59 protein-coding genes, 1 tRNA gene and 4 pseudogenes (1 of these 64 cut by a window edge) are annotated in these 57,070 nt (G+C 39.0%); 29 read left to right on the top strand and 35 right to left on the bottom strand.

Annotation, left to right across the window (positions count from 1 at the left end):
- Window positions 1-129 precede the first annotated feature (129 nt).
- The 4 genes from AC012T_RS06685 to AC012T_RS06670 form a co-directional block, all read right to left on the bottom strand.
- Window positions 130-510, bottom strand: coding sequence for an endonuclease domain-containing protein (locus AC012T_RS06685; RefSeq protein ID WP_487064194.1), 381 nt, complete (start codon window positions 508-510; stop codon window positions 130-132).
- 504 nt (window positions 511-1,014) lie between these two features.
- On the bottom strand, window positions 1,015-4,347 hold the full coding sequence (hsdR, locus tag AC012T_RS06680; protein WP_487064192.1) for a type I restriction-modification system endonuclease: 3,333 nt from the start codon (window positions 4,345-4,347) through the stop codon (window positions 1,015-1,017).
- Window positions 4,348-4,527: 180 nt separating this feature from the next.
- Window positions 4,528-4,600 (bottom strand) — tRNA-Ala (locus tag AC012T_RS06675).
- Between the two features lie 42 nt (window positions 4,601-4,642).
- Window positions 4,643-5,392 (bottom strand): HAD family hydrolase, encoded by a 750-nt coding sequence (locus AC012T_RS06670; protein WP_487064190.1) that lies wholly within the window; start codon window positions 5,390-5,392, stop codon window positions 4,643-4,645.
- 249 nt (window positions 5,393-5,641) lie between these two features.
- Between AC012T_RS06670 and AC012T_RS06665 the strand changes: the two are divergent.
- The 6 genes and pseudogenes from AC012T_RS06665 to AC012T_RS06640 form a co-directional block, all read left to right on the top strand.
- Window positions 5,642-6,103, top strand: a pseudogene (locus AC012T_RS06665) (RtcB family protein); the annotation flags it as partial.
- Between the two features lie 306 nt (window positions 6,104-6,409).
- Window positions 6,410-7,129: pseudogene (locus tag AC012T_RS06660) on the top strand (RtcB family protein); the annotation flags it as partial.
- Window positions 7,130-7,605: 476 nt separating this feature from the next.
- Window positions 7,606-8,538, top strand: coding sequence for a DMT family transporter (locus tag AC012T_RS06655; RefSeq protein ID WP_487064188.1), 933 nt, complete (start codon window positions 7,606-7,608; stop codon window positions 8,536-8,538).
- Window positions 8,539-9,058: 520 nt separating this feature from the next.
- Complete coding sequence (locus AC012T_RS06650; RefSeq protein WP_487064186.1) at window positions 9,059-10,411, top strand: pentapeptide repeat-containing protein; 1,353 nt, start codon at window positions 9,059-9,061, stop codon at window positions 10,409-10,411.
- A gap of 368 nt (window positions 10,412-10,779) precedes the next feature.
- Entirely contained in the window at window positions 10,780-11,955 is a 1,176-nt protein-coding gene (locus tag AC012T_RS06645) for a C1 family peptidase (protein ID WP_487064184.1), read from the top strand.
- A 165-nt stretch (window positions 11,956-12,120) separates the two neighbouring features.
- Entirely contained in the window at window positions 12,121-12,555 is a 435-nt protein-coding gene (locus AC012T_RS06640; RefSeq protein WP_487064182.1) for a protease inhibitor I42 family protein, read from the top strand.
- Here the strand turns inward: AC012T_RS06640 and map are convergent.
- Both map and AC012T_RS06630 read right to left on the bottom strand, forming a co-directional pair.
- Window positions 12,552-13,331: a type I methionyl aminopeptidase gene (gene map, locus AC012T_RS06635; protein ID WP_487064180.1), complete on the bottom strand. Its 780-nt coding sequence runs from the start codon at window positions 13,329-13,331 to the stop codon at window positions 12,552-12,554. The genes AC012T_RS06640 and map overlap by 4 nt on opposite strands.
- Window positions 13,328-14,335, bottom strand: coding sequence for a Gfo/Idh/MocA family protein (locus tag AC012T_RS06630; protein ID WP_487064178.1), 1,008 nt, complete (start codon window positions 14,333-14,335; stop codon window positions 13,328-13,330). The genes map and AC012T_RS06630 overlap by 4 nt, the downstream gene beginning before the upstream one ends.
- A 429-nt stretch (window positions 14,336-14,764) precedes the next feature.
- Between AC012T_RS06630 and AC012T_RS06625 the strand changes: the two genes are divergently transcribed.
- Window positions 14,765-15,058, top strand: coding sequence for a ferredoxin (locus AC012T_RS06625; protein WP_487064176.1), 294 nt, complete (start codon window positions 14,765-14,767; stop codon window positions 15,056-15,058).
- A gap of 38 nt (window positions 15,059-15,096) precedes the next feature.
- Here AC012T_RS06625 and AC012T_RS06620 read toward each other — a convergent pair whose 3' ends face one another.
- Window positions 15,097-16,692, bottom strand: coding sequence for a SpoIID/LytB domain-containing protein (locus tag AC012T_RS06620; RefSeq protein ID WP_487064174.1), 1,596 nt, complete (start codon window positions 16,690-16,692; stop codon window positions 15,097-15,099).
- A 186-nt stretch (window positions 16,693-16,878) separates the two neighbouring features.
- Between AC012T_RS06620 and AC012T_RS06615 the strand changes: the two genes are divergently transcribed.
- The 4 genes from AC012T_RS06615 (at window position 16,879) to AC012T_RS06600 (ending at window position 19,087) form a co-directional block, all read left to right on the top strand.
- Window positions 16,879-17,142 (top strand): ParB N-terminal domain-containing protein, encoded by a 264-nt coding sequence (locus AC012T_RS06615; RefSeq protein WP_487064172.1) that lies wholly within the window; start codon window positions 16,879-16,881, stop codon window positions 17,140-17,142.
- A 109-nt stretch (window positions 17,143-17,251) separates the two neighbouring features.
- Window positions 17,252-17,740: a Dps family protein gene (locus AC012T_RS06610; protein ID WP_487064170.1), complete on the top strand. Its 489-nt coding sequence runs from the start codon at window positions 17,252-17,254 to the stop codon at window positions 17,738-17,740.
- A 50-nt stretch (window positions 17,741-17,790) separates the two neighbouring features.
- Window positions 17,791-18,450 (top strand): nucleotide exchange factor GrpE, encoded by a 660-nt coding sequence (grpE, locus tag AC012T_RS06605; RefSeq protein WP_487064168.1) that lies wholly within the window; start codon window positions 17,791-17,793, stop codon window positions 18,448-18,450.
- A 310-nt stretch (window positions 18,451-18,760) separates the two neighbouring features.
- Window positions 18,761-19,087: an STAS domain-containing protein gene (locus AC012T_RS06600; RefSeq protein WP_438892353.1), complete on the top strand. Its 327-nt coding sequence runs from the start codon at window positions 18,761-18,763 to the stop codon at window positions 19,085-19,087.
- Here AC012T_RS06600 and AC012T_RS06595 read toward each other — a convergent pair.
- From AC012T_RS06595 to AC012T_RS06580, 4 genes are all read right to left on the bottom strand, one after another.
- Window positions 19,084-20,220, bottom strand: a complete 1,137-nt coding sequence (locus AC012T_RS06595; RefSeq protein WP_487064166.1) for a PP2C family protein-serine/threonine phosphatase — start codon at window positions 20,218-20,220, stop codon at window positions 19,084-19,086. The genes AC012T_RS06600 and AC012T_RS06595 overlap by 4 nt on opposite strands.
- 353 nt (window positions 20,221-20,573) lie before the next feature.
- Window positions 20,574-21,341, bottom strand: coding sequence for a DUF1350 family protein (locus AC012T_RS06590; protein ID WP_487064164.1), 768 nt, complete (start codon window positions 21,339-21,341; stop codon window positions 20,574-20,576).
- Between the two features lie 334 nt (window positions 21,342-21,675).
- Complete coding sequence (locus AC012T_RS06585; RefSeq protein WP_487064162.1) at window positions 21,676-22,395, bottom strand: hypothetical protein; 720 nt, start codon at window positions 22,393-22,395, stop codon at window positions 21,676-21,678.
- A gap of 224 nt (window positions 22,396-22,619) precedes the next feature.
- Complete coding sequence (locus AC012T_RS06580) at window positions 22,620-22,979, bottom strand: hypothetical protein (RefSeq protein ID WP_487064160.1); 360 nt, start codon at window positions 22,977-22,979, stop codon at window positions 22,620-22,622.
- 315 nt (window positions 22,980-23,294) lie between these two features.
- Here AC012T_RS06580 and AC012T_RS06575 point away from each other — a divergent pair, with 315 nt between their 5' ends.
- The 5 genes from AC012T_RS06575 to AC012T_RS06555 all read left to right on the top strand — a co-directional run bounded on the left by AC012T_RS06575 (window position 23,295) and on the right by AC012T_RS06555 (window position 26,892).
- On the top strand, window positions 23,295-23,663 hold the full coding sequence (locus AC012T_RS06575) for a hypothetical protein (RefSeq protein WP_487064158.1): 369 nt from the start codon (window positions 23,295-23,297) through the stop codon (window positions 23,661-23,663).
- A 95-nt stretch (window positions 23,664-23,758) separates the two neighbouring features.
- Window positions 23,759-24,115 carry a YtxH domain-containing protein gene (locus AC012T_RS06570; RefSeq protein ID WP_487064156.1) on the top strand — a complete coding sequence of 119 codons (357 nt, stop codon included), beginning with the start codon at window positions 23,759-23,761 and terminating at the stop codon, window positions 24,113-24,115.
- Between the two features lie 87 nt (window positions 24,116-24,202).
- A complete protein-coding gene (locus AC012T_RS06565) occupies window positions 24,203-24,781 on the top strand; it encodes a DUF948 domain-containing protein (RefSeq protein WP_487064154.1) in 579 nt (192 codons plus the stop codon).
- A 384-nt stretch (window positions 24,782-25,165) separates the two neighbouring features.
- A complete protein-coding gene (locus tag AC012T_RS06560; protein WP_487064152.1) occupies window positions 25,166-25,975 on the top strand; it encodes a TPM domain-containing protein in 810 nt (269 codons plus the stop codon).
- Between the two features lie 287 nt (window positions 25,976-26,262).
- The gene (locus AC012T_RS06555) at window positions 26,263-26,892 is read left to right on the top strand and encodes a precorrin-8X methylmutase (protein WP_015212855.1); all 630 of its coding nucleotides are present in this window, start codon (window positions 26,263-26,265) and stop codon (window positions 26,890-26,892) included.
- Window positions 26,893-26,918: 26 nt separating this feature from the next.
- Here the strand turns inward: AC012T_RS06555 and AC012T_RS06550 are convergent, their stop codons facing one another.
- The 3 genes from AC012T_RS06550 to AC012T_RS06540 all read right to left on the bottom strand — a co-directional run bounded on the left by AC012T_RS06550 (window position 26,919) and on the right by AC012T_RS06540 (window position 30,016).
- Complete coding sequence (locus AC012T_RS06550; RefSeq protein WP_487064150.1) at window positions 26,919-27,626, bottom strand: phosphate ABC transporter permease; 708 nt, start codon at window positions 27,624-27,626, stop codon at window positions 26,919-26,921.
- Window positions 27,627-27,948: 322 nt separating this feature from the next.
- Window positions 27,949-28,785, bottom strand: a complete 837-nt coding sequence (dapB, locus tag AC012T_RS06545) for a 4-hydroxy-tetrahydrodipicolinate reductase (RefSeq protein ID WP_487064148.1) — start codon at window positions 28,783-28,785, stop codon at window positions 27,949-27,951.
- A gap of 265 nt (window positions 28,786-29,050) precedes the next feature.
- A complete protein-coding gene (locus AC012T_RS06540; protein ID WP_487064146.1) occupies window positions 29,051-30,016 on the bottom strand; it encodes a protochlorophyllide reductase in 966 nt (321 codons plus the stop codon).
- Window positions 30,017-30,338: 322 nt separating this feature from the next.
- On the opposite strand from AC012T_RS06540, the gene AC012T_RS06535 reads away from it, so the two are divergent.
- Complete coding sequence (locus tag AC012T_RS06535) at window positions 30,339-31,082, top strand: tetratricopeptide repeat protein (RefSeq protein ID WP_487064144.1); 744 nt, start codon at window positions 30,339-30,341, stop codon at window positions 31,080-31,082.
- 135 nt (window positions 31,083-31,217) lie between these two features.
- On the opposite strand, the gene AC012T_RS06530 is transcribed toward AC012T_RS06535, so the two are convergent.
- Window positions 31,218-32,033, bottom strand: coding sequence for a DUF4253 domain-containing protein (locus tag AC012T_RS06530; protein ID WP_487064142.1), 816 nt, complete (start codon window positions 32,031-32,033; stop codon window positions 31,218-31,220).
- 474 nt (window positions 32,034-32,507) lie between these two features.
- On the opposite strand from AC012T_RS06530, the gene AC012T_RS06525 reads away from it, so the two are divergent.
- Window positions 32,508-32,909 (top strand): GxxExxY protein, encoded by a 402-nt coding sequence (locus AC012T_RS06525; protein ID WP_487064140.1) that lies wholly within the window; start codon window positions 32,508-32,510, stop codon window positions 32,907-32,909.
- A gap of 563 nt (window positions 32,910-33,472) precedes the next feature.
- Window positions 33,473-34,213: a PEP-CTERM sorting domain-containing protein gene (locus AC012T_RS06520; protein ID WP_487064138.1), complete on the top strand. Its 741-nt coding sequence runs from the start codon at window positions 33,473-33,475 to the stop codon at window positions 34,211-34,213.
- 355 nt (window positions 34,214-34,568) lie between these two features.
- On the opposite strand, the gene AC012T_RS06515 is transcribed toward AC012T_RS06520, so the two are convergent.
- The 3 genes and pseudogenes from AC012T_RS06515 to AC012T_RS06505 form a co-directional block, all read right to left on the bottom strand.
- Entirely contained in the window at window positions 34,569-36,236 is a 1,668-nt protein-coding gene (locus AC012T_RS06515) for an IS1634 family transposase (protein ID WP_487059307.1), read from the bottom strand.
- Between the two features lie 45 nt (window positions 36,237-36,281).
- A complete protein-coding gene (locus AC012T_RS06510; protein WP_487059489.1) occupies window positions 36,282-37,541 on the bottom strand; it encodes an ISAs1 family transposase in 1,260 nt (419 codons plus the stop codon).
- 154 nt (window positions 37,542-37,695) lie between these two features.
- Window positions 37,696-37,980, bottom strand: a pseudogene (locus tag AC012T_RS06505) (Uma2 family endonuclease); the annotation flags it as partial.
- Window positions 37,981-38,380: 400 nt separating this feature from the next.
- Here AC012T_RS06505 and AC012T_RS06500 point away from each other — a divergent pair.
- The 6 genes and pseudogenes from AC012T_RS06500 to AC012T_RS06475 all read left to right on the top strand — a co-directional run.
- Window positions 38,381-42,367 (top strand): magnesium chelatase subunit H, encoded by a 3,987-nt coding sequence (locus tag AC012T_RS06500; protein WP_487064136.1) that lies wholly within the window; start codon window positions 38,381-38,383, stop codon window positions 42,365-42,367.
- Between the two features lie 216 nt (window positions 42,368-42,583).
- On the top strand, window positions 42,584-43,003 hold the full coding sequence (locus AC012T_RS06495) for a XisH family protein (protein WP_487064134.1): 420 nt from the start codon (window positions 42,584-42,586) through the stop codon (window positions 43,001-43,003).
- Complete coding sequence (locus AC012T_RS06490; protein WP_487064132.1) at window positions 42,991-43,326, top strand: element excision factor XisI family protein; 336 nt, start codon at window positions 42,991-42,993, stop codon at window positions 43,324-43,326. Before AC012T_RS06495 ends, AC012T_RS06490 begins: the two co-directional genes overlap by 13 nt.
- 21 nt (window positions 43,327-43,347) lie before the next feature.
- Entirely contained in the window at window positions 43,348-43,659 is a 312-nt protein-coding gene (locus tag AC012T_RS06485) for a HigA family addiction module antitoxin (RefSeq protein WP_487064130.1), read from the top strand.
- Window positions 43,660-43,666: 7 nt separating this feature from the next.
- Entirely contained in the window at window positions 43,667-43,906 is a 240-nt protein-coding gene (locus AC012T_RS06480; RefSeq protein WP_487064128.1) for a hypothetical protein, read from the top strand.
- 184 nt (window positions 43,907-44,090) lie between these two features.
- A pseudogene (locus tag AC012T_RS06475) lies at window positions 44,091-44,435 on the top strand (Uma2 family endonuclease); the annotation flags it as partial.
- Between the two features lies 1 nt (window position 44,436).
- On the opposite strand, the gene AC012T_RS06470 reads toward AC012T_RS06475, so the two are convergent.
- The 7 genes from AC012T_RS06470 to AC012T_RS06440 form a co-directional block, all read right to left on the bottom strand.
- Window positions 44,437-44,631 carry a hypothetical protein gene (locus AC012T_RS06470; protein WP_487064126.1) on the bottom strand — a complete coding sequence of 65 codons (195 nt, stop codon included), beginning with the start codon at window positions 44,629-44,631 and terminating at the stop codon, window positions 44,437-44,439.
- Between the two features lie 5 nt (window positions 44,632-44,636).
- A complete protein-coding gene (locus AC012T_RS06465; protein ID WP_487064124.1) occupies window positions 44,637-44,873 on the bottom strand; it encodes a ribbon-helix-helix domain-containing protein in 237 nt (78 codons plus the stop codon).
- A gap of 173 nt (window positions 44,874-45,046) precedes the next feature.
- Entirely contained in the window at window positions 45,047-45,364 is a 318-nt protein-coding gene (locus tag AC012T_RS06460; protein ID WP_487064122.1) for a type II toxin-antitoxin system RelE/ParE family toxin, read from the bottom strand.
- Window positions 45,365-45,366: 2 nt separating this feature from the next.
- The gene (locus AC012T_RS06455) at window positions 45,367-45,618 is read right to left on the bottom strand and encodes a type II toxin-antitoxin system ParD family antitoxin (RefSeq protein ID WP_487064120.1); all 252 of its coding nucleotides are present in this window, start codon (window positions 45,616-45,618) and stop codon (window positions 45,367-45,369) included.
- 156 nt (window positions 45,619-45,774) lie between these two features.
- Window positions 45,775-45,897, bottom strand: coding sequence for a hypothetical protein (locus AC012T_RS06450; protein WP_487064118.1), 123 nt, complete (start codon window positions 45,895-45,897; stop codon window positions 45,775-45,777).
- Window positions 45,898-46,262: 365 nt separating this feature from the next.
- Window positions 46,263-46,601 (bottom strand): type II toxin-antitoxin system RelE/ParE family toxin, encoded by a 339-nt coding sequence (locus AC012T_RS06445; RefSeq protein ID WP_487064116.1) that lies wholly within the window; start codon window positions 46,599-46,601, stop codon window positions 46,263-46,265.
- A complete protein-coding gene (locus tag AC012T_RS06440; protein WP_487064114.1) occupies window positions 46,585-46,875 on the bottom strand; it encodes a type II toxin-antitoxin system Phd/YefM family antitoxin in 291 nt (96 codons plus the stop codon). Before AC012T_RS06440 ends, AC012T_RS06445 begins: the two co-directional genes overlap by 17 nt.
- Window positions 46,876-47,202: 327 nt before the next feature.
- Here AC012T_RS06440 and AC012T_RS06435 point away from each other — a divergent pair, with 327 nt between their 5' ends.
- Together AC012T_RS06435 and AC012T_RS06430 are read left to right on the top strand one after the other, a co-directional pair.
- A complete protein-coding gene (locus AC012T_RS06435; RefSeq protein WP_487064112.1) occupies window positions 47,203-47,505 on the top strand; it encodes a PIN domain-containing protein in 303 nt (100 codons plus the stop codon).
- Window positions 47,506-47,508: 3 nt separating this feature from the next.
- A complete protein-coding gene (locus AC012T_RS06430; RefSeq protein ID WP_190370536.1) occupies window positions 47,509-47,694 on the top strand; it encodes a hypothetical protein in 186 nt (61 codons plus the stop codon).
- A gap of 150 nt (window positions 47,695-47,844) precedes the next feature.
- Here AC012T_RS06430 and AC012T_RS06425 read toward each other — a convergent pair whose 3' ends face one another.
- The 3 genes from AC012T_RS06425 to AC012T_RS06415 all read right to left on the bottom strand — a co-directional run bounded on the left by AC012T_RS06425 (window position 47,845) and on the right by AC012T_RS06415 (window position 49,705).
- A complete protein-coding gene (locus tag AC012T_RS06425; RefSeq protein ID WP_487064110.1) occupies window positions 47,845-48,351 on the bottom strand; it encodes a type II toxin-antitoxin system VapC family toxin in 507 nt (168 codons plus the stop codon).
- Window positions 48,290-49,201 carry an alpha/beta fold hydrolase gene (locus AC012T_RS06420; RefSeq protein WP_487064108.1) on the bottom strand — a complete coding sequence of 304 codons (912 nt, stop codon included), beginning with the start codon at window positions 49,199-49,201 and terminating at the stop codon, window positions 48,290-48,292. Before AC012T_RS06420 ends, AC012T_RS06425 begins: the two co-directional genes overlap by 62 nt.
- Before the next feature lie 69 nt (window positions 49,202-49,270).
- A complete protein-coding gene (locus AC012T_RS06415) occupies window positions 49,271-49,705 on the bottom strand; it encodes a SufE family protein (protein WP_487064106.1) in 435 nt (144 codons plus the stop codon).
- Window positions 49,706-50,125: 420 nt separating this feature from the next.
- Between AC012T_RS06415 and psaK the strand changes: the two genes are divergently transcribed.
- A complete protein-coding gene (gene psaK, locus AC012T_RS06410) occupies window positions 50,126-50,383 on the top strand; it encodes a photosystem I reaction center subunit PsaK (RefSeq protein WP_015212909.1) in 258 nt (85 codons plus the stop codon).
- 233 nt (window positions 50,384-50,616) lie between these two features.
- Here the strand turns inward: psaK and AC012T_RS06405 are convergent, their stop codons facing one another.
- The 5 genes from AC012T_RS06405 to AC012T_RS06385 form a co-directional block, all read right to left on the bottom strand.
- Window positions 50,617-51,021 carry a hypothetical protein gene (locus AC012T_RS06405; protein ID WP_487064104.1) on the bottom strand — a complete coding sequence of 135 codons (405 nt, stop codon included), beginning with the start codon at window positions 51,019-51,021 and terminating at the stop codon, window positions 50,617-50,619.
- A gap of 446 nt (window positions 51,022-51,467) precedes the next feature.
- Window positions 51,468-51,692, bottom strand: a complete 225-nt coding sequence (locus tag AC012T_RS06400) for a hypothetical protein (protein WP_487064102.1) — start codon at window positions 51,690-51,692, stop codon at window positions 51,468-51,470.
- Window positions 51,693-51,736: 44 nt separating this feature from the next.
- Complete coding sequence (locus AC012T_RS06395) at window positions 51,737-53,461, bottom strand: cation:proton antiporter (RefSeq protein WP_487064100.1); 1,725 nt, start codon at window positions 53,459-53,461, stop codon at window positions 51,737-51,739.
- Between the two features lie 236 nt (window positions 53,462-53,697).
- Window positions 53,698-55,002, bottom strand: a complete 1,305-nt coding sequence (locus tag AC012T_RS06390) for a dihydrolipoamide acetyltransferase family protein (RefSeq protein ID WP_487064098.1) — start codon at window positions 55,000-55,002, stop codon at window positions 53,698-53,700.
- Between the two features lie 158 nt (window positions 55,003-55,160).
- Window positions 55,161-55,313 (bottom strand): hypothetical protein, encoded by a 153-nt coding sequence (locus AC012T_RS06385; protein ID WP_487064096.1) that lies wholly within the window; start codon window positions 55,311-55,313, stop codon window positions 55,161-55,163.
- A gap of 121 nt (window positions 55,314-55,434) precedes the next feature.
- Between AC012T_RS06385 and AC012T_RS06380 the strand changes: the two genes are divergently transcribed.
- Entirely contained in the window at window positions 55,435-55,962 is a 528-nt protein-coding gene (locus AC012T_RS06380) for a hypothetical protein (protein WP_487064094.1), read from the top strand.
- A 184-nt stretch (window positions 55,963-56,146) separates the two neighbouring features.
- Here AC012T_RS06380 and AC012T_RS06375 read toward each other — a convergent pair whose 3' ends face one another.
- Window positions 56,147-56,596 carry a YlqD family protein gene (locus AC012T_RS06375; RefSeq protein WP_015212904.1) on the bottom strand — a complete coding sequence of 150 codons (450 nt, stop codon included), beginning with the start codon at window positions 56,594-56,596 and terminating at the stop codon, window positions 56,147-56,149.
- Window positions 56,597-56,769: 173 nt separating this feature from the next.
- Window positions 56,770-57,070, bottom strand: partial view of an AMP-dependent synthetase/ligase gene (locus AC012T_RS06370; protein WP_487064092.1) — the 3' end only. It continues 1,682 nt past the right edge of the window; the window shows 301 of its 1,983 coding nt (coding positions 1,683-1,983); its start codon lies off the right edge, out of view; the stop codon is at window positions 56,770-56,772.

The raw sequence follows: 57,070 nt of genomic DNA, 5'->3' as shown, positions 1-57,070 counted from the left end.
TAGAAAGGGAGAAAATAGAGAATCTTGTCCCCTCCTCTTTATAAGGGGAGGGTTAGGGAGGGGTAACTTCTCCTCCTTAGAAAGGGGGAAAATAGAGAATCTTGTCCCCTCCTCTTTATAAGGGGAGGGTTAGGGAGGGGTAACTTCCCTCAACATACAAACAACTTCCCTGATCTTATCAACCACACCATCAATATTTTGATAAACTTCCTGATTGGTAAATCGTAAAATCTTCGTACCTTTAGATTCCAAAAATACTTGACGTTCCCGGTCATATTCTGGAATACCTTCTTGATAGTGACTATCACCATCAATTTCTATGGCAAGTCTCAATTCACAAGAATAAAAATCAACTACAAATCTGTCAATACTGTATTGTCTGCGAAATTTACAGCTTTCAATTTGTTGATTTCTCAGCTTTGCCCAAGCTATTTTTTCGGCTGGGGGTATATTTTTTCTAAGATTTTGCCTTTTTTGTTTTTCTGAGGTTTGGTTGTACAGCTTTGTCATAAGCACTTTCCTATTTATTGACTATGCTTATTGTTCCCAAATTATCTCGTTTCTTTAATAGGTTTTTACCCCTCCCTAACCCTCCCCTTATAAAGGGGAGGGGACAAGATCCTCTATTTCGTCCTTATCTAAAGGGGAGGGGACAAGATCCTCTATTTCGTCCTTATCTAAAGGGAGAGGACAAGATTCTCTATTTCGTCCTTATCTAAGGGGAGGGGACAAGATTGTCTATTTCGTCCTTATCTAAGGGGAGGGGACAAGATTCTCTATTTTGTCCTTATCTAAGGGGAGGGGACAAGATTCTCTATTTCGTCCTTATCTAAGGGGAGGGGACAAGATTCTCTATTTCATCCTTATCTAAAGGGAGGGGACAAGATTCTCTATTTCATCCCTATCTAAGGGGAGGGGACAAGATTCTCTATTTCGTCCTTATCTAAGGGGAGGGAACTATGATTGTCTATTTCCCCCCTTTCCAAGGGGGGACTAAGGGGGGTAAAAACGATATCAACCCACATCCCAAATACTCTCATGAATCTTGATCACAATATTTTTTAAATCGCCACCAAAAACCTTATTGAGCCTTTCAAAGCCTCCACCTTGGGTTTTAAATTCCCCTTTGTCCAAAGCTTCCTGATCAACGATTGTTTCCGCTTTTAGCTGTTTGCCAATCCTTTCTAACCATTTGCGTTGCGGAGGTGTCCAAGGTTGACTGACCAGGATTTTCTTCATCGCCCGATCTACCCGTTCTGTATAGGGAATCAAAGCATCACCCAAAGTAGCTTGACGGATAAAGCCAATAATAGAAGCTGCTATTTCTTCATTGGTTGTTTCTCGCCATGCAATTTTTAAATTAGTTTCTGTATATCCGGCTGTATCTAATTGCATTTTTAATTCCTTGAGTTGTTTTCTGGTTAATTCCCTGGGACGCTGGGTAACAACTATTAAAGCCGGAATTTTATTCATATTTTCTAATATGAAAGCTCTAAAACTATCTAAATAATCTTCTGGACGTTCAGCATTGCCATAACCTCGTTCAATTCCGACTAATTCATCAGCATGACGGGAAACTAACATGGGCTTAGTTCCACCATCTCGACGATCAAGAATTTGTGCGATCGCTTTCCGTTCTCGAAACCATTCCTTTACCTGCTGGGGTGTACTTTGTTTGAGATGGGAACCCAGATTTGGTAATGGCATTTGAGCGATCGCTTCTAACTGTTCCTGACTATTAGCACTCAAATACCTGCGTTTGCGTTGAATTTTCGCCAGGAGTTGGTTAATGACTGTTTCTAAGGCATCAGGATTGTTGACTGTTTCCAACTCTTCCACCAATTGAGTAAAGGAAATATTGGGGTTAACCACCACAGGCTTCATACTCGAAACAGGTGCGATCGCTTCATATAATCGCACGGCATCGAAAATTTTAAACACCTCTTTACCAATATCATGACAGAGGCGTGTAGCCCTTCCCAACATTTGCTCATAGAGAATCCGAGAATTGACCCGACGAATAAACACTAAATTACAAATTGCCGGAACATCAATTCCTGTGGTGAGTAAGTCTACAGTAACAGCCACTTTGGGGTTAACTTCATTGCGAAATTTTCTAATCAACTCTAATGGCTTATCGGCATTGCCTGTAATTTTGACAATTGCATCATCTTCAACACTGCCATAGGTATCCTGAAACGCCTGTTTAAGCTGGTTAACAACAATATCTGCATGACCATCAGTAGCACAAAAAATCAGGGTTTTCTCTGGCAGTGATGGATCAATATGCTGTGCTAAAGCTTCACAAACAACTCGATTAAAATCTTCTGTAATTACTTTGCGGTTAAACTGTTCTACCTCAATCCGCACTTCATCAGGGGCATGAACTAAGTCAAGTTGCCCAGTTTGGGGATTAAAAAATTCCATCTGTTCCCCAGGATTCCAAACCATCCCCTCTTCAGATAGCCTTGTCCTAATTTGGAATGGTGGTTCATGATCAATTAACCAACCATCTATCACCGCTTCTTGATAGGCGTAAGTATAAACAGGTTCACCAAAAATTTGGGTTGTGTGCAGTGCTGGAGTGGCAGTTAAACCAATCTTTACAGCGTCGAAATGCTCCAATACTCGACGGTATTTTGATACATAATCGTTAAAATCCCGAAATTCTAATTCGCGATCGCTCAAATCTCGATCTAGTAAATAGCCCCGGTGACACTCATCCACGACAATGCAATCATACTGATCTGCCGTGATCACAGATGTATTGTCAGATGGGTAAAGAACTCGTTTTACCATGCCCTGGACTGTGGAAATATGAACTTTGGTATCCCTGTCAGTTTCCGTGTCTTTTAAGCCCTTAATCTCGAAGATATCCGCGAAACTTTGCAGGTTTTCCATTCGGGAATCTTTAAAAGCGTTTTCAGTTTGTTCACCCAAAGCTGTGCGATCTACCAAAAATAAGATCCGCCGAAATCGCTTGGTTTTCAGTAAACGATACACCAAAGCAATACAAGTTTTAGTTTTTCCTGTGCCTGTTGCCATTGCTAACAGTAATACCCGTTTTTCCCTAGCTAGGGCAGACTCTACAGCTTGAATGGCCCGAATTTGATAATCACGTAATTGCAATCCATAGTTAAAGCCTTCTTGAGTTAAACGAGTATGTGCTTGGTCAATATCTTGAGACAGGGTATCTAGTAAGCCTTGAGGACTGTACCATGTGGAAAGACACACCCGCAGATTAGTGGGACGACGCAAATCACAGAACCAAATGCCACTCTTGGTTTGAAGTTGCTGTAGATATGGTCTGCCATTAGTAGCAAAAACAAAGGGGACTTGATATTTATTCCCAGAACCACTAGAAAAAATTTCGCCTTCAATTTGGAAACCTTCGCTGTAGCGTTTTGCTTGGTTTAATGCCCCTTCCGAGACATCTTTACTCTGACGCTTTGCTTCCACTACTCCCACAATCTGCAAGCCACAGAATAGGGCATAGTCAGCGCGTCCATTTGCTGTAGGATATTCTGCGATCGCTAAATTTCTTCCCTTCTGCGGACGGACTCCATTTTGATAAGTCAATGCTTCTGAATCTGCATCCCATCCAGCAGCTTGCAATTGAGCGTCAATGAGTTTCCGTGTCTCTTTCTCATCCAGAAATACACCACTCTCAGCAATCTGCGCTTGGGAAATAGTTTGATCAATTGTTTGTTTTGATTTCTCCTGGGCTTGAACTTGAATTTCATTCAGGTGATTTAACACTTCCTGAACTTTGGACTCTGCTTCCCGTGCTAAATCCTCTGCAACTATCCGACGCTGGGCTTCTATTTCTGCCAGTGTTTGGGCTAATTCAACTGCCGAAAGTTTTTCTTTGACCTCATCTCGCAAGCGTGCTAATTCGGCTTTGAGAGATTCTGTTTCTATTTTGGGATCAGGTGGGGGAATAAATGGATCTGGGGCAAAATTAGGATTTTTGGTAAATACTCGATGAAACCAAATCCCTAACACACGAGCATATTTCAGACCACTTAAAGCTGTGCGGTGATTACCTGAAAGTTCATGTGTTGCTGTGTTGCCAATTTTACGTAGTTCATGAAATAGTCTATCAACTTCTCCTTTGAGTAATCCGCGATCGCGCAAACGATTGAGTAAATCAATCTGTTTTTCATTTTCTACCTCATACAGTCCAATATTAGCTGCTGCTAACTGAGCCAGCAATTCACCAAATTGCCGCAATTTAATCAAACAGGTATTGGGGTCATCTGCAAAATATCGCTCGGCTAGAGTACCTAATCGCACCAGTTGTGGATCATGAACCGCAAGGAATGAGAAGTTTAATGACTCTGGCATACTGGCTTTTGAGAGAATCTGTCCAGTTGGTTTCAAGTTGTCTCAAATAACCTAATCAAGACTTCTCTTGTTGTAGGTTGCCCAAATTAACTTAGTCATAGTCTAGCAGTAATTCAAGTCTCATAATATACATCTAACTAAAAATTTGGAAAATATGATTAATTTGTAAATTTTATAGAATGGAGAATAGGGAGCTCGAATCCCTGACCTCTGCGGTGCGATCGCAGCACTCTACCAACTGAGCTAATTCCCCTTGCTAGTCTCAAGTTACTCACTCTAACAGGCGTACTCTATCTTAACACTCAGGCAATGTAGTTTTCACTTCTTTTTGCAAAAAAACTTCCCGTACCCGTTCTAATTCCAAATCAGTCAGATAATCTACAGTCCAGTTAGCTTGACGCTGAAGCATATGGAAGGGATAGGTATTAGCAACTCCCACAACTTGCATCTGAGCGCGTTTGGCAGCTTGAATACCCGCAGGAGTGTCTTCAATTGCTAAACATTCTTGGGGTTGTAAATTCAAATTTGGATCAGCTTGGTTAAGTTTTTCTACCGCTAATAAATAACCTTCTGGTTGGGGTTTACTGGTAGCGATGTCATCCCCGGTGACAATAATTTGAAAATATTCAGTCAGTTTGGCACGCTCTAGCACCAATTGTATTTCTTGCAGAAGAGAGTCACTCACTAACCCTAGTTTAATATTGTGCGATCGCACTTGAAAAATTAAATCATCTACTCCAGCATACAAAGGCAATTTTTCTAGCTTCTCCAATTCCAACACATAAGCTTGCGCTTTGCGGTTGAGCAAATCACTTAAATACTCTTCGGTAGCTACCCTACCACGATTTTTCAGCAGGTCTTGAAAATAAGCACGATAGCTTTGCTTACCACAAGCATCACTTCGCCCAAGAGAAGCTTGACGTTCATTTACCCGCTGAGGTTGAAGATTCTCTTGAATCAAAATTTCATCAATCAGTTGTAGGTGAATTGGTTCATCCTTAATGATCACACCATTAAAATCAAACAAAACTGCCTTTAAACTCATGCCACTATGCCAAACCTGGGGAAGCAATATCCTGCAAATTATTATTATCTATCTTGGTGTTCATTAATGTCAGCAATAGGTTGACAAACACATTACCTATATATTACATTTGTAATACAAGGCTGTGAAGAACATTAAATATCATGTCTAAATCTATACTAGTAATATAGACTGTTATGTTTACAATTCCTCAAATAGTCTATCTATGAACTTTTCCTAATCCAAAATCTCAAATTACCAACTCAAATCATGCCCTACGAACAATTAGGAATTAACACTCCATCACCAGTTTTATCTTGGGCAAATCATCCATTAGGCTCAGATGAAATCAAGATGGCAAAGAATGTAGCATCATTGCCATTTGTGTTTAAACACGTTGCTTTAATGCCAGATGTTCACTTAGGAAAAGGAGCCTTAGTTGGTTCAGTTATTGCCACCAAAGAAACCATTATCCCTGCGGCTGTCGGTGTGGATTTGGGTTGTGGTATGAGCGCCATCAAAACACAATTTACAGGTGAACAACTCGAAGGCAAACTAAAGAAAATTCGCCTAGATATTGAAGCCGCAATTCCTACAGGATTTAATGAAAACAAAGATGTAGAAAAATCAGCCTCCAACTGGCAACGCTGGCGCGATTTCAAAGACTTACATCGTGGGGTGCAAGACTTAGAAAGCAAAGCAATGAAACAAATGGGTTCTCTTGGTGGGGGTGAAAGATTGCCCCATCTTACAGTAATGTAAGATTAAAAACTCGTCCAAATCGGTGAAAGCTGGGATGCTAACACCGAGGGAAGCGGTAAAACGCCCCGTAGAGAGTAGAGGGACTTGGGCATCCTGATATATTAGCTAATTTATTAGGATGAAGGTGTACTCCGAACTATACCGAACAAGAAGGTATAGAATCAAGCAGAAATGGCTTGATCGATTGCTAATTTCATTTATGATATTGTGGGATTATGGAAACCACTAATATCACACTCAATTTAATCAGCTTAACTAGCAATCAGTAACAAATTGAACCATTTTATCGAGGTTTGTCTCGATACCGAGAACCAAGTTTGGCTGATGTTGCATTCCGGTTCTCGCAACATTGGCAATAAACTCGCACAATGCCATATTAATACAGCCAAAGAATTAGCAAAAATGGCAGGTGAGAAATTACCTGATCCCGATTTAGCTTACTTTGTGGCTGGTACAGCAGAATTTCAGGCATACTGGAAAGACTTACAATGGGCGCAAAATTACGCACTTTTCAACCGTGATGTGATGATGGCACGATTTAAACGCATCGTCGAAAAACATTTAGTAGGTGGAAAAGTAACTAAACCTTTATTACAGGTAAATTGTCATCATAATTACGCCGAAAAAGAAGTACATTTTGGCGAAGATGTGTATGTAACTCGTAAAGGTGCAGTTCGCGCTCAAACAGAAGATTATGGGATTATTCCTGGTTCAATGGGAGCAAAATCTTTCATTGTTAAAGGTAAAGGTAATGCTCATAGTTTTTGTTCCTGTAGTCATGGTGCAGGGCGTTTAATGTCCAGAAGCAAGGCAAAAAATGTCTATACACTTGATGATTTAATTGAGCAAACTCAGGGTGTAGAATGCCGCAAGGATACAGGGGTTTTAGATGAAATTCCTGGTGCTTATAAACCTATTGAGCAGGTGATGGAAAATCAAGCTGATTTGGTAGAAATAGTGGCAACACTCAAACAGGTTATGTGTGTTAAAGGCTAAAGCAGGGTGGGTAATGCCCACCTTTTTTTACGCCTATAATGGTAAGTATTCAGGATAGAGAATACTCCTACTCAGGAGAATAAAGACTTTTTGAGTCAGATTTAATGATTTTGAGAAAATCTTGCTTCTCTCTATGTAATGCACCGTAAATTTGATTAATGGTGCGTCACGGCTTTGCCTAACACACCCTACAAATATTTAGATTGTTTCAAAACTCAAATACTATTGCTATATCTTAAGATAGGTTGCCTAAATTTTCATATATAGCGGTTATCGGTCGGATGAAATATAATCGAGGCACACTACATGAACGTTTCTCAACCCAACTTACCTAATTTTATTTTTTGAGGTTAAATGACAAGTATTGAGTTAGTAATTACTATATATGATAAAACTTAAGTTTCACAAATAAAAATGTTGATAAAAATATTACCTGCTCTATTCACTGTGATTGAGAAGAGGGTTGGCAAATCCTTATGATCTTGTTTTTTAGTAATATATTCAGCCAGTGGGTAACGGCTGGTGTAAGGCTGAAAATTTTCACCCAAAAACTTACACAAAACCACCTACGGATTCAGGGAATCATACTGTTTGTTATCATCAACATCATTTGGGGTACAACCTTTCCACTGATTGAAAAAACCGTTGGTAGCCTTTCACCAAGTGTATTAATGGCAACGCGGTTTGGTGTAGCTGCGTTATTATTTAGTGGCAACTTGCGTGGTCTAAACAAGCTGATATTACGCGATGGTTTACTACTGGGACTGGTATTTTTTGCCTATCTAGCTGTTGAAACAATTGCTCTTGAGAGCATTCATGCAAACCGAGCTGCATTTATCGTTAGCCTGAGTGCAATTTTAGTACCTTTACTGGGGTCGTTTTTTGGTCGGCGCTTACCTGGGAAAACTTTCTTTTCTGCCGGACTTGCTGTTATTGGTATCGGCGTAATGTTTTGGGGAGGGGGAGTATTAGGAGTTGGTGATTTGTTAATGCTAGGTGATGCTGTTCTTTATGCGGTTTATACTCTAATTTTAGAACAAATAGCGCCACGCCATTCATCTTTATCACTTACTAGCATCCAATTATTTGTAATTGCTGTACTGGGCGCACTTTGGAGTAATACAAATTTAATTGATGAGATGAATATCATTAATGAAAACTGGGGGGTGATTTTCTACTTGGGGCTGGTTGCAACTGCTATAGTTATCTGGCTTCAGACAGTAGCGCAACAATGGATTCGGTCTGAAGAAGCGGCTTTACTCTACACACTTGAGCCAATATTTTCAGCGCTATTCTCATTTTGGATACTTGGCGAACAGCTTGGTCTAAGTGGTTTTATTGGTGCAATTTTTGTTTTATCGGCAATAGTTTTTAGCCAAAAGCCTCAAGATTTACAGCTAGATGCATAGGTTACTGTCAGGGAACTAATATCTATTGTGCTGGTTATTTCCTTGGCTATTTGTAAAAAATCAAACAATGGGCAATCTTAAATTATCTGATGGGATTTAGCGGTTGTTGGGACTGGTACAAGATGTAAGTAAACGTGAGTTCGGAGTTCGGAGTTTCTCCTATGCCTACGGCACGGCTTCGCCGAATGGAGACGCTACGCGAACGGAGTTATGATTTTTAAAGGCGAGAGAATAAGGGTTTGAGACTCCTACTGGGGGCAAGTTTTCCACAAATTATCTTATGTCGAACTCAGGTAGTGTAAGATTTATCTTCTTTCTTCTCTTCTCTTTCTTCTCTATCCCTACGGGACGCTACGCGAACGCGTCCTTTCCTTCGGAACGCTGCGCGGTAAGCGACGCTATGCCGAAGGCTTTACGCGTCTTCGCGGTTCATTTCAGTATTTTCCTGACTCCTAACTCCTGAATCCTCAAAGTACATTTGTTAATCTTGGTTAGAAAAAACTATGGGAAAATAGAAAGTATGACGATTGAATCTAATTCCTCTCATCCACCTCAACCAGAACCCAAATCGGACAACGACTTGCAACCAGATGACTTTGATGGTGGTGCAGGTGAAAATGGACTAACAGCAGAAAGGTTGGCTGCAAAACAAGTTTTGTCCGCAATTTCGTCTTTACAATCTTCTCAAAATAAAAATGCCCTTAAACGTGCTACATCAGGTTTTAAAGAAACTTCTATTCATAACATTATAGTTAAGCCGAGAGCATTAATCTTTACTTTATTAGCGATCGCTCTCACTTTTATTGGTATTGCCATTAATAACTCGTTCCTGGGCATCTTGGGAACCATCTCCACCTTGGTTTTATCTATAGCCATGCTTTTACCTTGGCTGCAAGATGTCATCCAGGAATGGTTTTCTCCCCAAGAAAAAACGATTTTTATAGCCTTTATGGGCTTGTTAGCGGGCATTTTTGGCTTATTACGATTTACCGGTGTGGGCGATCGCTTGCTAATGTTAGGAAGCAAGATTAACTGGGATATTGCCGGCACTCTAGCCGACTGGTTTGGCGCTTTAGGGCAAATTTTGATAGCTATCATCGCCGTTTATGTAGCTTGGCGACAATATGTAATTTCTAAAGACTTAACAATTCAACAAAACTTGTTAACAGCACAGCAAAATATCATCACCCAACAGCAAACAATTGATTCTTACTTCCAAGGTGTTTCCGACTTGGTGCTAGACGAAGAAGGATTATTAGAAGATTGGCCACAAGAAAGAGCGATCGCAGAAGGACGCACTGCCGCTATTTTTAGTAGTGTAGATGGTAGTGGTAAAGCCAAAATTCTCCGGTTTCTCTCCCGTTCAAAATTGCTCACACCACTAAAACGCGATCGCCGTTTAGGTAGAGCCATACTCGACGGTATCGGTGGCTACGCCGAAGACCGATTAGAAGGTGTCCGCGTCATCGACTTAGGCGTAATGTTAGCAGGTGCAGACCTTGCTGATAATGATTTACGCTGGACTGATTTAAGTGAAGCTAATCTAGTTCGTGCTAATCTCAGTGGTTGCGATTTAGTCAAAGCCAACCTATCCCGCACCATTTTATATGATGCCAACCTCAGCAATGCTGATTTAAACGGAGTGCGTTTATTTTACGGTTCAGTGGAAAAAGCCTCACCCCGCAGTCGTACCCACCCACCTGAGTACGAAACAGGTGAACACACCGGCGCAGTCGTAGAAAATGCCGATTTCACCAACGTACAAAGAATGTCTGAATCAACCCGTTACTACTGCTGCGCTTGGTGTGGTGAAAAATCCAGAGAGACTATTCCCGGTGGTTGTGAAGGAATTCCTAATAAATTAGAGAGATAATTAATGGTTACTTTTGTGTAAATTTATGGAACTATATCTAAAAACTTCAGTCTACATAATCACTAAACCCAGTTCATGTTGAAACCCAGAGTTTTTCAGGAAAGTATATTATTCAGTTGTAGTTTAAGTTCTCAGGTTTACCCTAATTCCCAAAAACGATGGATTTCAAAGTAGACGCGGTTTATAGCAATTCCCAAGCTCGTGCAATACACCCCACCCGCGCTGTCGCGCACCTTACCAAGGGGAGGATTGGGGAGGGGTAATTTTGTATCTAACTAGAGTGGGAAAGGCTATAGATGTGGTATTAGCAAGCAAGAAACCTCGCTAAAGATTGAACTTAATTAACTCAGTATTTCTGAGTAATTCTTATGAAACACCTAAAATTATTGCAGATATCGACCATTGCTTTATTGAGTTTGGGAATGTTACAAAACGTATCTTTTGCTCAAAGGACAAGACCAAATAATTCCCAATTGAAAACACCTTCATCTCCATCTATAGAGCTTAATTCGACTCAAATCAAACTGAATCCCTTCTATCTGGAGCGCGAACAAAAAGCTCCTTTAACAATTAAAAATCAACTTGTCGATCTCCGCCGTGATATCCAAGTAAAAAATCTGACTTTCCAAGTAGGCTACACAAGTGCTTTAGATTATAAATTAGAACAACTAGCCGCTACTAAAGCACCAGATGATTTACCAGCACAAGCTAGTACACAAAATGCACTGGCAGCAGATATTCTCAGAGTAGATTTAGCTGAACGTGACAAGTTTGAACGACTCAACCCAAATGTAATCCCTGAGTTACAATTAATCAAGCGTCGTGGCTGTTTTGCCTCAGCTAAGTCCTTTGACTGGCGGAATTTAAATAAAGTTACACCTGTACGGAATCAAGGTGGTTGTGGCAGTTGTTGGGCTTTTGCTACTCTAGGAGCCTATGAAGGTAATAACTTAATTCGCAATAATACTGCATCTGATACTTCAGAACAGCACATTGTTAATTGGGGTGGAGCAGGTAGCTGCGGTGGTGGTTGGTGGTCAAATGCATTCAATTTCTTAATTAACAACGGTACTGCCACAGAAAGCACTGTACCTTATACCGCAACTAATAATACTTATAACCCTAGTGTATCTACTCCCTACCGTTCTATAGCTTGGGGATATGTCAAGCCTGACGGAGGAATTCCGACTGTGGAAGAAATGAAACAGGCGATGTGTAAGTATGGCCCATTAGCGATCGCTGTCCGAGTTACACCCGCTTTTCAAGCTTATACTGGTGGTGTATTCAATGAGCAAGCCAGTGGAGCAATTAATCATGGTGTTACCCTCATCGGTTGGGATGATCAAAAACAAGCTTGGTTAATCAAAAATTCTTGGGGTACAGGTTGGGGTGATAATGGGTATATGTGGATTGCTTATAACAGTAACAGTGTTGGTTATGGAGCCGCCTGGACTCAAGCAAGAAGTAACTTCTACAAAATTTCTCCTCAATTGTTAGAAAAAGTCACTCCCTTGAAGGTAAACCCAAATATCCGCATTAGATAATTGGTGAGATTATGATTTAAAGATAAACAGGATTGATTTGAAAATTATTGTAAGATTAATCCTGTTTGTTTACATAATGAGGTTAAATTTTAAATTTGCCAAGCCTATAGGCAGGTAAACTACAGACTTGGCAATTAATTACCCAGGTTAAACTTGGAATTTTTTATGTCTTTACCCAAACGAATCTTACCTATATTTTTCATAGGTTTTTGTCTGTTTGCTACCTTGAATATCGTCTTACAAGTGAATGCAAACCCTAATATTTTTATGTCAAATTCTGAAGTAACTGTTAATGATACTAACAATAATGGTCAAATCATTCTTGAAAAAGATAGCGTTTTAATTGTCAAATTGTTAGCAACCCCAGGGACAGGCTACAGTTGGCAGATGATTAAAAATGATCCTCATCAGCTCAAACCTTTGGGAGATTCAGTATTAGAACCATTAGCAGATCAAACCCCTGGAGCATCAGAAAATCAAGTTTTCCGGTTCTCAGCCCAAAGTTCGGGTTCAACTGTGTTAGAACTGCACTATTTGCGTCCCTGGGAAAAGAATATTCCTCCTCTAAAAACCTATCAAATCAACGTCCAGATTCGTTAAAGATACGTTGATCCTTCAGGTAAAGTTAGGATTTCTACACCATCTTCTGTGACTGCTATAGTATGCTCAAATTGGGCGGAAAGTTTGCGATCGCGCGTTACCGCAGTCCAACCATCATTTAACATCTCTACTTCATAGGTTCCTTCATTAATCATCGGCTCAATGGTAAACACCATCCCCGGTCTCAGACGCTTACCCCTACCCCTAATGCCATAATGGGGAATATCCGGGGACGTGTGGAAAATATTGCTAATGCCATGTCCGACAAAATCCCGCACCACAGAAAAGCCATGTGCTTCAGCATACTCTTGAATAGCTGCACCAATATCTCCAATCTTCGCATCTGGTTTTACTTCCGCAATACCTAAGCGCAGACACTCTTCTGTTACTTCTACCAATTTTTGCACCTTGGGCGCAGATGAGCCAACAATAAATGTCTTAGAAGTATCACCGTGATAACCATCAACAATCGGTGTCACATCAATATTGATAATGTCACCTTCCCTCAAAATTTGTTTAGCATTGGGAATACCGTGACAGATCACCTCATTCACACTGGTACAAATTGACTTGGGAAAACTTTTGTAGTTCAGAGGAGCGCTTTTCGCACCGTGCGCTTGTGTCCACCGTTCGGCTTCATCATTGAGTTGCAGAGTAGTCACACCCGGTTTTACCAAAGGTTCTAAATGTTGTAAAAGTTGCGCGGCTAAATGTCCAGCCCGCCGCATTTTTTCTATTTCTCGCTGGGATAAAATAACTATTGGTGCAGTTTTCATGACTCTGTTGTTAAAAATATAGTTAAACCTGTTTCTGCGGCTCTCCGTGCAGCGTCTGCTACTTTTAGCGTATATAAACTTTGTTCCGGGGTGACATACAAAGCGGTTCCATGAAAAAGATGATCTAATACCATATTCGTATCTTTAGCAAACAATCCCCGACGAGTACCCAGATCAATCAAAGTTGTTCCCTCTGCCTGTACTAAAATTCCTGTGTCACCATCTAGAATTAACCCCCCTTTTTCGCCGTTAATTTCAAATTTGCGTTCTGACTGCCATAGACTTTCACCTTTACCATAAATCACTTGGGCTAACAACCCACTGGTAAAGCACAACTGCACCATGCATAAGCAGGTTTGATAATAATCTGTCTCCGTCTCCCAATATCGCTGGTGACAATTCACGCTCAAGACCTCACCAAACAAATCAATCAGCCGATGTAAGCGGGAAAGAGCGCCAATTAAAGGAAAGCCGAAAAGCTCATGGTTATATGTCCACTTACGCGGTGCTGGATGTTGGGGGTTAACAGTGCTGTAGCGGACATAAAATAAATCACCAAGTTGGGCTAAATGCTGTTTTAAAGCTTCATGCCAGCCACCCAAAAGTTCAATATGTTCGACGTGCAACAGTTTATTTTTTGCTTTGGCTAAAGCTACCAGTTCTTCTGCTTCCTTGATATCCACAGATAGGGGATACTCGACAATTACGTGTTTGCCGCTAGAAAGGGCAGCATGAGCAATTTTACCATGATCACGATTAATCGTGGAGATGACAACTAAATCTAGATCTTCCCGTTCTACTAGCTGTTGCCAAGAATTGATCACCAAGGCTTGATATTCTTGAGCAAAAGCTGCTGTCTTTCCGGTAGTATGTCCAGAAATTGCGACTAAATGCGATCGCGGATCTTCCTGTAATGCTGTAGCCCTGAGTTTTGCCGCATACCCAGTACCCACTAAACCCACCCGCATAGTTCTATTAGCCAAGTGTGCATCGGAGTTATACATGATGTTCCGTAGTTCTATTTGTTGGGTTTTGGCTGGACAAAGTTAATTTAGCCACTGTACAGAACTATTAACTTACTCATACAGTGCCATCAATGCCATAGGTATTCTATCAAAAAGCAAGTCTAAAGCATTTTTCCGAACCCCGAACCCCGAACCCCAAACACCGAACTCATTTTCGTTACTGTTTTGATGCCTAAAAAAGTTTTTTTGCCATCTATCTAGTCGAGGATTTTACATAAATAAAACTTATTAGTAACAAGTAACTAAATTTCATTACTAATCGTGGTCAATTTTCGGTTACAACGTTTAATTTTTCCCGTAGTATCAGAATTAAAGCAAATAGAAATCAGCAGCTAATCCCATAAGACTAGCTGTGGGCTTTGCTTTAAGATAACTTATACTGCCGTTTTTACAAGAGAGGATTACTCAATGGCTACTTACACCGTAATACTGAAAACTCCCGACGGTGAACAAACGATTGAATGTGGTGATGATACCTATATTTTAGATGCTGCTGAAGAAGCAGGTCTTGATTTGCCCTACTCCTGTCGTGCTGGTGCTTGCTCCACCTGTGCAGGTAAAATAGTTTCTGGTACAGTTGACCAATCTGACCAATCATTTTTAGATGATGATCAGATCGAAGCTCAATATGTATTGACCTGTGTTGCTTACCCAACCTCTAACGTAACCATCGAAACCCACAAAGAAGAAGACCTTTACTAAAAGTATTGACATCCTCCCCCCGCTATTATGCTTGCGCGTTATAGTGGGGGTTTAATTTCGTTGCCGAGCATTTTTAGTTGTGTGCCAGGATAATAAAACTGGAGAATTTTGGTACTTGACCAACCTAGCTTGGCTAAATTTTGAGCTCCTGTTTGACTCAACCCAACTCCATGTCCTAGTCCACCACCGATAAAGGCATACCCCCAAATATCTGGTTTACCTTTGTTGATAGGTTGCAGATAAAAAAGTGTACTGCGGGGTGCAGCAAAGGCACTGCGAACTTCATCTTTGTGCAGTGTGAAAACGCCGATATCTGTTTTTATAGCCAGATCCAGAATTCTTCCGCTTTCGCTCCGCTTGGTTATTGCTATGGCCTCAATAGTTTTAAATTTGGCATAGGGACTCTTTTTCACCAGCAAAAATTTCTGTAAATCCTTAGTAATATCTTCTAGGCTGGTTTGCTTGTTCCAGCGGAAAACATCCCAGGTACTTTCATTAAATCCTTGTTCCAGGTTAATAAACTGCCGGAAATTGTTTTCGTCGGCTAAACTTTTCTCAGATAAAGGCCAAATATTTGTAGCTGCATCTATTACTGGACGCAGGTAAGGACGATCTTCTCCATTCCAAACATCGCTAAATGAAGCAGTTACGCCACCTGTGGTAGAAGAATAGAGCGCGTCTACTAACTCGTTATTATAAGTTAGTACCATTCCCCTCGTCGCCGCGATCGCTTGATCTGTTGTCTTCGCCACTCCATTCAGCCCATCATAAACCTGGCAATGAGTATCAGCACACAATTGGTAATCATCAATAGCAAACCTGCGTAAATTCCTCAGCGCATAGGTACGAGCAATAATTGCCTGTGATTCTAAAGATGTTTTGGGCGCACTTGTACCAATTTCATAAGGCAAAACCCCACGCAAATAAGTTTCTAATGGCACTTTATTTACTAATGAGTAAGTACCATAGGCGTTGGGTTGTAATTTCATCCCTCCAGCATAAAGACGCGTATTCCCACTTTTTTGATCTTTATTCACCCGAATCAGGTTTTTGTCGGTGCTAATTTCCAGATCATTCTGGCTATATCGTTTGTTATTTACTACCCAACTCACTCGCGGTACTTGTTTACGAATTTGGGTATCTAGGTAAGGCAGTTTTTGTCCTGAAGTTTGTATACTTTGCAATAGCAAACGTCTTACTAAAGGAGTGCTGTAAACATCTCGTTTGGCCCATACTTGCCAACGTTCTGGTTGAGCTATTTCTACTTCTATTCCCTGAGAACGCCAGTTGTTAGCGCTGTCTTCTGCCGTTTCAAAGGTACGGAAGTTGCCTAAAACGACTACTTCGTCAATTTTTGGTTGAGGTAAGGTTTCTATGACTGTTTCTAGTTGGATGGGGTTAGCAGTGACTAGTGTTTGTTGCTGATTCCCCTCTTTCCATTTGAGCTTGATGCGATCGCCTTTTGTCGGTGTCAACTCTAGTTTAGCCGTGGGTGTCGCTCCAAATCGTTGGATAATCCCAATTTTTAGCTCTACATCTTGATTATTGTTCACAGGACTTGATGCAGCAGTCAGTCCCAATAAACAAAAGGTTGTCAGTATCTTGTAGGAAGAACGCCAAAAAAATATTTTCATGAAAACTCTATTTTGCTCCCATAGTGAAGCTTCGGGGCAGGTTGGAATTTGCTTTTTAACGCTTGCATTGTATTGCACACTCAATACCATAATATCATTTACCAGTTTTACGTCAAATACTTGCAAGTTAAAGTCATAACGACTATGATTTATTTATGGGCATAAAACAAAACAGCGAAATTGCTTATGGTGAGAATTCAGGAAATTCCCTTAAATCAAATTCAACGGCCATTACCACGCCATAACGATCCCCAGAAAGTAAAATCCTTAATGGCATCAATTGCTGAAATTGGACAACAAGAACCAATAGATGTCCTAGAAGTAGAAGGACGTTATTATGGCTTTTCTGGTTGCCATCGTTATGAAGCTTGCCAAAGTTTAGGTAAAGAAACCATTTTAGCCAGAGTGAGAAAAGCTACTCCCAGTGTTCTCAAAATGCACTTAGCTTAAAAAGTTGCCAGCATATATCTCAATAATTAAACGTGTTGATTCAGAAAAGTAGATATTGCAATACATCTGTACATAGTTTGATTTGATTAATTATTTGGAGCAAAAAATTATGTCATCTTCAGCAACAAAAAATATCAATATCGGTATTGATGACGTTAGTAGAGCCAAAATTGCCGAAGGTTTATCTCGCTTATTGGCTGACACCTATTCACTGTACCTGAAAACTCATAATTTTCATTGGAACGTCACAGGGCCGATGTTTCAAACCTTGCATCTCATGTTTGAAACACAGTATACAGAACTAGCTTTAGCCGTTGATTTAATTGCCGAAAGAATTCGAGCATTAGGCTATCCCGCACCAGGAACTTATAGCGAATATGCCAAACTGAGTTCTATTCCTGAAACTCCAGGAGTTCCTAAAGCTCAGGAGATGATTCACCTATTAGTAGAAGGACAAGAAGCTATAGTCAGAACTGCACGATCTATCCTCCCATTGGTAGATGACGTAAATGACGAACCTAGTGCAGATTTATTAACTCAAAGAATGCAGGTGCATGAAAAAACAGCTTGGATGCTGAGAAGTTTACTCGAAGATTAAAATATAATAATGGGGTATAATAGATAACAATAGTTTATACCCCATGCCTTATGCCAAATCATGACTTTACCCAAAAGTTGCAAAGTTTAATGCAACGGGTAAGTATTTCTAGTTTTAAATCTCTCAGTCGTGCTGCTGGCGTTTCTGAGCGGCAAATTTTGCAATTGCGCCGGGGAAAGCTGGAGCAGATACGAGTTGGGGTGCTGCTAAAGCTATCAAAAATCTTACAGCTATCATTGAGTGAATTAGCAGCAACTTTTTCTGATGTAAGTTCCACAGTTAACAATCAGTACGCAGATACTGATACAAAATTATTACAAGAAATTGCTGATTTAAAAGGTGAGTATCAGCGAATTGTACTGAAACTGGAACAACAGCGCGAGTTGTTACAGCAAGAATTTCAGGAATCAAGTTTGCAAATATTGGAGTCTTTATTATTGTTCTGGCCTGCGGCAGCACAGAAAGCAAAGGATAATCCCCAGCTAGAAGCTATCAAAATGATACCTTTGGTGCAGAAGCCTCTTGATCGATTATTGCAAGCTTGGGGGGTGGAAGCGATCGCTTCTGTAGGCGCAGAAATACCTTATAATCCCCAACTACATCAATTATTGGAGGGAACAGTAGAACCTGGAGAAATAGTGAAAGTGTGTTATATTGGATACCGTCATGCTGGCAAGCTGCTGAATCGAGCTAAGGTAATGCGTCTATAGTTTAGCGGTTCTTTAATGTCGATATTCATTAAGTCAAATTGATTAAATAATAATTCAATATTAACCACTAATTTATGCTCGATCAATTAATAGCATCAACCGATTAGTTATAAGTTTATATTTAACAATTTTGTATAAACTTTTAACCAAAAAATCCAACTCATTTATTGGCAAATTTATAATTAGCAAACTATTATTTTCATCACGAAAACTTTATGCAGTTTAGATAAAGAGTATTTTTTAAATTTCCTATTTTGGTATATACTAGCTACAACAGAACATCATTGACATCAATCAGAGTAACCTAATTATGAGTCAGCAGGTGAAAGTTCTTACACTCAAAAAAAATTTAAACGCTGAAACTTCATCAGAATTTCAGCAAGATATTGCCCAAATTCTAGAAAGTGGCGTAAAAACTGTATTAGTTGATTGTCAAAATATCACATTTCTAGATAGTTCTGGACTAGGCTCTCTAGTTTTGGCTTTTAAAACGCTACGAGATGCTGGCACTAAAATGGTTCTCTGTTCAATTAATGAACAAGTGAGGATGATATTTGAATTGACTAGTATGAACGAGATATTTGAAATCTTTCCCAGCCAAGATGCCTTTAATCAAATTCTACTCACCAAAAATTAATCGAACTTAATTTGTAAAATAGATAAATCGTCATCAAAGGCTTCTTTGGAGTTTAAATTGATGAGATAATTCAGTACATGATCAAGTTGGCAATCAACTGAATGCTGTAAACTAACCAGCAACTGAATCAATCCATCTAAACTCCAAAGAGTGCCATCTAATTTAGTAATCTCGTATGCACCATCGCTAAAAATATAAAGACGACTAAACTCATCAACAGTGCAAGTTCCATCAACATATTTTGCTTCAGGAAACATACCCACTGGCATACCTGGTGTTTTCAAAGTTTTTATTTCCATAGTAGTGGGAGACTTTCCAGATACTAATATTGCTGGTGGATGTCCAGCGCTTGCATAAACTAACTGACGAGTAATTCGATTATAAACTCCATACCAAATAGTAAAATATTTATCATTTTGATAATTGATCTGGAAAGTATCATTTAAAGCTGTTAACACATGGCTAGGTTGATAGTAATCCAGACCTTTGAGCGCACGGGAGCGAAGTAGATTCAGTACAGAAATAGAGGGAAGAGTCGCTCTGAGTCCATGACCCGCAGTATCTAATAGATAAATAGCCAAACAATCAGAATCAAGCCAGTAATAATCAAAGCAATCACCCCCTAATTGTCGTGAGGGAATAAAACGATAATTAATAGCCACAGGTGTAGATATAGGCAAAGGCAAAAGGGAGGTTACATATTCTGCCGCTTCTGCTAGTTCTGTTTCTAACAATAACTTTTGGGTTTGTATATCTCGATTCAATTGATGTAAGCGTAATCCTGCTCTTACCCTAGCTTGGAGTTCATTTTGCTCAATTGGTTTAGAAATAAAATCATCAGCACCAGCATCTAGTCCCTTAACCCGATCTGCGACTGAATCTAAGGATGTTAATAAAATAAAGAATGTGGTAGATAAATTAGGATCTTTCTTAATACGATTGCAGACTTCTAGTCCATTTAAACCTGGCATCATCCAATCACAAATAATGAGGGCTGGAGGACAAGCAAGCGCTTGCAAAATTCCTTCCTGTCCATTACTGGCCGTGATTACTTGATAACCCTGTTTTTCCAACATCCTTTTCAGGAATATCTGTATTGAGTAGTCATCATCAATTACTAGAATTTGAAACATAATAAATGGCGTACACAATCAATATTTTATACAAAAATAAAAATACAGTGATGAGTAACTTTGTTAGTAGTATTTTATGATTGTGACTACTAACCTGGTTGAAAAAATCTTCATTTTTAATGATCTATGACAGTAGAATTCAGAAGTTAGGAGCAAAGGCTTGTTTGAGTATAAAGTTGGGTTGGGATAAAATTTTAGACCTCATATACCTGGAATAAGCTGTAATTTGCTCCCGTTTTTGATATATAACAATTCCCATTCAAGTGAGGTACAGGTAGTAATAATTAAACGCAGATGGACGCAGATAATTTTGTACTTCATTAGCATTAAATTAGGAAATGCTATAATTAAAATTATGACTGTGATAGAGGATTTAGCCAGAAAAAGATGGACTTTTTAAGCTGATTTAAGTCTCGATATACTTCTTGTTTAAACCATTGTCCTAAAGCATCAAAAGGAGTAAAAGAAGTGCCTGTTTGCCATTTAATTTCTTGACCTAATGGTGTGGTGTGATTCCCAGATAAAGTTTGTACAATTACCATTTCTGGAAAACGATTTTGTAAAATTTTGGTTATTGTGACTGATTGATCAAGATTGTCATTGCTAAATTTTATAATTAAATTACGCCGGATATGATAAAGTTCTTGTACCATCTGGTTAGTTTCTAAAGGTGTGGGTGTAAACTCAATTGCCAAGGTAGAATTTAATTGTTCTACTAGAGGAATAGCTTCCTTAGCGGTGTAGTTGTTAAAGGAAATGAGAATATTACCAGCACGTTCCACTCTAAAAAGGCTACCAATTAGCAAATGGAGTTTGCAACCCATACTGTGTCCAATACCATAAGTAGGGAGATATAGCTTGCGTATTTCACCCGAATCTTGCAAGCGTTCTAGGGTTCGTTCAAATTTAAGTAGTACAGATTGAGCGATCGCTCTATGATCTAAAGTATTGACAAAAGGCGTAGCTATAACAACATATCCTTTAGCTGCCAACTCTTCTAATAACCAACGGTAAGTGAGGTGGGGTGCAGTAGCGACAAATGCACCCCCCAAAAAATGGATGATACCGATGGGATGGCGGGGAATAATTACCCAGTTACCTCTGATTTCTTTCCAGTCCATGCCAATGTGCGAATGCCTACTTCATATTCTTTAATGTTACTCTGTTCCTGACAGAAGATTACCTAATAATGATGGAGAGGGTGTAATCTTCTAAAAATATAAATATATGGTTAGCCTCACCAAACAATTGTGCCGGCGCATACTAGACCAACAAAAACGGCAAAATTTTCACTAAAAACAGCAAATTAATTTCTTCTACAAATATGGTTAATGCTTATATCCCTATATAAAGGGATAAAGGCAACAATTAAGTTAGTCAGCAATGGACTAGAAATCAGGGAAATTGATTTGAAAAATTTCCGGATCTATAAAAATTGTCTATGTATATTGAGTTTTAACCATGACCATGCAACCTCTTCATTTCATACTGCACATCTAAAGCAATTTGTAATGCTTCATTTAATAATCGACCATGCTCACTAGCTTGTTCAGTAACTTGCATGGATGTTAAAGTTGCTAAATTATTGGCAAATAAGTCTGAATTATTGAGAATAAAATTTTTATTTTCCCGTAAAATTTTCTCTGTTTTCAAGGCGCGGATTAAATCAGATCTAGTAAGTTGTAGAGCTTCAATAACTTTCTCTCTTTGCTTTATAGCTACTTCTGGATTACCTGCTGCTTCTATCTCGTCATTAATATTTATAACTTTAATAACATCATTATATCTTTCCACATCCTTGATTAAAATTTGTAGAGAATTTGTCATACTATTTTTCACAAGTTTACGTTTATTTATCCAAAGCAAATATAGTATAGTTTGGATGACACCTCCAACCCAAATACAAAACCAAAATAATAATATCCAAGTTGGTGTTGTCATCCAAGTAGCAAATAATTTTATAAGAACATCAAATAAAAGATATGTAAATGCAAAAATAGAACAGCTAATAAAAATTACAGTAGCACCCTCAGAACCTTTAATTTTACCCATTAAGTATTTCCCTAAGTTCTGGATATTATTCGTAATAATTATCAATTCATGATTAACAGGCAAATTAGTCAGTTTTTGCAATTCATGATTAGTAATTTCCAATCCCTCTAAATCATCCCGCACAGCTTGCCAATCCTTTCTATTATAGTAATTTAATCTAATATAGCAATCAAATTTAGGGAATGGTAATTAGAATGGCATTTTGCAAAAACTTCATCTAATTTTAGAGAAATTAGCTAAAAAATTGATATTTATCCAATTTGTCGATTGTCTGCCCAGCAAAAATAATTGCGATTAGTTTAATACCTTGGATAGATGATAACAAACATTTTTGCTGGTAATTTAATTTACCTTTGAATAAGAGTAAATAAATAGAATCCAGCAATAGTAAACATAAATAAAATAGTAGTAGAATATACTATTACTTCCCTCACTATAAATAATATCCAATCCTTTCTAAGTTCTTGTTTAAATTTTAGTTCTCGTAACTTGCGCTCAAGTTCTAGATCTTCTTTTGTAGATAAATTGACAATCCCATTGCTATATATATCGTCAATGACTTCTGCTGTGTTACGGATGTCTTCTTCTCTATCAAAAGTTTCTATAAAGCCATCTATTTGTTGATTTTCCTGGCTAGAAACAATTAATAAATTGTCATGAATTAGGCTTTTGATTTCTTTTTTGATCACCTTTTTGACAATTTTCAAGATTAACGATTCCAATCTTTTTTCTGTCATATGTAGGAAAATTGAATATTTTCTAGTAGAATTACTTTTTAAGTGTAGTTTAACTCAATATCAGACAACTGAAGTTGAAGCTACAGCAACAAAAAAATTATGTCGGAAGTGAAAAAATCAACTATCGTAATTAGCAGAATTTGTACTTGAAATATAAAAATTAACCTAAAAATTAAACCATTTATCAAGAAATTATAGATTATTAGCCTTGTATTTTTTTACCATGAAAATATGCCAGTATGATTAAATCAGTGCCAAGTCACGCTCATTAGAGTAAAGGTAAAAATGGTAACTGTAGTTGTCCTGATTAATATCCTCATCTCCCTAATACTCCTCTATGTAGCTCGACTAATGTGGCGGATCAAGCAAAAATTGGGAATTATTGCAGATAGGTTAAACAGCTATGAACGTGTTAGCCATGCAGTCCTGTATACAGCACCAGAAAATATTTATACAGGCCAGCAGGAAATTTATAGCTTACGCCAAAAACACCAAAAGCTCAAACTGCAAATTCAACAAGTCCAGCAAATTCTCAGCCTCGTCGTACTAGGCAGAAAAATGTGGCAACGCTTTTTTTGGCAGCCAGATTCTACCTCCAGTAATAAAAATAGTCCCACTCATCAGCTAATTAATCAAAGCAACTTCACAGACTGATATATTGTCAGCAGATATTAACTAGATCAAATCCCCTGACTATTGCCAGAGGATAAAACCCACCTAAAATAGGTGTAAGGAGAGAAACAATAAAGATGTCTAATAACCGTTCTGGATTATTTATTGGTGGTTTGATGCTGGGAGCTACTATCGGTACTTTAACCGGCTTGCTTGCTGCTCCTCGCACAGGGCGCGAAACGCGTAAACTTTTAAAAAAATCTGCTGATGCTTTACCAGAATTAGCAGAGGATCTATCAACCAGTGTGCAAATTCAAGCGGATCGCCTTTCTGCCAGCGCACTGCGAAACTGGGATGATACGTTAGAGAGATTGCGGATAGCGATCGCTGCTGGTGTAGATGCTACACAACGTGAAAGCGAGGCCCTAAAACGGCAAAATCCTGCTGCTCCTGAAAACACGGATTCTCTAACTCAGCATCTAGAACACTCTTGATATCCCCTACCCAAAGGATGGTTATGGCTTCCTAAGTCAACCATAACCTCAAGGTTTTCAGCTTACTTTAAGATAAACAGCATAACCGTGATTGACCCTCTGTTTTGGCTGGGAATGTCCACCCTCCTAGTCGCTGCTAGTCTAACTGCTGTCCTGGTGGCTTTCATACCCGCCTTGCAAGAGTTAGCACGCGCTGCTCGCAGTGCCGAAAAGTTTTTTGATACTCTCTCACGGGAGTTACCGCCTACTCTCAACGCCATCCGTAATACTAGTTTAGAACTGACAGACTTGACTGATGATGTTAGTGAAGGTGTCAAAAGCGCTAGTCAAGTCGTTAAACAAGTAGATCAAAGCCTAGATAGTGCCAAAAAACAAGCTCAAAATATTCAAATCAGCACACGCAGCCTTGTCGTAGGTGTTAAAGCTGCGTGGAAAACTTTCACACGCCAAAAACCTGCTAGGCGCAGTCCTGAACGCTTACCCATGAATGACAAATCAGAGTTAAACCTGCGAGAGCGAGAAGCGTTGAGGCAAGAAAATAGACGCACACAAACAGAATTATACCGCCCTAATCATAGTTATAGTGAAGCTATTAATTGGGAAACTGATTTTAATGATGAAGATTTAATTTCAAAATCTGCACCTTCAGAAGATTGGTCTGATTGACAGGGATTACCTGAGTTCGGTGTTCGGTGTTTCTCCTATGCCTACGGCACGGCTTCGCCGAATGGAGACGCTACGCGAACGGAGTTATGATTTTTAAGAGCGAGAGAATAAGGGTTTGAGACTCCTACTGGGTGCGCGTTTTCCACAAATTATCTTATGTCGAACTCAGGTGGATTGGGTATTGGGTGGGAGAAGATATTATTGATCTGCCCCAGCCGTCTGATCTCTACCTCTTTTCTGTCACCTGTTACCAATTACCCTTTGCTTAGATACCTGATATTAGATTAGAGTAAAGTAAAGAAGTGTAAAGAAGTATCACTTTTCCCGTACTCTTTTAAAATAACTTGTTTCGCTTCTGCCGTTAATATTCGTATAAAAAATTCCATGCAGCTTTGTTTTTGGCGACGATTTTTGGTATCCATTGCAGTATTTTGCTTCACTGCGTCAATTTGGGCGCTGCCATCTCCATCAGCCCTAGCTTATGAAAATCCTGACTTACTACCCAACATATTTACCCCGGTTGTCGATTTAGCTAAAACGCTTCCTGACCCCCAAGAAGAAAAGCTAGTCCAAGAATTAGAACAATTTGAAACAGATACTGGCTGGAAATTACGAGTATTAACCCAGTACGATCGCACCCCAGGTAGAGCAGTCATCAAATATTGGGGTTTGGATGACAAAAGCATTCTTTTAGTTGCTGATTCTCGTGGTGGCAACATTCTCAGCTTTAGTGTTGGTGATGCGGTTTATGAATTTTTACCCAGAACTTTCTGGATTGAATTGCAAACCCGTTTTGGCAACTTGTACTTTGTGCGGGAACAAGGGGAAGACCAAGCCATCCTGCAAGCCTTAGATTCAGTCAAGGGCTGTTTACTCAAAGGTGGTTGCAACGTCGTTCCTGGTCTACCAAGGGAACAATGGATACTGACCCTGATTACCTCAGCTATTGGTGGGGTGATTTGTGGCTTTGCTGCTCAACCTCGCAATAATAAACAAGTATTCGCTTGGCAATGGGCTTTAATCTTCTCACCTTTGTGGGGAATTTTATTTATTGCCTTCGGTATTGGCCCAGTCGTTACCCGCACAAGTGATTGGGTTCCTCTGGTTCGTAATATTTCGGCTTTTTTGATTGGTGTTTTGGTTGCTTACCTATCTCCAGGTTTCAGTCGTCCTTCTTCCAGTACTGAGTCTTGAGTAATGAGTACCGAGCTTTGAGTAATGAGTTTTGAGTTAACGTGAGTTCGACATAAGATAATTTGTGGAAAACTCGCCACAAGTAAGAGTCTCAAACCCTTATTCTCTCGCCCTTAAAAATCATAACTCCGTTCGCGTAGCGTCTCCATTCGGCGAAGCCGTGCCGTAGGCATAGGAGAAACTCCTAACACCGAACTCACGTTGAGTTAGGGAGTTCTTCCCCTGCTCCCCTACTTCCTGCCTTCTGATGATAAGCTGAAAGCTGATATGTGAGAAGCTTAACAGCGATGGAATGGCACGTAACTGATGCTCAAAGCTTGGCAATCATTGATAGTGAAATTGGCGATCATGTCTTTTCACCAGCAGAGTATGAAATAGTCCGGCGAGTAATATACGCCACGTCTGATTTTGAGTACAAGTCTTTGATTCGTTTTTCAGAACACGCTTTACAAGCAGGAGCAGCAGCACTAGCGGCACGTACCACAATTGTGGTAGATGCGCCTATGGTACAGGTAGGCATTGCCTATGAAATTCAAAACACCTTTGCCAACCCGGTGTATTGCAGTATGGAAGCGCTAACACGTCCACAAAAAGAAAAAACTCGTTCCGCTTGGGGAATTGAAACTCTTGCCAAGCGTTATCCAGAGGGAATCTTTGTGGTTGGTCAAGCCCAAACTGCGCTGACTGCATTGGTAGACTTGATTGAAGCTGAAGAAATTCGACCTGCTTTGATAATTGCCACTCCGGCGGGATTTATCAATGTGGATACTGATAAAGAACGTTTGCAAGAATCTTTAGTACCTTATATTACTATTGACAGTCGCAAGGGTAATGCAGTTGTGGCAGCTGCAATTGTCAATGGTTTGGTTGATTTAGCTTGGCAAGCCTACGGACAAGATAGGAATGGGGGAAGTTAGAAGAGATATGGGGAGATGGGGAGGAATTAATATTGATCATCCTCTCTGCTTCTCTGATTTTCTGGACGACGGCGACGACGAGGTTTTTGCTGTTGGTTTTCTCGTAAGCGAAGACTGACTTCATTAAATAAATCTTCTCGCAGGTAGGGATAGTCACTGACCCATAGGTTACGACTGGGAATGTAGATGTTGCTAAATTCTTCGATGCTGCTTAAATCTGGGCGATTTGACATGACTATCATTTCTGCTATTTGACCACGTGCGATCGCTTTATGGGCAGGACGTAATGGGGCATCAAACTCGACAGTAAATCCTGTGTCATCGCCTATTTCTAAGTTAATTCGTTTTTCGCGGTTTTCGATAATTACCAAATCGCCTTTGTTATTGACGGTTTCTTGTTTACCAGTCAATTTGTCTGTAATCCACCAATCTAGGACTCTTCCACGAAAAAAGCCGCTGTACTTGTAACGACGGCATTTTGCATTACGTGTACTAGCTTGAAATACGGGATACCAAAGCCAAAAAAAAGCGCTAAATACCCCGAAGATAAATATTACACTAAAGTCCAACTTAAACAGGAGTTGTACTAGCAGAATCACAACTACGGACACTACAGAAATTAACAGCCTCTGCAAAAAACTGGCAGATTTGCCCCAATAGTACTTGTACTGCATCCCAGTGGCAATGAGGGGCATAATTTGTTCAAATTTTGACCGAGTTAGGGGAACTAACATGAGTAATGAGTTGTGAGTAATGAGTACCGAGTGCTGAGTTGTAAGTACCGAGTTGTGAGTAATGAGTACCGAGTTGTGAGTTGTGAGTAATGAGTTAACTTCTTTATTCCTCCTGACTCCTGACCGAATTTTAGATTTTAGATTTTGGATTGAAGATTCAAAATTTAAAATCTAAACAGGTTTCAAGCCCCCGAATTAATTTGTGGAATAAATCCAAAATCCAAAATCCACAATTTTTAATTAAAGCCCCTGCATTCATGCATGGGGTTAATCTAAAATCTAAAATTTAAAATCCAAAATTGATTGACTTCTGACTCCTTCTTTAAAGTATTTTTTCTAATCCATATACTAATGACTTTAACTGGTTTACTTTGCGAATTGCTAGTAGGACTCCGGGCATATAGCAGGAGCGATCGCTTGTATCATGACGTAAGGTGTAAATTTGCCCTGCTGCGCCAAATATCACTTCCTGATGGGCAATTAGTCCTGGTAGGCGGATACTATGAATTCTAATCCCTTCATCGGCTAAAGAGCCTCTAGCACCTGGGATTTTTTCTGTTTCTTCGACTTGAGGCGGATTAAAGGTTTTACCGAATTCAGCTAATAACTGCGCTGTTTGAATAGCTGTACCGCTTGGTGCGTCGGCTTTTTGGTTGTGATGCAGTTCGATAATTTCTACATGATCAAAATATTGGGAAGCGGTGACAGCAGCCTGTTGCAGCAATACCATACCAATGGAGAAATTAGGAATCAGCAAGCAACCTGTACTTGCTTTTTCGGCGAAATCTGTCAAATTTTGAATTTGTTCGGGACTTAAACCTGTAGTTCCGACTACTGGACGAATACCATAAGCGATCGCACTTCGTACATTATCGTAAACTGCATCAGGATGGGTAAAATCTACCATCACCCCTGGTGCCATCTGCCTTTCACCTGCCACATAGCCTAACATTGGCTCTAATTGATTGGTAATTGGCACTTCTAAAGGTTCGCTTAAACCTGCCAGTTCTCCTGCATCTTTGTCTTGATGTTCCGGTGAAGTATCAAGAGCGCCCATTAAAATCATATCTGGTGCTTGAGCGATCGCTTTGATTACCTCACGTCCCATTTTGCCAGCAGCACCGTTGACAATTACAGGGATAGTAGATTGATTAGTCATATTGTTAGATCAATGTGTTTTTAGTCATTTTACTTAACGTGAGTTCGACATAAGATAATTTGTGGAAAACTTGCCCCCAGTAGGAGTTTCAAACCCTTATTCTCTCGCTCTTAAAAATCATAACTCCGTTCGCGTAGCGTCTCCGGAGGAGAAACTCCGAACTCCAAACTCCGAACTCAGATAAGAGGGTAGCACCCTGAAATTATCTTAAATCTCAGAGTGCTAGGGGTGTAAGTTTATTTTGAGAACACAAAAAAAGAATTTTTTAAGCTAGTCCAACCAATTTTTCGCTTAGTTCCCAGAGACGCTTGGCTTTATCATCATCGCTAGCTTCGTTGGAAACTTCTTGTACAAAAGATTTGCGATCTTTTTTCTGTCTATTTCCCCAACTCCAATACATACCAGATTCATTGTATGCAGGATCAGCAACGACTTCTGCAACTCGTTTACCAGCATCCTCTTCTGACACATACCCTCCAGTGATATACCTCTGAAATAGAGGGAAGAGTTTCTGGAATAATGGATAGTGGTCACGGAATAGGGCTGTTGTCGCTACACATCCAGGATAAAGAGAACTGAAGGTAATACCCGTGGATTCATGATAGCGTCGGTGCAGTTCCTTCATAGTCAGGACATTGCAAACTTTGCTATCTTTGTAAGCCTTGACGGGTTCAAATTTCTTACCATCAATCATGGTGTGAGGTGCTTTAAATCCTGCTTCAAAGCCTTGTAAGTTGCCCAAGTCTGGACGGGGGGGAATTTTTCCACCTAATTCTTTGGGATTGTGTGTTACAGTTCCCAAAATAACCAGTCTAGGATCTGAAGCTGATGATTTCTTCAAATCCTCTAACATCAAGTTACACAAAAGGAAATGACCGAGGTGATTTGTAGCTACACTTAACTCGTATCCGTCTGGACTCCATAAAGGCTCCTTAATCAAAGGCATATATATTGCCGCATTGCAGACCAAAGCATCTAATGGCTTACCAGTGGCGCGGAAATCTTGTACAAACTTCCGAACACTGTCTAAAGAGGCTAAGTCAAGATGAATTATTGTATAGCTGTCTTTTGCTATTCCCACTGTCTGGGCTGCTTGTTCTGTTTTTGAGAGATCCCGACAAGCCATTACTACGTGCCATTTACCAGTTTGAGCTAGAGCTTTTGCGGCTTGCAAACCGACACCTGAGGATGCGCCCGTAATTACGACGGTTGACTTCTGATGTTGTTCCATTCTGTTCAGACTGCGTTGACTGTAGTTGAGTTTTTATTTTTATATGTTCTCACAACATGATCACTAGCAGACATAGGAGATATTATGACCTATGCCCTGGTGTTGGTAATAGGTAACAGTGATTGAACCGGCATCTAAGTAAATTAATTGATTAATTCTACCTAAACATGATATGATACATAGGCTTTAAACAAAACTTATCCGAATCTTCATTTTTTCCTCAATAAAACAAAAGATAATTAATAATACTTTGGTTGATTTCGATACGATTATTAAATATCAAAAAGTCTTAACATCATCTCATGAGTTGTGTAGGTGCAGCATGGTTATTCGGCGATGCTTTATTGCCTGTGGGTTTATGAGTTTTTTGACAATTGGCTGTGGTGATTTGGCAATCTCATCAGCAGAAAATACCAAGCAAGTTGTACAAGAAAGTAATGTTACTCAACTATTAACAGAAGTTAAGGATAGCCAAAAAGCTGATAAATTGTTACGTCAAGGCAATAGTTTCTTAGATGGCAATCGTTACAAAGAGGCCCTATCATTCTACGATCAAGCGATCGCTATTAAAACCGATAGTGCAGAAACCTGGGTTAACCGGGGTAATGCCTTGACGGCTTTACATCGTTATGAAGAAGCTTTGGAATCTTACGAAAAAGCGATCGCCATCCGACCAAATAAAAACGAAGCTTGGTATAATTTGGGAAATGCTCTAACTGCCCTAAACCGTTACCCAGAATCAGTTAAAGCCTACGACGAAGCGATCGCTATTCACGCAGACAAATACGAAGCTTGGATAAACCGAGGAATTGCGCTGACAAAATTACGCCGCTACAAAGAAGCTTTAGCATCTTACAATCAAGCAATCAGCATCAAACCCAATTTACATCAAGCATATTACAACAAAGCCTGTAATTATGCCTTACAAGACAACATTGAATTAACAATTGAGAACCTAGAAAAAGCTATTCAACTGCTTCCTGATAAGTACAAGAAACTAGCCAAAACAGACTCAGATTTTGATAAAGTCAGAAATGAGAAACGCTTTCAGGTTTTATTACAATAGATATAGTTGATTATCCCTTGCATCTACATAAACAAAACCTGTATTTTCGGGTTGAAAAAATTAGGTTATCAATCATTATCTGTGAGAGAAGAATTAAAAATATATTGTAGAGATGCAGTTGAGACTTGATGAAATTTAAGGACGTTCATGGAGAAACCAATGATCAGTTTTTAATAAAGCACAGGCATGGTCTTGAAGAGAAATCCCAGGTAAAATAGTCGTACAAGGCGCTATGGCTTCTTGTTCAATTGCTAACTGTAAAGCTTCTTTAAAAGTTTTGGGTTTATTTTTTACCGTTAGTTGTAACATAGTTCCATAATGACAGACTAACTCTATTGCATATTGTTCATGCCAATATTTTAACATAGCCATTACCTTATCACTTCCTATATAACTAGCACCATACCAATGTAGATAAGCCAGCACTTCCCAACTATTTTGAATAGGTAATAATAGTAATATTAGGGGTTGATTAATTGGTTCATACCATTGCAAATAGCTCAAATCAACAAATAAATCTTCTGGATTTTGTTGTTCTAATGCCGCTAAATTTTGTTTGAATTCTTCTAATGATATTTCTATTTTTTCATTTAAAAATTCTTGAATATTAATTTCATCAACTTGTGCAATTAATCCTTTGAAAACAGTATTTTGATATTGATTGTAAGAAGGTTCATGTTGATATTCAAAGCGGCAGAATAAATCATTATTAATGACATTACCTGCCCAATTTTCCCCTTGATTAAACCAACAAGCAACTATTACAGGATAACGTTGAGTTTGAGAAAGAAGCTTTCTCATGATTTTCCATGATTCAATCTTGTTATCAATATCAACCTGCATTGCTAAGGCTATTTCACTAGTTTCAGGTATTTTTACTTCAATGATTTGTGTTTCTTTGAGAATAGTATTTTTGATGAGTTTTTTGATGTTGCTAATTTCAGAAATCATAATCAAAATGGTGGATTTCACTAAGTATCAAAAAATTCCATAAAATCTGATATCCAGTTGTGATTCTTCTCAAAGAATCTTTAAAATTACTACTTCTGGACAAAGTGCGATGTTATCACTACAGTTTTCACTCAGTAATTCTAACTTTTCTAATGTATTCATAATTAATTATACCTTTTGTGAGGAGGATATTTTTTTGTCAGAATCAGGATATCCAGGATTAGAGGATTTTCAGGATGTAATTGTTTGATTGTCTATGAAGAATACAGCTTTTGGGATGATAAATAAATTATTTGTAGATGATCTGCTGATATTTATTGACTGTTGGTGTAACGGTATTTTACTATATTTAAATAGTCACAGACAATTCATCAATAGCAATCCTGTTAATCCTCAAATCCTGGATATCCTGATTCTGACAATCACAATTTAATCATCCCACCAATCATCTAAAAACCACAATCCTGTAATTTCATGCAAACACCTAATACCCAAAATCTAAAATTAGACGAAATTACATATATAATCAATGGCTGTGCAATGAAAATACACAGAAATTTGGGAAATGGTTTTCAGGAGGTTATTTATCAAAGATGTATGGAAATTGAACTTAAAAAATCAGGTTTAAGTTTTGGAAGAGAGGTAGAACAAATAATTTATTATGAGGGAATTGAAGTCGGAACACGAAGGGCAGATTTTATAGTTGAGAATCAGGTTGTGGTGGAGTTAAAAGCGATAATTAATTTAGAAAATGTTCATTTAGCACAAGCGAAAAATTATTTGTTAGCTTATAATTTTCCTGTGGGATTATTGATTAATTTTGGTGCGTTGAAGTTAGAATATAAGAAGGTTTTTAATCCTAGATATCAGGGATAAATTCTCTGAATCAGGATATCCAGGATTAGAAGATTTTCAGGATGTGGTTGTTTTATTTTCTATGGGGATTTCAGGATTTTTTTGTCTGAATCAGGATATCCAGGATTAGAAGATTTTCAGGATGTGGTTGTTTTATTTTCTATAAAATATAGAGATTTTGGGATGATAGATAAGTTATCAATTAAATTATCCGCTGTTAGTTTTTCACTATTACTGTAATTGGATTTTATAATCTTCAAATCTTCACAGACAATTCATCAATAATAATCCTGTACATCCTCAAATCCTGGGTATCCTGATTCAGACAATTAAAATTTAAACATCCCACCAATAACCTACAAATTACCAACGAACCATACAAACTGTAGGTTGGGTAGAACGCAGTGAAACTCAACAAATTGATCATCATATTACCAAACTTACTTTTCGGTAAAAATCTTTCTCACATACAAAAAGGTATGTTAGAGTGAATCTACTGAGAAATGAATCATATAGCACTGGCAAAATTAGTGATTCTTCTCATATTCTCATCAAGATGAATACTTTGTAAAGAAATTAGTTTTATGTCAATCTCCACAATACTAAAACAGTTTTCTATTGCCATTACCGCTACCACAGCGCTAGGAGCTTTGAGCCTTCCGGCACAGGCAGCGAACATCAAAGTCAACATGACCGTGGATAACTCCTACGCGCTATTCTACGGCACACAAACAGCGGCAACAAACTTCGTCGGTAGCGATTACGATTGGACAACCACGGAAACCTACAACTTCAATCTGCCGTCCAACCAGTACCTTTATATCGTTACTGCCTCCGATCTCGCGGTTGCACAAGGATTTCTCGGTCAGTTCGAGAATCTTGACACCGGATACAAATTCTACAGTAACGATCCGCAATGGCAAGTGATGGCTACTGGATTGGGTAGCAACGCTCCGTATTCGGGAAGCGTGGCTGATTTGAGTTTGCTGACGAACGAGATCCTTGATGCCAACGGTGGGGGCAATCCCTCCAATGGATGGACTACACTGACCGCAGGTCCTGCCAATGGATCAACACCTTGGGGGATTCGTCCCAACATCGACGCGGCAGCCAAGTGGGTTTGGTACAGCAGCAACGGTGATCCTGATCCAACCACACCGGGATTCAACCATCAGGAATGGTTAGTATTCCGTATTCCAGTAGCCGCGACACCGACTTCAGTCCCTGAACCTGCTTCAATAGTTGGTTTATTAGGAATTGGAGCTTTTGCTATTGGTTCTGTCCTGAAGCGTAAAAAGCAACAAGAATCTACATTCAAAGCATAGACTAATAATGATCTCTACTCATTACTAACCTAATTTTGTGGCTGCTTTATCTTCTATCCCACATTCCGCAGATGTGACTTAGATTATTGATATTTTTGAAAAATTCCAGCCAGGAAAATTTTATCTGCCTAATTTTTCTGGTTGAGTTTAACTTTGTTTGCCAAAAAATAGAGCATATTAAGTAACTTCATTTTATGAGGTTTTAAAATATCTTCTCTCTCTATATTAAATTAGTAATTTCGGGTAAAATAAACATGACAATTACAGCCAAGAATATTTACATCTTCGCTAAAAATTTATATTTACTAATTTTACCCTTGAACTATCTGCATCTTTTTCGGTCAAATAAACCACATCAAGTAATTAGATAATATTTACTACAACTCTTTCCTAAGTATCTAACAATCTTTTCACGTTCCTCTGTTAAATTGCTCATTTGTTTCTGTCCATTTATAATTACCAAATGTACAGCCTGAAACATCTGAAATACCCACCTCATTGTCGGTTTATTTGTGATTTTATTAACTTGATTTCTAATCCCATCATCGAATTTAGCTAATTCTTGTCTTAACTTTCTTTGTGCGAGGTTATAGACCAACAAACACAATCCCATTATCATTGCTATTGCTTCTACTCTTTCCGGGGTTTTGACAAATACACTTGATGTAAAAAACAACGGGTCTTTTAAAAATCTAAATCCTCTCTCGTTGGATTGTTGGGCTTTATATTCCTCTAATACCTGCTCATCACTCAATTCATTGTTATCTAAGATATTCGTTGCTAATATAAATCTACCTGCCTTAATTTTTTCAGCTTCTATTACTTCTTCTCTTATTTCTATTTGACCTTTAACTTGATATTTTATTTGACTTGGTTCGGTCAATTTACTTGGTCTACCTGCTGTTTTATATTCTGGTTTCTCTATGTACTCAATTTCTTTTATTTGGTGATATTTCCAGGATTTTGATAACTTTTCTATTGCTATTTTAGCATCTGGCTGACAAGCAAACTCTTGCCTGGATAGTTTACTAAGTAAGGCTTTTGCTTTTGATTCCTGTTTTTTTACTTGTTTTTCTACTTGTTGGATACTTGATTTTTTTCTTATTTCACTTTCGACGATTACCCATCTTTGTTTTATCCCTCCATATTCTGATTCTTTAGCTGCTATTTTATACCCTGATATTTGACTATCTTTCCATTCCAATTCTTTTATGCCTACGATTTTATTTTTTGCTTCTTTGATACTTAATGGTACTCTTGTTATCCATTTTATTTCTCTCATTGCTGCTAAGTTTTCTGCTGTATATAAGGCACTATATGCTACACATATTCCCTCAAATGTCCATTGTTTTTTAAATTCTTTTAATCTTTCTACAAATACACTTTTATCATCTACATTTCCTGAATCTACTTTTAAATATAAGGGGATGTCTCCATCTCCTGTTACTATCATGTCTATGATAAATTGTTTGAGGTCTGGTCTTTTATCTCTTGAGTATCCATGCACTATTTCTATTGCTTTCATCTCTGCTTCTATCTCTAATTTATTTTCTCCTGTTTCTTGCTTTGTTTCGTCTATTTCTTCGATTTCTTTTTTGTACTCTCCTTCTACACTCATTGATGTTCCATCTAAATGAATACTCTTGCTTTCTACTTGGAATTTATGGGCTGATTTTATGGCTACTGCTGTAAATATTTTTGTTGTTCCTATTTGATGATATTTGTCTAGTTCTCTTCCTAGTTTATCGTCATTTAAATGCTCTGGCAATACTCCTTCTCCTATTAAATGTTCTGTTGCTTTTCCTACAAAAAATTCCCCAAATAGATATAATGGGGCGCTTAAAAAGCCTAATCCATTTAAGATCATTGCTTTTACTACTTGTCCTGGTGTGAGAATTTCTTTTGTTTTTATTCCCACCATTTTATTCACTTCTTCTACCAATTCCATCTCGTCTATTATTCCCGCTACTATTCCTAAATGGTCTATATCTAGGATTTTCATGACCTCTTTTGACTCTTTCATTGTTTTTTCCCTTCTCTATTTGACGCCAGGGTAAGAGCATCTCAATTAGGCTTGACATAAGGGATGTGAGGAATCTAATGTAGAGTCAAGAAAACAACAACTGAGAACTTGAATCATGTAATTGTTGTCCATACCAGTGCGTTTCATTTTTTGGCGGAGACTACGTTTGTAAGTTTGTTCGCGATTGAGAGCATTGAGAGCAATGCGCCGTAAAAGAGCAAAATTACGGGGACTATGGAAAGAGCGAATACGGCAGGAATCCTCAGCAAAAGTGCAATCAAGAGTCCAATGAGCTTGGTTTTCAATCCCCCAGTGTTTACGGATAGCCCGACCTAAAAGTTGAGCATCACTGGGTAAAGAAGAGAGATAAAATTGAACTTCACGAGTAGTTTTATTCCAAAGACGACGCTCCCGAACAACCATGACTACAGTTTGAAGTCCAGCCCAGATTTTGGGTTGGTAAAGTTCACCAACAGCCGAAATAGGAACAGACCAAACTTGACGGATTTCCGTGCGGTGATGTCCTTTCTCAATGCGGTGATCGTAACTGACATCAATGCCTTGAAAATCCTGTGTAGATGATGTTTCAAACCATTGTTTTACCTGATTATAGAGAGTTGGATGATTTGCCTTGAGTGCTAAAACATAATCTGCTTTTTTATCAATAATCTTTTTGGCAATCTCAGTTTGAGTCCCCATTGCATCAATAGTGATAATAGCTCCTGTCATATCCAATAATTCTAATAATGCCGGAATTGCTGTAATCTCATTGGATTTATCTTCCACTTTCATCTGTGCCAAGACCAAATTCTGTTCACTTGCCCAGGCACTAACAACGTGCAGTGCTGATTTCCCTTGATTTCGGTTGTAAGAACCCCTAATGGTCTTCCCATCTATGGGAATTATCTCTCCTCCCATGTTTGTGACTAGGCTTTCTATCCATCTGCTGAAACAACGATTTAATTCTTCAGGGTTAATGAACTCAAATACCCTTCGGAATGTGTCATCTGAGGGGATGCCATTTGGTAGTTCTAAAAACTCTTCCAACCACTCCTGCTTGCTGATGCCGTAGTTCTCTATGTCTTCCCATCCTTGCGCTCCTCCTATCACTGCCAGAATTGCAATCACCAGGATATCTGTAAGTTGATGTTTCTTTGTTCGCTCTACTCTTGGGTCTTTGATGTCTCCAAAATTCTCGACTAAACTCTTTTGAATTGCTTCTATGGATGCCACCTGTACTGGCTTTGACTGACGGCAATTTCTCTTCTTGGAATCACTTGATTTAGTTTCAAATCCTGCCGACATAAAGTTTCTTTCCCGGTGTTTTCAGAGCGATTGCATTGCTTTCATCCCATGTCTTTTGCTCTGCTGTCAAGTGTATTTTTTATCCCTTTGCTTATGCTTATCTTAGTCATTTTGTCAAGTTCATACTATACCAAATTAGATGAGCTTACCCTGACTTTATCCAAGAAGCATCAGGAGAACGATCTGCACCATTTGGTAACTTAAAACAAGTAGAAGAATCAAAAGCAATGCCAGTACCATCAGCATCAGTCCAATTCATTAATTGTTGAGTGATTCTTCCATTACGATTTCCTGTTTCTCCTCCCGTTGGTGGCATAATTATTAATTCTCCATTGGCATTTCTTTCAAATCTCAATTCCCGGTTGTTTTGACATAGCTGAAAAAACTGCTCATCAGTCATTTCTATTACTGATTTTAAATTGACAGTTAAAGCATTCATGGTCATATCCTTTTTTTGTCGAGTTCTCTAACAGAGAAAATCTAAAAATGTACATAAAACTCTAGCACAACCTCTTTTCTCTGTTTTCTCAGTGCCTCTGTGGTTAGTTTAAGTACAAATTCATACTATTTTTATTTACACTAATTAACTATATAGTTAAACAACATAATATCAATGTAAACAGAATTTACAAAAACCTGAGGGAATCTTAGTTATTTGTTAAGATTCATTAAAAATAATCACGTTTTCTATATCATTTTGTGTCAGATATAGGACAAAATCCCCACAGAATGGGAGTTTTCTGATAAAAAACTCTTATTGCCGAAAATAATTGAAGTTACAAGCGGTGACATTAGCCGTGATGAATTTCGGAGAACACGCTTGAAAGGAGCTTATTTGAATGTTTACCCAAGTCAAGTCCACTATTAGACATATTGCACCTGACGATTTACGGGGACGTAACTTAATCAAGGTGGTTTATGTTGTACTTGAGTCCCAATACCAGAGTTCATTATCAGAAGCGGTACGGGCAATTAATGCTAATCATCCCAGTGTAGCGATTGAAATTAGTGGTTACTTGATTGAAGAACTCCGCAACTCTGAAAACTATGAGGAGTTGAAACGCGATATAGCTAGTGCTAATATATTCATTGCTTCTCTGATTTTTATTGAAGACTTAGCACAGAAGGTAGTTGCGGCTGTTGAACCGTATCGTGATCACTTAGATGTTTCCGTTGTCTTCCCCTCCATGCCAGAGGTAATGCGCCTTAACAAAATGGGTAGCTTCTCCTTAGCGCAGTTAGGACAATCTAAGAGCGTCATTGCCAACTTCATGAAGAAGCGTAAAGAGAAATCTGGCGCTGGTTTTCAAGATGGAATGTTGAAGCTGTTGCGGACACTACCCCAAGTGCTGAAATTCCTACCTATGGAAAAAGCACAAGACGCGCGTAACTTCATGCTGAGTTTTCAGTATTGGCTAGGTGGTTCAGCAGAAAACCTGGAAAACTTCTTGCTGATGCTGGCTGATAAATACGTATTAAAAGGTGAAGACAGACAAAACTTCGTTGCTGCTGACTATCAAGCACCCGTTGTTTATCCCGATATGGGGATTTGGCATCCCTTAGCGCCGAGTATGTTCGAGGATGTGCGAGAATATCTGAACTGGTATTCTGCCCGCAAAGACATCTCCAAAAACCTCAAAGATCCTCTCGCACCATGTGTAGGTTTGGTATTGCAACGAACTCACCTAGTTACTGGTGATGATGCCCATTATGTGGCAATTGTTCAGGAATTGGAATCACTAGGGGCAAGAGTTCTGCCTGTATTTGCTGGTGGTTTGGATTTCTCTAAACCAATAGAAGCTTATTTCTATGAACCTACAACAAACTTACAATTAGTAGATGCGGTGGTATCTTTAACTGGTTTTGCTTTAGTGGGTGGCCCCGCTAGACAAGATCATCCGAAAGCTATTGAAGCATTGAAACGGTTAAATCGTCCTTACATGGTGGCGTTGCCTTTGGTCTTCCAAACCACGGAAGAATGGCTAGATAGCGATTTGGGGTTACATCCCATTCAAGTGGCTTTGCAGATTGCTATACCTGAACTTGATGGGGCAATTGAGCCGATTATCTTATCAGGTAAAGATGGGACAACCGGGAAAGCGATCGCTTTACAAGATCGAGTTGAAATCGTAGCGCAACGGGCGTTAAAATGGGCAAATCTCCGCAGCAAACCCAAATTAACCAAAAAAGTTGCTATTACCGTTTTCAGTTTCCCACCTGATAAAGGTAACGTGGGAACAGCCGCATACTTAGACGTATTCGGTTCTATCCATGAAGTCATGAAAGGACTGAGAAACAACGGTTACGACGTGCAGGATATTCCCGAAACAGCGCAAGAATTGCTAGAACAAGTCATCCACGACGCACAAGCACAATACAACAGTCCCGAACTCAACATTGCTTACAAAATGTCTGTGCCAGAATATGAAGCACTGACACCATACTCCCAACGCTTAGAAGAAAACTGGGGACCACCTCCCGGAAACTTAAACAGCGACGGACAAAATCTGTTAATCTACGGAAAGCAGTTTGGTAATGTCTTCATTGGAGTCCAACCAACATTTGGTTATGAAGGCGACCCCATGCGGTTGTTATTCTCCCGTTCTGCTAGTCCTCACCACGGTTTTGCAGCTTATTACACCTACTTAGAAAAAATTTGGGGTGCTGATGCTGTGTTACACTTTGGCACACATGGCTCATTGGAATTCATGCCTGGTAAGCAAATGGGAATGTCTGGTGATTGTTACCCAGATCAACTAATTGGCTCAATTCCTAACCTGTATTATTACGCAGCTAATAACCCCAGTGAAGCTACAATTGCTAAACGTCGCAGTTATGCAGAAACAATTTCTTACCTGACACCACCTGCGGAAAATGCTGGTTTATACAAAGGTTTGAAGGAACTCAGCGAGTTAATTGCTTCTTACCAAACTTTGAAAGACACTGGACGCGGTGTTTCCATTGTCAATTCCATCATGGATAAATGCCGCATTGTCAACTTAGACAAAGATATTGAGTTACCAGAAACCGATTCTAAGGATATGACCCCGGAAGAACGGGATAATATTGTTGGTAGCGTTTATCGCCGGTTGATGGAGATTGAATCGCGGTTGTTACCTTGTGGGCTGCACGTAATTGGTAAACCTCCTACTGCCGAAGAAGCGATCGCAACTCTCGTCAATATTGCTAGTTTAGATCGTGAAGAAGATAATATCATCGGTCTACCCAGCATTATCGCTAATAGTCTGGGACGCAACATTGAAGATATCTACAGAAGTAACGATGCCGGCATTTTAGCTGATGTGCAGTTATTACAAGATATCACCCTCGCTACCCGCGCCGCTGTCACAGCTTTAGTCCAAGAACAAATTGACGCAGAAGGTAGAGTTTCCCTCGTTTCCAAGTTGAATTTCTTCAACATGGGCAAAAAAGAGCCTTGGGTAGAATCTCTGCATCAATCAGGTTACACCAAAGTTGACACCTCTGCGTTAAAACCCCTGTTTGAATATTTGGAATTCTGCTTAAAACAAGTTTGTGCAGATAACGAACTCGGTGGACTTCTCCAAGGTTTAGCCGGTGAATACATCCTCCCTGGCCCCGGTGGTGATCCAATCCGTAATCCTGACGTATTACCCACAGGTAAAAATATACACGCCTTAGACCCCCAATCTATCCCCACTTCTGCCGCAGTCCAATCTGCGAAAATCGTCGTTGATAGGTTGTTGGAACGGAACAAGTCAGAAAATGAAGGAAACTGGCCAGAAACCATTGCCTGTGTTCTCTGGGGTACAGATAACATCAAAACCTACGGTGAATCCCTAGCCCAAATTATGTGGATGGTGGGAGTTCGTCCGGTTCCCGATGCTTTGGGACGGGTGAACAAGTTGGAATTAATACCTTTAGAAGAATTGGGAAGACCCAGAATTGACGTTGTAATTAACTGTTCTGGTGTATTCCGCGACTTGTTCATTAACCAAATGAACCTGCTTGACCAAGGTGTGAAAATGGCCGCTGAAGCTGATGAACCTTTGGAAATGAACTTTGTCCGCAAGCACGCTTTAAAACAAGCGGAAGAAATGGGCATAAATCTGCGTCAAGCTGCAACTCGCGTTTTCTCTAATGCTTCTGGTTCTTATTCTTCTAATATTAACCTAGCGGTGGAGAATAGCACTTGGGATAGTGAAGCTGAATTGCAAGAAATGTATTTGAAGCGCAAATCTTTCTCTTTCAATTCCGATAATCCTGGGGTTATGGATGAGTCGCGGGAGATTTTTGAAACTACTTTGAAAACTGCTGATGCAACTTTCCAAAATCTCGATTCTTCGGAAATCAGTTTAACAGATGTTTCCCACTATTTTGACTCAGATCCAACTAAGTTAGTTGCAAGTCTGCGTGCAGATGGTAAGAAACCTGCATCTTACATTGCAGATACAACTACTGCGAATGCACAGGTAAGAAGTTTATCGGAAACTGTGCGTTTGGATGCGCGGACTAAGTTATTAAATCCCAAATGGTATGAGGGGATGTTGTCTCACGGTTATGAAGGTGTGCGGGAACTTTCCAAGCGGTTGGTTAATACCACTGGTTGGAGTGCAACTGCGGGTGCTGTGGATAACTGGGTTTATGAGGACACGAACGAAACTTTCATCAAAGACGAGGAAATGCAAAAGCGTTTGATGAATCTCAATCCTCATTCTTTCCGCAAGATTGTTTCTACTTTGTTGGAAGTCAATGGTCGCGGTTATTGGGAGACGAGTGAGGAGAATTTAGACAAGTTAAGAGAGTTGTATCAGGAGGTTGAGAATCGGATTGAAGGTATAGAATAGGGTTAAATGGGCAGGTTTTATACCTGCCTATTTTTGATATTTTGATTTTTTTTGCACGCAGAGGCGTAGAGGCGCGGAGAAAGAGAGAGATTGGTTTATGATTTGAGTAAAGTGATAATTTTTGTAATTGTGGGATATGGCTATGAATGCTTTAACTGTGAGTTTAAAATCGGTGCTAGTGTAATTATAGAATAAACAATATAATGATAGATATGTATGTCTGCTAAAGATGTTTTTCATGAAGTTGTCAAAATAGCCTTACAAAAAGATGGTTGGCAAGTTACTAATGACCCACTTACAATTAGTGTAGGAGGAGTTAATCTTTCCATTGATTTAGCAGCAGAAAAGTTGATAGCCGCAGAACGGGAAGGACAAAAGATTGCAGTCGAAGTCAAAAGTTTTTTAGAAAGATCGTCTGCTATTTCAGAATTCCATACAGCATTAGGACAGTTTATTAATTATCGAGGTGCATTGAGAAGGTTACAACCGGAGCGTGTTTTATATTTAGCAGTTCCTTTAACAACTTACAAAACATTTTTTCAACTTGATTTTCCCAAAGATATGATATCAGAGAATAAGTTAAAAATGCTAGTTTACGATGTAGAGCAAGAGGTAATTTTTAAATGGATACATTAACTAGATATCGTGAGCTTATACAAGAAATATTACAGGAATATAGTAAGCAAAAACCAGCTTACGGCAATATAGAAGTTGAGACAATTTTTGATACAGAACGTGACCATTATCAAATAGTTCATGTCGGTTGGGAAGGTCAAGATTGGGTACATAGTTGTATCATTCATATTGATATTAAAGGTAGTAAAATTTGGCTGCAATGGAATGGGACGGAGGATGATATTGCTGCTAATTTAGTAGCTGCGGGAGTTCCCAAGGAGGATATTGTTTTAGGGTTTCAGTCTCCTTTTATGAGACAATTTACAGAATATGCTGTTAGTTAGCATATCAAAGGAGTATTAATTATGAATAATTTGCAAGATATTAGTCAAGATAGATTAGTAAGGCCAATAAATCCTGGTGAAGTCATAGCAGATATTTTAGATAATTTAGAGATTAATTATAACGATTTTGCAGAAATTTTAGGAATATCCAATCAAACGATTCAGGAAATTATTAATGGTGAAAAATCAATTACTGTAGATATTGCAATTCGTCTTGGTAAGGCTTTAGGTAATGGATATAGACTTTGGTTAAATCTTCAGCAAAAGGTTGATGTTTGGGATGCTTTGCAAAGTCATCAGGAAGAATATAGTAAAGTTATGACATTGGTTTAGAAGAAATATGGATTTTATTACTCTCTATCTACCTCCATCAATTCAATTAACTGATGATCAATTTTTTGAATTATGCCAAATCAATGAATTAATTAGATTTGAAAGAAATCCTGATCATAGTTTGATATTAAAACCTTTATTGGGTGGTATATCTAGCAATATTAATGCTGGTTTAACTGCTCAATTAGCAAATTGGAACGATGACAAATCACAAGGTTTAGTGGCTCTTCCGTACATAGTATGCTAAATCTAGTTCATGAAAACCATAAAACTCTTTCTATATAACAAATACAGGTCTTATTTATTAACATTTTAGAGATTTTTCGTAGATTTTAGGTTTTTGCCTTATTTTTCAACGAAATTTGGATGTTTAATTAATAGTTTGGCATAACAAGTACGGAAGAGCCGGTTTAGTTTTTGGTTCTGATGTTGGTTTTATTTTACCAAATGGTGCTATTCGTTCTCCTGGTGCTTCTTGGATAAAGTTAGAAACATGGGATGCTTTAACTGAGGAAGAAAAACAAAGGTTTCCTCCCATTTGTCCTGATTTTTTAATTGAGTTACTTTCTCCTAGTGATAGTTTGAAGACTAAACAGGACAAAATGAAGGAATATATAGATAATGGTGTGCGTTTAGGTTTATTAATTAATCGTAAATCTCGTCAAGTGGAAATTTATAGACAAGGTAAGGAAGTTGAGGTTTTGGATTCTCCTGTGACGGTTTCAGGGGAAGATCTTTTGAAGGATTTTGTTTTGAATTTGGGGATGATTTGGTAGTTTATGATATGAATAATTCAGAATCACAATTTTTATTGTTCATTATATTGGGAGTTATCGCCAATTGAGCAAAAGCATACTCAACAAACTCCAAAAACTTCTCCCCTGATTCCCGATTACCATTCACCAAAATATAATTTGCTTGTTGTCTGATATCTTGAGTAGCACGGTTGCGAACAATTACCTGAAAAGCCATACTCACTACTGCGCCGCACCAAAGATTGATCCGCGCAAATCCCGCCAATATTCAGGAGTTACAGGTTCTGCTTCTGAGTCCAAACCTTCTTGCAACAAACTAGCTAATTTTGCGTGAGCATCCTTACGCCGTTGATCTTGCTGCAACAACATCAAAAAATAGTCCGCTACAGTAGCATAATTGCCAGATTGAAGCTGAACCTCAAGATAAGACTCAAGTTCTTTTGGGATCGGAAAACTCACATTCATAAGTTTCTAATATGAATAAAATCTTATTAGTATCTTATCATTTTTTATTCTGGTGATGAATTTAAGCGATAGCGAAGCGCTGCTGCTTTCAGCAGATCGCTGTTTGGGGTTTGGAGGGAGTGCGATAGCGAAGCGCTCCGTAGGAATCGCGTAGTTGATGAATATAACTATTCTTCTTCTAATATCTGTGAAATATCCCGTGCAGCATGAATTAACCTAACAATTTCAATATATTCATCCCCTTGCAAATAAAAAATTAGATGCTTTTCAAATCCTTTAACCACCCACTTCCGTAAACCCACTAAACGCGGATTTCCAATATCATATATACTACCAATACCAGGTAGTTTTGCTATTTGTGAAAAAGTCTGTCTAGTAGCATCAAAAAAACTCAATGCTGCATCAAAATTACTCTGTGCAATATAAGCAAACTGTTCATCTAGATCAACACTAGCCTTTGGTCTAATTACAATTCGTCTAGTCATTGCTATGATTTAGCAATTTTTGTCAGAAGTTGGGTGCGTTTTTGTTCCCACCATTCATCCGTAATTTCAATTGCCTCACCGCTATCTAATCCTTCCAATAGTAATTTTTCTATTCGTGATTGTTGAACTTTTTCTAAGTCTTGACGAATCAAGTGCCGAATGTATTCACTGGTTGTACTGTAGCCACATTTTTCAACCTGTTCATTAATAAAATCCCGCATAGAATCGGGAAGAGAAATATTTACTGTAGTCATAACTAACAAGTGTTGATTTTTCTGATAATTTAATTATGGCAAATATTGTCAATTTTTGTCAAGTATTTTATAGACACAGTAAACGTTAGCACAAAGGTATCGCTGTTTTGAGGATTTGGAGAAGTGCGATAGCGAAGCGCTCCGTAGGAATCGCTGTTATGGTGATGTTGGAGGTGCGATCGCTGTTTTGGGATGTGCGTTACTATCCCCATGAAATTCAGCAATTTCAAAATCTGCTTCCGTTGACTGCTGATTTCCAGAAAACATACCAAACTTCATTATTTTATTTTTGCGGTGATTTTTTTCAGACTTTAAAAAAGTCACAATAACTAGACTTTCTGAAATATCAGATGGTAATTCTTTAAGTTCTACTTAACCATCTTTGTAAATTCCTTCTATTGCTTGCAACATACTTTTTACTATGAGCCAATTTAGCTGATGTTAACTATACACTATAGATAAGCTATCACTTGTTGGGGTTGTGGGGATGCGATCGCGTTTGGAGATGTGGGGAGTGCGATAGCGAAGCTGACCGAAGGTATCGCTGTTTGGAGGTTTGGAAGGTGCGATAGCGAAGCGCTCCGTAGGAATCGCTATTTGGGGAATGTAAGGGTGATGCGATCGCTATTGAGGCTCAAATTTTATCACTCATCTCCTAATAAATCCTGTATATTTTCCAATCTCTGTTGAGAACCATGACGCACACGATGAATATATACAATTCCTTCCTCTTCCCCAAGGTTTTGAACTGTAAATAAAATCAAAAATTGTTTTTGATAAAGAAGTTGTCTAACGTCAATTCCCATATACTTACTTTCTATAGCTGAAGAACAACGTTGGGGAAAATTTTCCAACGTCAGCATAATTTCATAACATCCCCTCACCCAGCGAAAAGCTCTTTCCTGGGAATCCTCTTTTATCCACAGGAAAATACTCTCAATATCAGCAATAGCACTAGGTGAAATCTCAATCCGGTATGCCATACTTTTCCTTAAATTCTGCAAATGCTTGATTTAAGGGCATACCTTCGCCTTGTTCAAACTCATTTATACTTTGACGTATCTTAGCAACGGATTCAAGTAATTCCAGTCTATCAATCATTTTTTGATAACTTTCAGCATCTTGAACCACGGCAGCAGCTTTACCATTCACAGTCAGCACAATAGGAGATTTAGTTTCTTTTAACTTATCCATAAACATCTTTGCTCCTCGCTGAAATTCTGATAAGGGGTGAATATCGCTTAGGCTAAACATCATAATTTCAATAAATTATTTGATAATTTCATGTTAATTATATGAAAATATTTTGTCAAGGGAAGATATAGCTGTTTGGGGATGTGGGAGTGCGATTGCGCGAAGCGCACTGCCGAAGGCAATCGCTTTTTAGGGGTAGGACTTACGCAAGATTGAACTCAAAACCTGATTCTTGCGTAGGGGTAATTCATGAATTACCCCTACTTCCGTTCTGTTTTGCGTAAGTCCTGAGGGGTTTGGGGTAGTGCGATCTTCGTACCTTAGTTATTGCTTTTTGATAAAGAAAGATTTAGGTTGGTTACAATAAATCCATCAATAGCACATAACATAATGAGTGAAACCGTCTACATAGAAACCAGTGTTATTGGCTATTTAACAGCCAGATTTACCAAAAATTTAATTATTGCAGCCAACATGGAAACTACGAGAGACTGGTGGGAAAATCGCCGTCATGATTTTAATCTTTACATTTCTCAAGCTGTTTTAGATGAAGTTGCCGCAGGAGATTCAGAAATAGCTAATAAACGTCTAGTTGCTAACGCACAAATTCAGAAAAAATTGGCTCAAGTCAGTTTAGACTTTGGGTATGAAATGCCAACTATTTGTACACCTTACGAATTAATGGAGCGATAAATTATGTGGGAAGATGAAATTGTAGAAGAAATTCATCACATTCGAGAAGCCTACGCTAAGTCCTTTAACTATGATTTGCGTGCCATATTTTTGGACTTGCAAAAAAAGCAAAACTCAAGCGGACATAAAGTTGTTACACTACAACCAAAACTAAGGTCTAACAAATTATTGGAAGGTACAAAATCATAAATAAATGCAATAGCGAAAAGTAACCTAGCGATCGCTTGTTAGGGGATGTGGAGGTGCGATAGCGAAGCGCTCCGTAGGAATCGCTTTTGGGGATGTGGAGGTGCGATAGCGAAGCGCTCCGTAGGAATCGCTTGCTGTATTTCAAAATACTTAACTCATCAATTGATTTAAAACCAACACAGTTAACCCTGGTAAAGAAGGTAAACGTATATCATCAGTTAAGAAAAAAGACGCACCACCATAAACAGCAGTAGCCATTTGAATAGCATCCGGTGTTCTTAAATTGTAATCTGCTCTTAATTTAGCTGCATTTTCAGCAATATCTGGTAAAACTTCAATAGTTGTTAAACCTTGAGAATTGAAAAGAATATCACGATATTGTTGAGCTAATATTGTATTTCCTGCACGTAAAGGATAAACTAAAACTTCTGATACAGTTAAAACCGACTTGACAACGCTAAACTCTTCCCTATACATAGCTGTAAAAAACGCATCTGTAACTTGCAAATAATGAGGATTTTCTTCTATAAAATAAATTAGCGGTGCAGTATCTAAACCTATAATTTTACCCTGTAATTCATTACAGATAACTTTTTCAGCAAGTCCTAAGTAGGAATGGTAATATCGCTTCAAAAACGGCTGCTGGGTATTCTTCATGCAGTCCCAAAGAACCGGGAATAACAATGCTGCTAACTCCTGGTAAAGCCGCTAATGCGTCCATTTCTTGGCGTGATTTGGGAGGGCTAGATTCGCCAATTACAGCCATTAGTGGGGCTGATAAAGACTGTACTAGGGATAAAAACTCTGTTTGACTATGAATAGTATCTATATTGCCGGTGACAAAGGCCGCAGAAGCAAATCTGGCGTTTGGTTGTTGGGTACTCTGCCATTTTTCGATGATGAAGTCGGCTGTAAGTTTTGCTGTATCAGTGAAAACATGACGGCTGTACATCCAACTTAAAAAAGATGGGGTGGTATTGAGTTTATAGAGTGCTTGACCGATAATGGGCGATCGCACTAACCCTCTTACCATAGCAGCTATATTTGCATTTGCTCCCATTGTTGGCAGAGGCCCTCGCCAAGTTGGTGCTACCAACACAATCTGCAAAAAAATATCTGGCTGCGTTACCGCTAGTTGTAGGACATAACCAGCAGCATGACCCGCTGCAACTACGCTAATTCCTTTATCAAAAACAGATTTAACGAAATTTGCTAAAAATTGCTGATATATTGACGGGTTGTAATCTAAATTCAGTCGGTCAGATTCTCCAAAACCTGGCCAGTCAAAAGCGGTAACTTGAAAATGGGAAGCAAGTAATTTAGCAAGTTCCCCCACTTCCCCCCGTGTGGAAACGCTACTAAAAGCAGGAAGCAATAACAGTGGTGAACCTTGTCCTATAGTTTCATAAATTACCCGCAATTGCTGGTTTTCCCAATTCCAGAGGAATTCTTTAACTTCACCACCAAATGCAGTAGTAGCAGGCTTTGTTAATAAATGGGTAGACATCTTGATTTAATTCGTAATAGTGCCTACGCTCCCGCTAGGGATACGTAATTATTAATTCCTTCCCAGTCCCTATGTATCTAACTTGCATTCCAAAGCTTTTTTCTGCATGGTTTTGAAAATATTGTAAAAACCATTAGCGCGGGAGGGTGTCAGACTAACATTTAAACCTGTGGCTTGAATGAAATCAGGTGTTAATTGGACAATTTGTGTTGGTGCTAGTCCGTTTAATCCTTCTATCAACAGCGCTACTAATCCCTTTGTTAGCTGGGAATCAGAATCGCCTTGGAATACAACTTTACCATCATCCAGTGATGCAGTCACATATACCTGTGACACACAACCAGGAACTTTATTTTCGGGTTTTTTATCAACTTCAGGAAATTCTGGCAGTTTCTGGGCATACCAGATTAATTGCTCATAACGCCGCTTTGGTTCAGCAGCGCGTTGGAACCGTTGAACAATTTTAGATAGTGCTGGTGGTAAAGAATCAAGACTTGAGGACATAGTAAATTCAATAAATTATTCAGTATGGAAAAATGTAGGCTGCCAATTCAATGGCGATTACCTCTATTTTCATAGCTATTAAAGTATGGTATCGACATTACCGTATTTACACATTCATAATAACATCATCATTCAACTGATGTAACCAGAAAAAATATTTTGTACCCTACGGGAAGCAAGTAGTGTCTCATTGATGTAGTGCCTTCATAGCATCTAAATCTAAGTTTGACGCAAAACCTAGTGTAAAAGCTGTGACGATTTTAGCAATTATCGCTTAAAATTTACTTCTCATAAGATGATGATTTATATGAAGTATTTAGACAAAATATTAAAAATTGCTGCAAATTTGAGATTTATATTCACTTTTATGAGGAAACTTTAAGAGCATATTGTTCAGCAAAAATTTCAGGAGCAAACCCGGTGTTGACATCTTTACTCGCTGTTGTACCCGCACCCTTAGAATGGAGTCCTACTGTTGGCATCATCATGATTATTGCCAACATTATTGCGATCGCTTTCGGCAAATTTACAATCCAGTATCCTAGTGCAGAACCAGCCGCACCAGCCCCCAATTTCTTTGGAGGTTTTGGCTTACCTGCCATACTAGCAACTACCGCCTTTGGACATATCCTAGGAGCAGGCATCATTTTAGGACTACACAACATTGGCCGCATCTAGGCTTTAACTCCAAACCACCCTGCATTCAACGATTAATTGTTTAGAGTTTTACAGCCAAGAGCCAGAGAGCCAGCAAGTTCTCTGGCCTCTCCTGTTGGGACTAGATGCCAAAACCTACTTTTAGGATTCGATAACAATCCAGAAGAATTACTTAAGAAAAAAGATTCGGCGTAAATAAATATTACCTGTATTTCTGGTAGAAGTTTAGGTATCTATAAATATGGTTTGTCAAACTACACTGGTAAAGGTGCTAAACCATGTAATTGACGTACAGAACTGATGCAAGCTGGACAATCACAGCCAAACAACTTGATAGCTTCATCACTTTCTGCTTCTGTGAATTCTAATTCATCTGGCTGATTTTGTTGATCTAGCTGATTTTTATTAGTTTGATTTTCCTCTCCTTGAACTTGAGCTAGTCGCATAGTTGGTTTAGCAGTCGATGGAGTAGCATTATCTACCTGTATACACACCTGACGTGGTGTTGCTGAATGGTTAGAACGGACGCAAGATAGATGAGTCCCTACAGGGGTAACTATTTGACCAGCATGAACAGGTCTAGCTATCATCACCGTAGATAGCATGGACATAAAAACAACAGGGCTAGAGAGCAAGGCCAAAACAAATTTTTTGTTCATTTACTTTAAAGAGTTTGTAACAAGAGGAACAAACCAATTGACCTTGTTAGAGCATGTTTGAAAAGTTTAGGGACGTATAATTTGTCATTCTGAGTGGAGTCTTACGCAACGAAGAATCTGGAGTTTAGCCCACATACTGAGATGCTTCGTTCCTCAGCATGACATGGAAGGAGACTTTTCAAACACCCTCTTAGATCAATGAGTTGTTAACCAGTCCATCTTATACAAATTCTCTGAAAATGTCTTAGTTATTCAATAGAAACGATAGAATTTTTCTATATTAGTATCTTGGCAGAAAACAAACTTGAAGAAGAATCCAGAAGTCAGAATTCAGGAGTCAGAATAAATTCAGTCGGGGATACAGACCCACTACTGAATTGTTCTCCCTTGGCGTTCCCAAAGGGTAGACCACCAAATTGAAAATTTGATAGGGGTCTTAAACCCGTTTATTCATGCGCCAGTCGGACAAAATTCATTCTGTTAGCGGTAGCGGGGCGTTGAGCAGCGTTCTGACTCCTGACTCCGTTCGCGTAGCGTCTCCGAACTCCGAACTCCGTTCGCGTAGCGTCTCCGTTCGGCGAAGCCGTGCCGTAGGCATAGGAGAAACTCCTGACTCCTGACTCCTGAATTCTGCTGTATATTGAGAGATGACAGGCTAAAATGCGCAACATAAGACTAAGTTCCTGAGTCGTAAATGCTTGATTGGTAAAAATATCTACTCTTGCTCAGGTCTAACACTTAAATATCTATCTTTGCGAATAGTTTTGATAACAGTTTGGATGTAACTTTCTGCTGCACCTAATGTTTTTAGTAAATGGTTTCCTAACTCTAATGCTGCTTCAAATTCAGGTTGTACCACTTCTTTAGCACCCATTTGGGTTAAAAGGTCAATTTCTTTGTTACTGTGTGAACGAGCAATTACATCTAAATTAGGTGCAATAGCCAGAGCATTTTTGAGAAGTAAGCGAGTGCTGGCAGGGTCTGGAAGAGCAATTGCTAAAGCTTTAGCAGTTTCTAAATGTGCTTTTTCTAAAACTAATTCAGAATCTGCATCCCCAAAAATATAAGGTATTTGGTGCATTCGTAGTCTTTGTACAGATGCTTCGCTATTTTCAATTACTAAAACGGGATATCCTTCAGTTTGTAATATTTTGACTATTACTTGACCAACTCTGCCGTAACCTGCTACTACTACGTGACCAGTCATTATTTCTGGCATGGATATTGTTTTGGGTGCAGAAAAACGTTGTAATAACCTTGCTAGTAAGGGGTTTCGATGCAAATTATCAGCAATTAAAGGTGCAACTTGGAGCGATAAAGGAGTGAGTAGAAGTGTAATTGCGGTTGTCCCTAATAATAGAGAATAGGTTTGTTGAGATATCAGTTCTAATCTTAAACCTACCAAAGCTAATACAAAAGAAAATTCTCCAATTTGGTTGATACCAAAACCGACTATAATAGCATTTTTTAGAGAGTAGCCAAACTTTAAAACAATACCTAAAATAATTGCTGCTTTACCCAGCATGACTAAAGCTACAAGTTCTAAGATTAGTCCAAAATTGTTGATGAGAATGGCAGGATCAATCAGCATTCCAATTGATGAAAAAAACAGACTTGCAAATGTATCTCGTAAAGGTAAAATTTTTGCTAATGCCTGGTCAGCATAATCAATTTCGGAAATCATTAAACCAGCGACAAATGCCCCCATTGCAATAGAAAGACCTAAATATGCAGTTGTTAAAGCAACTCCTAAACATAGGGCAATTACAACTAATAAAAATAATTCATTACTTTCCGTAGCAGCAATATTACTTAAAATACGGGGAACTATCCAGCGACTGAATATAATTGCTATTACTACAAATAGTACAATTTTAATGAGAGCAAAGCCCAGTGCTACAGCAATATTTTCTGGTTGTTGTAAAGCTGGTAATATTGCTAACATCACTCCCAAGGCTAAATCTTGGGTAATTAAAATTGCCAGCATAATTTGCCCATGTACTGTATTAATTTCGCCCTTTTCTGTGAGGGTTTTTAACACAATTGCTGTGGACGAAAGAGATAAAACTGCTCCTAAGAAGATTCCTTGTGTGATTCCAGCAGCCCAACCCGTAATAAAAGTTACTATTGTTACTAAAGCGATTGTCAATCCAATTTGCAGTAAACTACCTTTGATGGCAATTTCTTGAACTCGTTTTAATTCTGCTAAGGAGAATTCTACACCTAGTGCAAACAGCAGGAAAGCGACACCAATTTCTGCTAAAGATTTAATGTCAGCAACATTGGCTAATAATTTGAAACCAAAAGGGCCAATTGCAAATCCACTCGCTAAATAACCAAGTATGACAGGTTGATGCAGCCGATGCGCTAAAAATCCGCCTAGTGCTGTACCTATTAAAACGATTGTCAAATCAAGGATTAAACTATGTTCATTTATCATGTCGTTTGTTATTCAGTTTAAGTAAATTATAAAAAAACTTGGAATTTAAAAACTCCAAGTCTCAAATTAATATTTATTGGTAATTATCCCATTTTTTCGATCATAACTGGCGTTTAGCAGCGTAATTCGCCATTATCCCTTAAGTTTATGGCGGGTTTCGGACTATAGTCTTAACCCACCTTACAAATTGGATATTTTTTATTTGGAAGTACCTGATTGGCTTGTAAAGTTATTGGTTAAAGTGCCAAAGATTGAGGTTCAGTTTCAATCAATTTCGCCAAATCTTTCAAGAATGCGGCTGCATGAGCGCCGTAAATAATGCGGTGGTCACAGGTGATATTAACTGTCATTTGCGATCGCACACCAAATAAACCATCTGCTGTGGCTACTACTTGCGGACGGGATGCGGCGATCGCTAAAATTGAACCTTGTCCAGGTGGCAAAATTGCATCAAATGTATCTACACCAAACATCCCCAGGTTAGAGAGGGTAAATGTCCCACTGTTGTATTCCTCTGGTTGTAGTTGTTTAGCTCTAGCTTTTTCTACCAAAGATTTCCAATTGCGAGATAAAGAATAGATATCTACCTGATCTGCTTTTTGCAAAACTGGTGTAATTAATCCACCATCATCCATTGCTACTGCAACGGCAATGTTGATATGAGGATGATACACAATTCCTTGGTCAGAATAGCTGGCATTTAATAAAGGGTGTTTTTGCAATGTCACTGCTACAGCTTTTGCTAATAGCGCCGTCATTGTCACACCTTTAGATTTGATTTGCTTGTAAAGTTTGTCTAGTCCATCGGTGGTAATTGTGTAACCAACATGGAATGTGGGTACAGATAAACTGGGTAGCATATTCCGTGCTACGGCATTTTGCAAAGTTGTTAATGGTACTGTTTGACCAGGAACGGCATTGCTGACCACTGGAGCCGGTGCAGGTGTTGGTTTTGCAGGTGCTACGGTGGGGGTAACAGGTGGTGTCGGTTGAGTGGGAGTAATAGCAGGGGTAGTAGGTTGTGGCGCTTTACCCACGGCAGCTTCTACATCTTCGGCGACGATGCGACCATAGGGGCCACTACCTGTGAGATTATTTAAATCAACCCGGAGTTCTTTGGCTAACTTGCGAGCGCGGGGTGAAACTACTAACCGTCCTTCCCGATGGTTGGAACCATTTTGAGAAACTGTAGCGGGTGTTGTCAATGAGGCAGATACGGCAACTAGTTCGGGTGCGGGTGCGGATGTTTCAGCCACAGCACCACCACCACCCATAGCCTTGGCGGTTTCGATTTCTGCTTCTGTTTCGGCTACGTAAGCGATCGCTGCGCCGACAGGTGCGGTTTCACCAGCGGGAACTATGATATGGGCGAGAAATCCCTCATAGAAGGATTCCACATCCATATCGGCCTTATCCGACTCGACAACCACCACTGTTTCGCCTTTTTCCACTTTATCCCCTGGTGATTTCTCCCAAGAGACAATTTTGCCTTCAGTCATGGTGGAACTCAGCGCCGGCATAAATACTTCATGAATGCTCATAATGGTGGTTTCAGAATCAATAATTTTATGGACTTTAACAGCTGCTGCCAGATTGAATTGTATCTTGGCACGAAAATTTTTGATGAAAAATGATGGGAGAAGAGGTAATAGGTGACAGGTAACAGGTAAATATTTCTTTCCATCTCCCCAATTGGAACCTAACGCTGAGGGTGATGTCTATAGATCAAGCGATCTGCGCTTCGCAGCAGGGCTTCGCTATCGCGCCAGCGCTGTTTCTTGGATGCCTGGAGGGCTGTTGTCAGTTCGCTGATAGTTTGTCGAGAGAAACTAGGATTCCCATAGATATCCATGCTCCTCACCCGGATTTCTCACACAAAAGCTGAACATTAGCTATAGCTAGGGGTGAGGGTTGAATCTAAAACTCAAAATTGGTCATTCACCTGTTTGAAATTCCCCTTTAATACTATTACTATGTCGGCAAAGTTTAAATTGTTTTTGATTTTAACACTCAGTATGTTGACTGCTACTGCTGGGGTTTATGTGATTCAGAATCAACCACCTGCATTGATAACTGGAACTGCTAATGGACACCAACAACAGTTAACATCTGTCTTAGATAAGTCTTCGCAACTGCTGACTTACCCTGAGCGTGACAATTATCAAACTATACCTTTAGAGAGTATCAATTCTGCCATGCAAGGCAGTGATCCTGCGAATCTAGCTTTGAATATGCTGAATGAGGTGACATCAGTGGCAGGAAAAAGCCAGATAGAAGTAGCTTATCCACAACCGAATCAGGCGTTAGTGACGATTACCCAAATCAATCAGACTAAAAATAATACGGCGGGTGTGATTAAATATCGGGTAGAAATGAACCGCTTTGGGCGATCGCTCTTAGTTAGTTCACCACCAGTCTGGGAAATTATCTGGGCAGGCTCTCAAGTGCAATGTTTTTCTAAAGGTTCAGTCCAGAATAAACTTGGGCAAAACTGTAATTAGCGGGATTTAGGGATTTCCAAATAAAAAAATACCCCATTTATTTTAGGGCAGGGGCAAGAATTAAAGACAAATCAATGATTTATATGAAGATTTTCGGGAAATTTTATAACAGGGAATAGGAAAAAGGAAGAATATTTTCCCTTTTTGCCCGTATTCCCTGTTTCTAATCACCGATAACTAGATGTTAAATATCGCCGCGAATTTCTTCGACAACGCCATCTCTTAGCACAATTTCCACCTGCATTTTACTAATCAAGTTATCCCCGATTTCTGCCCGGAAAAAGCCTTCCATTTGGAATTGGTTAACTTCTTGATCTAACTCCAGAAACTGCACTTGCTGAAGATTTTGTAGTAGTTGATTTTTTTGTTCTAGCAGTTCACTTTTCTTTTGATTCACCTGGAGTTGGATATTATCAATTTGTTGGAGGGTTTGGGGTCCTGGTGGTTGTAAACTTTGTTTTTGAATTGCGGCAACTGCTCTTTGTCCTTCTACATCTAATTGTTGCAGTTGCTGATCAAGTTGATTGATCTGAGCTTGCAGTTGTTGTTGCACTTCTTCTTTCCAGAGAGGAGTGACGATTACTTTGACATTAACGCCACGTTTGAGAAGCAATTGAGGGTTGGAAACATCCATAAATATTTTACGTTCACTTTTATAGTTTGCAGGAGAAAAGAGACTAGTACTGCTTTGCATAATTTGTAATTAGCATTGCGTCAGGGTTTTAGATTTTTGAAATGGGTGGCTTATTTGCGCCGTTATGTACTAGTCACCATTCTCGTCGCGGAGGAAATCCGCGAACTGGAGAATTAATTGGCAAACATTCCGTCAATAATATCTCGATACCGATCCATGACGACATGACGACGAACTTTTAAAGTTTGTGTCATCAGGCCATTTTCAATGGAAAATGGTTCAAGAATTAGTTTGAAGGGGCCAATGCGGTCATCAGCTCGATAGCCTGGACGGTTTTTGACTTCCCGATTCAATTCTTGGCGAAATAAATCCTGGATTATTTTACTCTCTAAGTCAATTTTTTGACTGGTTGAGGCAGTAATTTTATCATTCTGAGTTTCTGCCCATTTTTCCAAGGCTTCGAGATTGGGAACA

The organism is Anabaena sp. EIM26 (assembly GCF_057568715.1).
Note: the sequence above shows the minus strand (reverse complement) of the source record. Positions and strands in the feature narration are given on the sequence as shown.

Excerpts from the sequence above, each read along its gene's own strand:
- AC012T_RS06685 (WP_487064194.1), bottom strand. The coding sequence starts at position 510 with ATGACAAAGCTGTACAACCAAACCTCAGAAAAACAAAAAAGGCAAAAT.
- hsdR (WP_487064192.1), bottom strand. The coding sequence starts at position 4,347 with ATGCCAGAGTCATTAAACTTCTCATTCCTTGCGGTTCATGATCCACAA.
- AC012T_RS06670 (WP_487064190.1), bottom strand. The coding sequence starts at position 5,392 with ATGAGTTTAAAGGCAGTTTTGTTTGATTTTAATGGTGTGATCATTAAG.
- AC012T_RS06655 (WP_487064188.1), top strand. The coding sequence starts at position 7,606 with ATGATCTTGTTTTTTAGTAATATATTCAGCCAGTGGGTAACGGCTGGT.
- AC012T_RS06650 (WP_487064186.1), top strand. The coding sequence starts at position 9,059 with ATGACGATTGAATCTAATTCCTCTCATCCACCTCAACCAGAACCCAAA.
- AC012T_RS06645 (WP_487064184.1), top strand. The coding sequence starts at position 10,780 with ATGAAACACCTAAAATTATTGCAGATATCGACCATTGCTTTATTGAGT.
- AC012T_RS06640 (WP_487064182.1), top strand. The coding sequence starts at position 12,121 with ATGTCTTTACCCAAACGAATCTTACCTATATTTTTCATAGGTTTTTGT.
- map (WP_487064180.1), bottom strand. The coding sequence starts at position 13,331 with ATGAAAACTGCACCAATAGTTATTTTATCCCAGCGAGAAATAGAAAAA.
- AC012T_RS06630 (WP_487064178.1), bottom strand. The coding sequence starts at position 14,335 with ATGTATAACTCCGATGCACACTTGGCTAATAGAACTATGCGGGTGGGT.
- AC012T_RS06625 (WP_487064176.1), top strand. The coding sequence starts at position 14,765 with ATGGCTACTTACACCGTAATACTGAAAACTCCCGACGGTGAACAAACG.
- AC012T_RS06620 (WP_487064174.1), bottom strand. The coding sequence starts at position 16,692 with ATGAAAATATTTTTTTGGCGTTCTTCCTACAAGATACTGACAACCTTT.
- AC012T_RS06615 (WP_487064172.1), top strand. The coding sequence starts at position 16,879 with ATGGTGAGAATTCAGGAAATTCCCTTAAATCAAATTCAACGGCCATTA.
- AC012T_RS06610 (WP_487064170.1), top strand. The coding sequence starts at position 17,252 with ATGTCATCTTCAGCAACAAAAAATATCAATATCGGTATTGATGACGTT.
- grpE (WP_487064168.1), top strand. The coding sequence starts at position 17,791 with ATGCCAAATCATGACTTTACCCAAAAGTTGCAAAGTTTAATGCAACGG.
- AC012T_RS06600 (WP_438892353.1), top strand. The coding sequence starts at position 18,761 with ATGAGTCAGCAGGTGAAAGTTCTTACACTCAAAAAAAATTTAAACGCT.
- AC012T_RS06595 (WP_487064166.1), bottom strand. The coding sequence starts at position 20,220 with ATGTTTCAAATTCTAGTAATTGATGATGACTACTCAATACAGATATTC.
- AC012T_RS06590 (WP_487064164.1), bottom strand. The coding sequence starts at position 21,341 with ATGGACTGGAAAGAAATCAGAGGTAACTGGGTAATTATTCCCCGCCAT.
- AC012T_RS06575 (WP_487064158.1), top strand. The coding sequence starts at position 23,295 with ATGGTAACTGTAGTTGTCCTGATTAATATCCTCATCTCCCTAATACTC.
- AC012T_RS06570 (WP_487064156.1), top strand. The coding sequence starts at position 23,759 with ATGTCTAATAACCGTTCTGGATTATTTATTGGTGGTTTGATGCTGGGA.
- AC012T_RS06560 (WP_487064152.1), top strand. The coding sequence starts at position 25,166 with ATGCAGCTTTGTTTTTGGCGACGATTTTTGGTATCCATTGCAGTATTT.
- AC012T_RS06555 (WP_015212855.1), top strand. The coding sequence starts at position 26,263 with ATGGAATGGCACGTAACTGATGCTCAAAGCTTGGCAATCATTGATAGT.
- AC012T_RS06550 (WP_487064150.1), bottom strand. The coding sequence starts at position 27,626 with ATGTTAGTTCCCCTAACTCGGTCAAAATTTGAACAAATTATGCCCCTC.
- dapB (WP_487064148.1), bottom strand. The coding sequence starts at position 28,785 with ATGACTAATCAATCTACTATCCCTGTAATTGTCAACGGTGCTGCTGGC.
- AC012T_RS06540 (WP_487064146.1), bottom strand. The coding sequence starts at position 30,016 with ATGGAACAACATCAGAAGTCAACCGTCGTAATTACGGGCGCATCCTCA.
- AC012T_RS06535 (WP_487064144.1), top strand. The coding sequence starts at position 30,339 with ATGGTTATTCGGCGATGCTTTATTGCCTGTGGGTTTATGAGTTTTTTG.
- AC012T_RS06530 (WP_487064142.1), bottom strand. The coding sequence starts at position 32,033 with ATGATTTCTGAAATTAGCAACATCAAAAAACTCATCAAAAATACTATT.
- AC012T_RS06525 (WP_487064140.1), top strand. The coding sequence starts at position 32,508 with ATGCAAACACCTAATACCCAAAATCTAAAATTAGACGAAATTACATAT.
- AC012T_RS06520 (WP_487064138.1), top strand. The coding sequence starts at position 33,473 with ATGTCAATCTCCACAATACTAAAACAGTTTTCTATTGCCATTACCGCT.
- AC012T_RS06515 (WP_487059307.1), bottom strand. The coding sequence starts at position 36,236 with ATGAAAGAGTCAAAAGAGGTCATGAAAATCCTAGATATAGACCATTTA.
- AC012T_RS06510 (WP_487059489.1), bottom strand. The coding sequence starts at position 37,541 with ATGTCGGCAGGATTTGAAACTAAATCAAGTGATTCCAAGAAGAGAAAT.
- AC012T_RS06500 (WP_487064136.1), top strand. The coding sequence starts at position 38,381 with ATGTTTACCCAAGTCAAGTCCACTATTAGACATATTGCACCTGACGAT.
- AC012T_RS06495 (WP_487064134.1), top strand. The coding sequence starts at position 42,584 with ATGTCTGCTAAAGATGTTTTTCATGAAGTTGTCAAAATAGCCTTACAA.
- AC012T_RS06490 (WP_487064132.1), top strand. The coding sequence starts at position 42,991 with ATGGATACATTAACTAGATATCGTGAGCTTATACAAGAAATATTACAG.
- AC012T_RS06485 (WP_487064130.1), top strand. The coding sequence starts at position 43,348 with ATGAATAATTTGCAAGATATTAGTCAAGATAGATTAGTAAGGCCAATA.
- AC012T_RS06480 (WP_487064128.1), top strand. The coding sequence starts at position 43,667 with ATGGATTTTATTACTCTCTATCTACCTCCATCAATTCAATTAACTGAT.
- AC012T_RS06470 (WP_487064126.1), bottom strand. The coding sequence starts at position 44,631 with ATGGCTTTTCAGGTAATTGTTCGCAACCGTGCTACTCAAGATATCAGA.
- AC012T_RS06460 (WP_487064122.1), bottom strand. The coding sequence starts at position 45,364 with ATGACTAGACGAATTGTAATTAGACCAAAGGCTAGTGTTGATCTAGAT.
- AC012T_RS06455 (WP_487064120.1), bottom strand. The coding sequence starts at position 45,618 with ATGACTACAGTAAATATTTCTCTTCCCGATTCTATGCGGGATTTTATT.
- AC012T_RS06450 (WP_487064118.1), bottom strand. The coding sequence starts at position 45,897 with ATGAAGTTTGGTATGTTTTCTGGAAATCAGCAGTCAACGGAAGCAGAT.
- AC012T_RS06445 (WP_487064116.1), bottom strand. The coding sequence starts at position 46,601 with ATGGCATACCGGATTGAGATTTCACCTAGTGCTATTGCTGATATTGAG.
- AC012T_RS06440 (WP_487064114.1), bottom strand. The coding sequence starts at position 46,875 with ATGATGTTTAGCCTAAGCGATATTCACCCCTTATCAGAATTTCAGCGA.
- AC012T_RS06435 (WP_487064112.1), top strand. The coding sequence starts at position 47,203 with ATGAGTGAAACCGTCTACATAGAAACCAGTGTTATTGGCTATTTAACA.
- AC012T_RS06430 (WP_190370536.1), top strand. The coding sequence starts at position 47,509 with ATGTGGGAAGATGAAATTGTAGAAGAAATTCATCACATTCGAGAAGCC.
- AC012T_RS06425 (WP_487064110.1), bottom strand. The coding sequence starts at position 48,351 with ATGAAGAATACCCAGCAGCCGTTTTTGAAGCGATATTACCATTCCTAC.
- AC012T_RS06420 (WP_487064108.1), bottom strand. The coding sequence starts at position 49,201 with ATGTCTACCCATTTATTAACAAAGCCTGCTACTACTGCATTTGGTGGT.
- AC012T_RS06415 (WP_487064106.1), bottom strand. The coding sequence starts at position 49,705 with ATGTCCTCAAGTCTTGATTCTTTACCACCAGCACTATCTAAAATTGTT.
- AC012T_RS06405 (WP_487064104.1), bottom strand. The coding sequence starts at position 51,021 with ATGAACAAAAAATTTGTTTTGGCCTTGCTCTCTAGCCCTGTTGTTTTT.
- AC012T_RS06400 (WP_487064102.1), bottom strand. The coding sequence starts at position 51,692 with ATGTTGCGCATTTTAGCCTGTCATCTCTCAATATACAGCAGAATTCAG.
- AC012T_RS06395 (WP_487064100.1), bottom strand. The coding sequence starts at position 53,461 with ATGATAAATGAACATAGTTTAATCCTTGATTTGACAATCGTTTTAATA.
- AC012T_RS06390 (WP_487064098.1), bottom strand. The coding sequence starts at position 55,002 with ATGAGCATTCATGAAGTATTTATGCCGGCGCTGAGTTCCACCATGACT.
- AC012T_RS06385 (WP_487064096.1), bottom strand. The coding sequence starts at position 55,313 with ATGGATATCTATGGGAATCCTAGTTTCTCTCGACAAACTATCAGCGAA.
- AC012T_RS06380 (WP_487064094.1), top strand. The coding sequence starts at position 55,435 with ATGTCGGCAAAGTTTAAATTGTTTTTGATTTTAACACTCAGTATGTTG.
- AC012T_RS06375 (WP_015212904.1), bottom strand. The coding sequence starts at position 56,596 with ATGGATGTTTCCAACCCTCAATTGCTTCTCAAACGTGGCGTTAATGTC.